Genomic DNA, 57,671 nt, shown 5'->3' with positions numbered 1-57,671 from the left:
TATTGATCTGTACAACTCTAGCCAGCTTATCTTAGAACGGAGCCGTGAGATGGTTTAGTAATGGTAACTATTTATAAGTGGATTAAACAGCATTTTGCAGTAAAAAAATAGCTAAAAATAAGGAAATTACATCCAAGGAATTTCAAGCGATGCAAAAATGTATTGTTGAACTTAAAATGTAGAATGAAATATTTAAAAAAGCTACTGCCATATTCGTAAGAAAATGATAAATGAAATCATTGTATTTATCGAAAATACAAGTCAAAATATACTGTCAAACTTATATGCAAGGCTCTAAATTTCCCTAGAAGTACCTATTACAAGGCCTTAGTTCATGTATCTTCAAAATGTCGAAAAGAGGCCAACAAATTTTAAGGAGAGATAAGAAACAATGGATGGATGGACATATCTTGCCTTTGTCTAGTAGAAAGATCATAGGTTACGCTTATGGAACTTCTATGACTGCAGGTTTAACTATAAAAGCAGTGGAAAATGCATGTTTAAATGTTGTTAGCACGGAAGGGATTATTCTACATAGCGATTTAGGTTCACAGTACACTGGCAATGAGTTTGAAAGTTTTCTTGCTTCAAATGGTATAAGTACATTCTTTTAATAGGAAAGGAAACCCATATGATAATGCTTGCATTGAATCTTTTCATTTGTATTAAAAAGGGAAGAAATTAATCATCATAAATACTATGATTTCAATGTTGCTCTTAAGGCATTATTTGAATATAAAAATCCTGGTATAACAGAAAAAGGATTCATAGTTCTATTGATTATATGACCCCACAAGCAGTATATGAAGCTGCTAGTGTAGTGTCGTTAAAGTTAAACTTTTGTCTATAAGTTTTTGATACGAGTCCAACAAGTATATAGGATATAATTTGAGATATAACAATGACCAACCTTCTTTAGAATTTGTTGTGTGTCAATTCAAATTATAACAGCAGATAGTTGTAAAATGTAATTTCAAAGTTATCAACAGATAACAAATTTTAAAAAAATAAAATAACAAGATATACACGAAAAAGAGCATCACAAAATAAAGGCATAATTTAAACCTTTTGAAAAAGCTATAAATTTTTAAAATTAAGCAATCAATGATTTGATAGCTAGTGGTGTTTCTGAATTATTAGTTCTATACATTAGGAAAAAAGCAATTAATTGTGATATACAAGCAAGCAGGATATCTGATTTTAAAGATGTAGTATTTCTAACCTTTGAAGATAATAATTGCATAAAATTCTTAATTTAAGAAATTGAACGTTCAATGATTGCTCTTAGCTTATATAAGAGTTACCATTTTAAACTATCCCTAGGCATAGATGTGTTAAATCTAAAGTCATGATTAGCAGTGATTTGCTTTATTCTACCACATTTAGATGGAGTACATGGTTTATCACATTCTAATATATATTAAGTTTTTCCTTTGATTCTAGTTTTCTTAGCCTTAGGACAGATATATTTAATTCTGTCTGAACGTCCTTTTTCACGGGTAATACCATCGTAAACCATAGGTAATGAAGAATCATAGGGATAAAGTGATACACCTACTTCATTAAATCCAGGTTGAGGCAAAGACTGTTCATTACGAGGATTAAGTCTAATAATTGGCATGATATTCTTCTGGTGAAGATAAGCATAGTTATCAACTACATCAAAACCAGAGTCACCTAGAAAGTAATTATATGTGAAATTAGGATGAAATTGAAAATATGTCTCCAGAGTAGGAATTAATGATTTAGAATCATAAGAATGCTTAGTTTCCTGAGGATATTAATCTAATTCCAGGTTATTAATAGAATCGAAGAAATTAACGTTTCTAATTACATCTAGACCATTGGTAGTAAAGATGCACTTTTGAAAATAGCCAAAATGCCCATTTAGATAAGCAAGCTTCACATCATTATTTGAGGATGCTGTTTTAGGCATTTGACTTTGGACATATTTTTCTGGATCAAAGGTAGAATCGAGATTATCCTTAGCAAGAATCTTAGTTTAAGTCTTGGATCTATGAAGGATAGACTGATAAAATTTAGTATCATTCTCAGCAACATAAGCTTCAAATTCAGTAGTATCAGAAACTAGGATAGAAGATAGAAAAGGATTGATTTTCTTAGATATATCTTCAGTTTTGTCAACCAGATTATGAAAAAGGTCATTAAAATCATCTAGATATTCTGACTTAAACCTAGAAAATTGCGATTTATGAGGCACTCTTAAGAAACCACAAAACTTACGAATATTAGGAGATATAGATAAAAAAGTAATTAAAAGATCAATAGAAGGAATCGATAAAATATTTTTAAGTATAAAAGCATTTAACATAGATTCAAGTGAAAAATCTCTTTTAGAACCTAATTTAGAATAATAATTTTGATAAAAAGAAAAAGGGATAAAATCACTTATATTAATAAATTCATCAAGTAAAGTTAGTAAAGTTTCTTGATTTTGATTATAGAACTTATCAAAGTCTTTGGAAACATCACAAAAGTTTAATTGTCTAGCTGAAACTGGCATAGGATTCTCCTTTCATCATTTGTTTTGAGTTATACACATCTTGTCAATGATTATATACCCAAAACGGAGGAATCCAAGCCATTTTTATAAATAAAAGGCAGTGTTTATGCGGGTTTCAGGATTGTGCAACTAGTTATTATAACAGAAAAAGGGGGTCATTGTTTTTTATTCTATAAAAACTCTTAAACCCTTGATAATATAAAGGTTTTAATAAAAAAATAGGAGTGCCTTATTGACACTACCCGATTTAAAGAGGAGATAAATATATGAAAACTTCAATATTTAAATATTATAATGGTTCAAAATCAATTCTTATAAAAAATCTGAAAAACTTTTGTATTATAGAAGTTGATAAAAATTTTTTGAATTTAGATAAGCAAGAAACTATTATTACAAATGAAAATTTAAAAAAGTTGAATTCTTTAGATTTTTTTGAGACAATTAATCAAAATGAAGAAATTTTAGATTTTGTTATAGTTACTAATACTGATTGTAATCTTAAGTGTTCTTATTGTTATGAGTCTGGAATTAAAAAATATGAAAAAATAAATATTAATGATGAACAAATATTTAATTTTATTCAATATAATATATCTAAATATCCATCGAAAAATGTTTCTGTGGAGTTTACTGGCGGAGAACCAATAAATAATTTTGAATATATATATAAATTAGTTAATTTACTTAAAATTAACTTTCCTGATAGAAAATTTAAATATTCTATTATAACAAATGGGACTTTAATTGAAAAAGAACATTTAAATTTCTTTGATTTAAATAACTTTAGTATGCAACTTTCTCTTGACGGGTCAAAAAAATTCCACAATAATGAAAGAAAAGGCAAAGATTTTTTTAATACATATGATTTAATCTTAAATAATATAAAATTAATTTTAAGGGAATTTAGTTCAATTAATTTATCGGTGAGAATTAATGTTAGTAATAAAAATTCAGATTCAATTATCAATTTGATTGAGGAATTAAATAATGCTATAATTCCGGTTTATAGAAGTAAATTTTTCTTATACTTTGATTTTGTAGATGTTCCTCAAAAGGATGTAAATTACATTGTTGAAAATGAAAAATATGATTTGTTAATGAAATTGTATTTTAGTTTATATAAAAGTGGTTTTGAGTTAAGTGGAGAATATGTAATTGGTGGAAATTGTATGATTAAAAATAATAATTCTGTTACAATTTTACCTAATGGAGATTTAATAAAATGTTATTCTCTTGTTGATAACGAAAACTATGTAGAAAATAAACTATCTGAAAATTGTAAAATAGATATAGCAGATATAAACCCATTAGTTACTATATGTAATAATTATGGTTGTAGTATGTATTATTTATGTAAAGGTGGTTGCCCTTATAAAGAATATGTAAAAATCGGTAGTTTAAATAAATATTGTAATCCTAAGCTAATAGAAATGGTAAATAAAATATTGTTTGTTTTTAAATTAAATAACTATGGTTTATTGAGTAAAAATATAGATTCTATTGATGATTTGATTGAGGAGTATAATAATGTTCAAATTCATAAGATTTGTTTCTAAAAAGACACTAAATACATACATATTTATTAAAGCTGTATTGAAAGTTTACTATTTAATTGCTCCATTGATTACAATGAAGTTTATTGACAGTGTTATGCAAAAGGATCTTGAAAAACTAAAGTTTTTTGCTTTGTTAAACATATCTATTTTTTTAGTGGGGCAATATTTAGATTATTTATTAGATGTTTTTATGGGAAAAGCTTATAGTGAAAGCTACATCAATATTTTTAAAGAAATAAATTATAATCTTGAGAATTACAATTTAATAACTGAAAAATTAGATGAAGAAAAAATCAATCAAGAAATAGGACAAAATTTTGAACTGATCAAGCCTTTTATCTTTGAATATCCAATAAATATAGTATTTTCTGTAATTACCATAATTTTGATTTTTTTAATTTCATTCCAATTGTCTCCTTTAATTGCAGTGTTGATGATAATAGTAGTTCCAGTGTCTGCTTACATATCGTATAAATATGGACGAATCATTTCAAATTATGCATCAGATCATCTAGAAGATATGGAAGAGGTTAAAGGGTACATGGTTGATCAATATAAGCTTACAAAAGAAGAGCGGTTCTTAAATGTTAAGCAACTGACACCTTTGGATAAATTTTTCAATAGATTTTCAAATAATTTATTAAAAAAAACGAAGGCGGAAGCCTTTATAAATAATATATTGATTTATGGGATGCTAAACGCTGCAATATTGGCAACAGGAATCTTATCTGGTTGGCTTGTATTCATTGATAAAATAACTATTGGAGTGTTTACTGCTTTTCAAATTTACATTTCTCAGTTTTGGACTCCCATCGAATTTCTATTTGAAGCTAGAAGTAATTATTTATCCGTAAAACCTGCCATAAATAATTTTCAAGAGTTTTTAAATCTATCTAAAATTGAACTATTCGACGAAAAAATTAACAATATAAAATTATTTAATTACGTTGGCTTGGATGAAAATGGAGTTGAACTTCATAATCCATTAACATTAAATTTGGAGCGCAATACTTTAAATGTGATAATGGGCGATAATGGTGTAGGGAAAACTACATTAATAGAAGGAATACTAAATATAACGGATAGATATGAAGGTAAAATTTTAATAAACGATAAATCACCTGAAAAATTATCAAATGATATAGTATACATACCTGGCAATTCTTATATAAGTAAATATGGAATACTCAAAAATAGATATAATGGATCTTTGGGACAGAAAAAATTAGCACAAATAGAGTTAGCACTAAAAACAGACAAATCGGTTTATATTTTTGATGAACCTACAAATTATTTAGATGTTAACAACAAAATCATAGTTTTAAATAAAATCAAGGATTTATTATCAATGAATAAAATTGTCATTATTGTCACTCACGATGAATTAATAACTAAAAATGATAATATTAATTTAATAAAAATAGGTGCAAAGAGATAGATTTCAATCATGAAGCTGTATATATTAAAATTATTGAAATAGTATTTGATGGTATTGAGTAGGTGTTAATATGATAATATTAGAAAATTTATCAATAGTATTAAATAACAAAAATAGAGAAATTCTCTCTAATTTAATTTCTCAATAAATTCTAATAAAAAGGTTGCATTAATTGGTGAAGAAGGAAATGGAAAATCGACGCTTTTAAAAACTATTTCAAATCCGATTCTATTTGACTATAATTTATATTTTGAACTTTTAAGTTTATTACAATTACCTTTGGAGATTATAGAAGGAAATAGCAGTGTTCATAATTTTTCTGGTGGAGAAAAAATAAAGTATGCTCTTTTATTAGAACTAATGAAAAATCCTACAATTCTCATACTTGATGAACCAACGAATGATCTTGATATTGAATCGGTTAAGACTATAGAAAACTTCATTCAAACAACTATGTTACCTGTTTACCATAGAACAAAGCCATTTTATACTATTGCAGATATTGGATATAAAGAATATGTAACTAAGTGTGAGAATTTGATTGATAGACAATTTAAACTTGCAAATAGTGATAAAGCTGAATTTGATAAGAAAATGAGAAAGTATCAAAAGGTATATGAAATGGTTCAACATGATTTACGTTCAGTATCTCGTGGTGATCCAAGCACTGCTAAAAATTTAAAAGATAAAATGCATACAGTTAAATCAATGGGAAAACGGTATGAAAAAGAAAAAAATCATCTTAGACAAAAGCCAACATACGAAGAAGTTATTGATTTTACATTTAATAATGTAAAAATACCAAATAAGCGTGAAGTACTTAAACTTGAATTACCAATTTTAAAAGTTGAAAATCGTATTTTGAGTAAAAATATAGAGCTTTATACTCGTGGCCCAGAGAAAATTTGTATAGTTGGGAAGAATGGAGCTGGAAAGAGTACACTTTTGAATATAATTATGAATGAGCTTGAAAAAAGTAAAATTAGGTATGGCTATATGCCTCAAGATTATCTTAAGGATTTTGATATAAAATTAACACCAGTAGAATTTTTATGTTATGAATTTACGAAAAGCGAACTAACACTTGCTAGAATATTTTTAGGAAGTTTGAAATTTACTTCAGATGAGATAACTATTGATTGTCAAGTAAAATTGACAATCAATAACATCTGAATATATAGCCTTAACACCAATTTTATTGCTAATTAAAACGGTTATTTTAGCCTTAGGTAATGCACTAGCCTTTTTACCATTTTTCAAGAGCTGATAATACTTTCCCCCATAAGAAAAAACAGAATCCTCAATAATCATACGCTTTTCTTTAATACAAAGTATATGATCAAGATTAATACTTTCATCCAAAGCTCTAAAAGCAGAAGTATTATCTTCAGGAGAAACGCTAAATTTTCTATTGTACTTAACCATAAATTCAGATAAAAAAGAATTAGCTTGCTCAATAGTAGTAATACCATGTAATTTAAACTCGACAGGCAATCTACTTTGGAGAGTTTCCCAAAGCTTTCAATTTGGCCCTTAGCCTGTGGAGAATGAGCCTTGATAATATTGATGCCTAATTCTTCCATAGCTCTACTAAATTGGGTTAAATTAACATTCTTTCCTGCAAGCTGATCCTCAATAGACAATTTGCCATCATTAGGCGATACAAAAATAGTATGGCGATCGCAATAAAGGCTGGTTGGAATACCATGGGTTGTAACCATTTGTCTGACAATCTCAAAATATCCTTCCATACATTTGTTTATGTTAATCTAAAAGTACCCCAAAAAATAGTTGAAAAATCCCCTAGAGGAAAATAAAATATCCCTATGACAGTCATAGGGGGCTAGGAGATGTTAAGTTTAATGGATAAGCAAGAAATAATAATTTCACACTTTCTTGAAGGAAAATCACAATGGGAAATACATAGACAGACAGGATTTGATAGAAAGACCATCAGAAAATATGTAAATCAATATGAAGAAAAAAAGAAAGCCATAATTGAGGAAAAAGGTGATACTGAAGTTTTAATTAATGATATCGTTGAATCACCTAAATATGATTCAAGTAATAGAGTTAAAATCAAATTAACAGCTGAACTTAAGGAAAGAATAGACTTTTACCTACGAGAAAATGAAATAAAAAGAACTACTGGAATGAGCAAACAACAAAAGAAGAATATAGATATTTACGAATGCTTAATAGAAGAAGGCTTTGACATTAGTTACTCATCAGTATGTAATTACATTAAAGAAAAGCTTAATAGAGAAAAAGAAGCATTCATAAGACAGGAATACAAACTTGGTGATGTTGCTGAATTCGATTGGGGTTATGTTAATTTAGAAATAGGCAATAAACCAAAAGTGGTACAAATGGCTGTAATAGTTACAGCTAAAGGAAATTACAGATTTGCATATCTTTATCACAATCAGAAAATGGAGAGTTTTTTAGATGCTCATGTACGATTCTTTAATCATGTAGGTGGAGTTCATAAAACATTAGTATATGATAACATGAAGGTTGCAGTAGCTAAATTTGTTAGTAGAACTGAAAAAGAGCCAACAGAGGATCTCTTGAAATTGTCCATGTATTACGGTTTTAAATACAGGTTTTGTAATGCGAGAAAGGGAAATGAGAAAGGGCATGTAGAAAATAGCGTTGAGTATGTCAGGAGAAAGGCTTTTAGCAAAAAACATTCATTTGAAACACTAGAAGAAGCAAATAATTACTTAGCAGAAAAATTAGAAAAGTTGAATAACAAATCTAATAAAAGCTATGATGGTAAAAGTCCAAAAGAAATCTTGGAAGATGAAAAACAATATTTAATAAATCTAATGCCAAGCTATGACATAGCAAGAGTAGAAGAATTAAGAGTCAATAAGTATTCAGTGATAAGCATAGATGAGAATAAATATTCAGTGCCAGATGCTCTAGTAGGTAAATTTGTAACAGTGAAAATATATCCTGAAAAAATAATAGCATATCATAACAACATAAAAGTAGCTGAACACACAAGAAACTATGGTAAACAAACATGGAATATACAAATAGAACATTATCTAAAAACATTAAAAAAGAAGCCTGGAGCTATTCATTCTAGCACAGCAATGCAACAAATGAACCCCAAACTTCAAACCATATACAATAAGTATTATACAACGAATCCTAAAGATTTCATAGATTTAATTGAAATAATTTCTGAAAATGGATTAGAAAAAATAGAAACCATAATATCTGAGCTAGAGAACATAAGTCCTTTAAGTATTGATACAGAAAAGATTAAAATGTTATGCAATAGAACCAAAGAAACAAAAGCAGCTACACATAATATAACTAAAGAGACTGCAGAAATAGAAGAGCAATCTAAATTAATAATGAATCAATATGCAAACATGCTAAACAGCTCATCTGTAGCCTTTAAAAAGGAGGTTACAATAATATGAGTAATATAGAGCAAAATGAAACCATTGAAAGAATAAAATTCCTTTCAAAAGAGCTTAAATTACCTTACACAATGGGCAATATAGAAGATGAAATTAGAGAAGCAAATTTAGAAGGAAATTCAATTGAAATATTTTTAAAAGAAATATTTGAAAAAGAATATGACTTAAGAAAAGAAAATGGAAAAAAGAACAGAATTAGATTAGCAAAATTTCCTTACAAAAAATATATAGAAGATTTAGTAATAGAGGATTTACCAGAAGATGCTAGAGCGAAAATAAAGATATTTTCAACTTTAGAATTTATTAAAACAGGTCAGAATATAATCTTTGCAGGCAATCCAGGTACTGGTAAAACACATATTTCAATAGGTCTAGGAATCAAGGCATGTAATGCTGGATACAAAGTATTGTTTACCACAATACCTCTCCTAGTAAATGAACTAAAAGAAAGCAGGTCACAAAAAACATTAAGAGCCTTTGAAGCAAAATTTGAAAAGTACGATCTTATCATAGCAGATGAACTAGGATATATCTCATTCGATAAAGAAGCTTCAGAGCTGTTATTCACATATCTTTCATTAAGGGCAGGCAGAAAATCAACAATTATTACAACAAATTTATCTTTTGAAAGGTGGGATGAAATTTTTAAAGATCCAGTTATGACTGCAGCTATGATTGATAGACTAACACACAAATCATATATAGTAAACATGAATGGAAACTCTTACAGATTAAAAGAAACAAAACAGTGGTTAGAGGAGCAATAATTTTTTTATTCCCCTAGGGGAATTTTCGATTAAAATTTAGAGGAATTTTCGGTTGACAAATACACCCGTTTCTGGTCGATAGCCCTCAAGGTCTTTATCAAGACCAATACGAATCACTTTATATGGCGCCAAGAACCCATCATCAATTCCTTGTTTTAATGAATACTCATATATTGGCTCACCAAAATAGGAAAAACTAGATGCTTCCTTGGTTTCAATCGGTGTAGCAGTACAGCCAATATGGGTAGCAGATGAGAAATAGTCCAGTATCTTGCGCCATGCAGATTCTTCTTTAGCACTCCCTCTATGACACTCGTCAATAACAATGAGATCAAAGAAGTTTGGTTTGAACTGTAAATAAGCCTCTTCACCATCATCACCGGCAAGTTGCTGATACAGTGCCATATAAATTTCATAAGAACTATCGAGGTTTCTATTCTGCACCTTAGTCATCTTACCACCAAAAGGTTTGAAATCACCAGAGATAGTTTGATCTATGAGTACGTTTCGATCTGCCAGGTATAAAATCTTTTTTTAAGTCCCGACTTCCATAAACGATATATAATCTGAAAGATCATAAAGGTCTTACCGGTTCCAGTAGCACTTACCACCAGCACACGATTTTGTCCCTTGGCTACTGCATCTACTGTTCTGTTAATCGCCACACGCTGATAATATCGAGGGGTTTTATAATTAAGTGTATAGTAATAAGGCTCCAACATGACCTTCTCTACAGCATCATCAATCCCATTATCAATTCTGTATCTTTTATAAAGCGCTTCCGGTGATGGAAATTCTTCAAGCTTCAGTTCCTTGACTTCACCAGTGATCAGGTTCTGCTCCACAAAGCCATCTCCATTCGATGAATAAACATAAGGTACATCCAGCGTATTCGCATAATCAATGGCTTGCTGGAGTCCAGCTCCCACCGGTTGTGTGTTGTCTTTAGCTTCTACTATGGCTAATGGAAAGTTGTTTTTATAGGACAGGAGATAGTCTGCACTTTTCTTTCTTCCTCTTGCCGTAATATTTCCACGCAAAATAATACGTCCTTCAGTAAAAACGTATTCCATCCGTATTTGTTTATTATCCCATCCCGCATTCTGTATGGCAGGTGTGATATATCTTAATTTGATATCTTCTTCAGACAACTGGCTTTTCCTCATGAACTTTCACTCATTTCATTTTGTTTAAACTATGTCAATCAAATTTAAACTCCATGATATCAACTATATTGCATTGAAAACATCTGCAGATTTTATACAAGCTATCCAAGCTCACAGATTCCCCTTTACTAAGGCGAGCGATTACGTTATAAGTAATGCTGGCTTTATCCTTTAAGTTGGTTTTATTCAACTACTTATCTATCAAGATTTTCTACAGTTTATCATAGCTAATCACAATGAAATGCACTCTTCCAAAAGTATAAAATATATTTAACAATAGTATAGCACACTACTAAACGAAATAGAAAGAAAATCTTATAATTTAATTATAGAAGTAAATAGGACCCCTTTTTCAAAAAAAGTCTAATTTACTCTTACAAATTTAGGGATCTAATTTAACATTACAAACTTTTGATAGACATAATTTGTTTTCTTTCCTTTGGTTTTTTATGCTCATTTTCAAGTTCTTCTGTCAATATCAGCGAAGTTTGCAGTATCATTGTCTTATACCTAGATGATAAGCTTTAAGGAGGTAGCTATTATGGCTAAACATTTAAATTTTGATAACAGATTAGATATTGAAAAGTATCTTAAAACAATTATTCTTTATCCGAAATTGCTAGAGAGCTTAATATACATAAATTCACTATTTCTAGAGAGATTATTCTCCGATCTAATATATCTTAAAAGAGATTGAGAATAATCATGATTTAATCCGCAAGATTATTTCTAAAGGTAAGAGCTTGGACAAGCTAACATAAGATGATATTCGTTTAGTAATATCTCCCCTAAACTCTTACGCAAAAAAAAAGCTGAATGATCAATTCCCTTTTGATGCATTCAGCACAAGGTATGGATTTAAGTTAATAGATGACTTAGGGACAGAAAGAATTATTCCTAACGAAATTATCTTAAAGCCAAATCTTTTAAAATAATATAATTTGTTATCTAGGCATTTTATACTGCTTCCGTATGTATGGTTCTAGTATACGGCGGTTTAATAGTTTACACTCTAATTTCATGGTAATATTTAAAAAACTATAATATCCTAGCTTTTCAAACTTTGTATTGGTAAGGGTTATTGTAAGAATCAAGCTATTGGCTGTTTGCCAGTAATTTTTCTTGTATTCTCCCATCCACATAATTTTTGTTTACCTATCTTAATTTTTGTAAGTTTTAAATTTTCGTTTTAAACTTCTTCCATCTTTTCCATGTTATCATACGAATTCTTCTCAACCTTTCATCCATGGACTTCATAAGAGTTTTCATGTCTGCTAATTTAAAGTATTGTACCCATCCTCGGATTATTTGATTAAGTTTTGTTTTCATTCCTTCTATACTCATTCCATTGCTTCTATCTGTTACCACTATTAATTTATCTTTTAATTTTCTTATGTTTGTAGTATGAACTCTGAATCTCCGTTTGCCTTTTCTATAGAAAACATATCCTAGATATTTCACCTGATTTAAAACTGTTATTGTAGTTTTGTCTTTATTTGTCTTTAACTTCATTTATCTTATATGAATTTGTTGACTCTCTGGTATTGCCTTTGTTCTGCTCTTTTACTCTTGATAAATATCATGATGTCATTGACAAATCTTACTAATCGAAATCCCCTTTTGTCTAGTTAACGTTGGTATACCCAGTTCGCTTGCTTTACCATTTTCCTTTGGTATTTCTACATGTTTCACTAGTTGTGTTTAGTAGCCGTCATTCAGCAGGGATGATAGAATTTCCTACCGATGTGTCTTTATGTGTACTAGAAGTTCTTCTATTTCCATCTTATCAACTCCACCTACTCATCTGTTTCTTTTTACCTTTAGATAGGATTGATCCATATTATCTATGGATAGGTTTTTTCCTAGCATTTCCTCTATTTGTTTGTGTTGTTGTTGTACTTTTCAACCATCCTCGAATCACTCTGCTCATTTTTGTGTATTTAGTGTTCTACACTGTTACCACAGTTGACAATGGTGTATTTATTCTGTTTTCTGCATATTAACGTGTTCTCGGTAATTTTCATTGACTTCATCTCCTATGATTCAGCCATTTCTATGATATATAGATTCTCATAGTACTATGGCTCCTACTGATTTCTCATGACAAATCTTGTATCAAACATGGTTTATCCTTGTTTTTCCCATGTCGATTAGACCTCACCGGGTAAATGCAGAGCCTTCATCCCATATACTCGCCACATTTACTGTCTAAGGTTTGGGTAGTGTTGGACTCCACCGTCAAGCTGTTTCACTAAAAATTGCTTCTTAACTTATCAAAAGCTGAAATAACTTCATCACTTGAGTTAATCATTTTCATTAAATCATGATTTATTGTCGAATTGCCTCCAAGATTATCATCCTGGTATAATTCAAGCTCTTTATAAAAACTTCGTGCAATCTCAGGAGAATAACCGAATTTTAATAAATCTCTTTCAAGTGAATTTACATTCTTGTACGCTCTTCCATTTTTTTTAGAAGAGAAATAAATTACATTTAAGTAACTTCCTCCACCAGGCATTGGGTATTTGACTCTCAAATCTTCTTTTCCATATGGCGTGATAACATACCCCAAATCTACTAAATCTTCTAAAAATCTTGAAGCATTATCCAGTGAAATTTTTGGATTTCTAGTGGTTAATAACTGAATAAAATCTTCCTTTGAAATTTTTCCTTTGGATTTCATTATATAATCCTCAAACTCTTTATGTTCAACCATAACAGGAGAAACTCTTCCTTGCTCAAACCTAAAAACTCCTCGTTCAACTGTTTGTGTTTTCATGAGTAAATTTGGAACCACAAGTTTATCATTGGTTGGAAGTCTATATACTTCTAGCTCTACAAGACCAAGGCTATATAACATATTAGGCGTTGAGTTTAAAAATTCTGTCATTCTCCATACACCGTCTCTAATTCCATCGCCAACGATAAGTAGTAAAAATCGAGCATTGAATAAATTTTTCTCAACAAGATCTACAAAAAGTGTTTCATCCTCTTCTCTAAGAAATTGATGACCCAGCATTGTTTCAAAAAGATTCTGTTCTTTACCAAAATATGATTTGTTATATGCTTGAACAATTTTATCAAGTCTTTCATATGAAAATTGTTTTAATTCTTTTGCATAATCGATTATTTGACCTACCACTTCACGCCTAGCTTCTGGATTTCTCCATAGTTTCGTTTCAACTATAGTTATGTATCCCTTAGGACTAATATATAGATTATCAATATAACCAGCAGCTGTTGCAACCTCTCTTCCAATACAAACAAGCGGAGCATAAATTGCGTCTATTTCCGCTACAGGTAATAATTGGGGAGAATTTTGTAATAATTTTTGTAACCACTCTTCTTGAAAATCCCCTTTACTTAATGATACCCTTTCAAGTTTTGTATAATTATCTTTGCCAACAATAAAAGGTCTTTTTTGCATTAAATTATCCATATTTGCTCCTCCTACAATTACATCAACTTACTCTGTAAATCCCTACAGCTTAACAATAACATCTAATCTATTCTATACGAGCTCTCTCATATTTATTCTGCTCTGTATGGTGTCAATGACATTTAATCCGCTCTGTACAGGACTTTTAGGCTCTCTTAGGCTAGTTTCCACAGAGCAAATAATCATCTTTTTTTAGTATTCTGTTTTTGATACTAAAAACTTTGAAAGGTTTATATCAAACCTTCCAGAGAACACTTCTTTGTTCCCTTTTGTATCAATACTACGCACTCAATCTCTGTAGTGTGAGGGAACATATCTACTGGTTTTATTTTTTTTACTTCAAATCCATTCTCTAATAATATTTTTAAATCCCTTGCAAGAGTAGCACTGTCACATGATACATAGACTATGGTTTCCGGATTTAATTTTATTATTTCAAATAAAGTTTTTTTATCAGCTCCTGCCCTTGGTGGATCGAGAATTATTTTATTTGGTTTTCCTTCCTTTTTCTGTAGCTGAGGTAACAAGTCTTCTACCTTACCTTGGTAAAAATAAGCATTTCCAATATTGTTTTCTACTGCATTTCTCTTAGCATCTTTTACTGCTGATTTTGTATATTCTATTCCTATAACTTTATCAACATCATTTGCTATAAATAAAGCAATGCTTCCTATTCCTGAATATAAGTCAAATACTACATCACTCTTTTTAGGAGCTAAATATTTTTTCACTATATCATATAATTTTTCAGTTTGATAAGAGTTTGTTTGAAAGAAAGATTCGGGTGAGATATTGAATTTTACATCTCCAATAAAATCTGTAAGATATTCTTTCCCAAATATATGAATAAATTCCTTGCCATATTTCACTTTATCATCGGTATTGATGTTTTGGTAAATACTAACAACACTCCCTGTTTCACTCACTAATTTGTGAACCAACTCATTTTTATATGGTAGCTCTCTAGTGTGTGTAACTAAAATAACCATTGCTAAGGAGTCTTGGTTAGTCCTTATCCCAATATGTCTTAGAACCCCTTTATTATTAGTCCTGTCAAAAGCTTCCACATTGTATTTATTCATCCACTCTTTAATTGATTTGATTATTTTATCTCCTATCTCTTTTTGAAGAATATCTTCTTCTATAGGTACTATTTCATTGGATTTTCTTTTATAATAGCCAATTGTTTTCTCTCCATTTTTTATGCCTACAGGAATTTGTGTATTATTTCTATATCTGAAAGGATGAGTCATGCCCAAGATAGGTTCTATGTCATACTCTATTTTCAGTGTCTTATATAAATCACTCCTAATTTTTTTCTCTTTCCATTTTAATTGTTCTTCGTATTTTAAATTTATTAAAGGAACTCCTCCACCTAATTTACTCGTATCAAATGCATATTTTTCCCTTAATTTAGAGTAATTTATTATATTTGTCATTTCCCCAATATAGTAATTTTTCCTTTTCTCGATTACCTCAAACTCAACTGTATCTCCTATTACACAGTTATCAACAAAAATCACTTGATTATCAATCTTAACCACGCCTAAACCTTCAGAATTAAAATCTATAACTTCTCCATTGTATTTTTCCCCTAGCTCCATGTTGAACCTCCAAACTATTTTATAATCTATATTTTATCACATATGTAATAATTATTAACTACATTATTATTTTAAATTGTTTCTTTAATTAATTTAAATTGACTAGTATTAACATAATTTTCATATTTGCATTTTATATCCAGATAATCAGAATTTTTTAATTACTTCAATAAATTCCCTTGACTTATAATACTTAGAGGTTTATATTTATATATGATTGATATTTTTTTATCAGTAATCTACTAATTTACAGGGGGTTAGGTAATGAATGTAATTCTTGCAATTTTTAAGTTTTCACCAGTATTTTTAATGGCAGGACTTATGATATCAGGTATGGATGCTTTACTAGCAGCACCTTTAGCTGCTGTTTGGGCGGCGATTGTAGCGTTTATAACTGATAAATTGTCATTCAACGAAATAGTTGAAACAGCCATTGATAACGTGAAAGAAATGCAGTTAGTTTTCTTTATTTTAATGGCAGCATATGCTATGGCAGAGATATTCATGTCAGCAGGAGTGGCTGCATCAATCATCAATGTTTCATTGAAATTAGGTTTAAGTGCAAAAACAGTAGCAGTAACCGGATTCTTAGTCACATGTGTTTTATCGGTAGCTACCGGAACTTCATGGGGAACGTTTGCTGCAGCTGCTCCAATTTTTCTTTGGCTAAACCATATAGTTGGAGGAGATATCGTTCTAACAACAGCATCAATAGCAGGAGGCGCATGCTTTGGTGATAATATTGGACTTATTTCAGATACAACGGTAGTTAGTTCTGGTATACAAAAAGTTGAAGTCATACATAGAATCAAGCATCAAGGGGTATGGTCGCTACTGTGTTTAACTGTTGCTGCGATAATCATATTTGTTACTAGTATGCATTTGCCTGGTATTGCTGCAAATGCTAATGAAGCAATAGCAGCAATACCTCAAGAAGTTTGGGACAATCTAAACCAAGAAAGACCTGCTGCTGTTACTTTGCTAAACCAAGTTCAAGAAGGTGTTTCTCCTATTATGATTATCCCTCTTATTGTAGTAATCATAACAGCTATCAAAGGTTTACCTACTTTAGCTTGCCTATTTTTAGGTATAATAACATCCTTGATATTTGGGCTATTTACAGGGACAGTAACCTCTATATCAGCATTTTTGGATTCAATCCTGACAGGTTTTTCTGATGCTGGTTCTTGGGTTATTGTTATGATGATGTGGGTTGGAGCATTTGGTGGTATAATGGGTAAAATAAATGCATTTGCACCACTTTCAAATTTAATTTCTAAAATTTCAAAGAATGTTAGACAGCTTATGTTCTACAATGGAGTTTTATCAATAGTTGGAAATGCAGCTCTATCTGATGAAATGGCCCAAATAGTAACAATAGGTCCTATCATAAAAACTTTAACAGAGGATAATGTAGAAGGAAGCGAAGAGGATTTGTATAAGTTGAGATTAAGAAATGCTACTTTCTCTGATGCTTTAGGGGTATTTGGTTCTCAACTCATTCCATGGCATGTTTATATGACTTTCTACATTGGAATTGCTAGTGCAGTTTATCCGCTTTATAAATTCAACGTATTTGAAATAATTTCGCATAATTATTTAGCAATAATTGCAGTTGTTTCTATTCTTCTATTAACTTTAACTGGCTTAGATCGATTCATTCCTCTATTTAAGATACCTTCCGAACCAGATGTTAAATTAAAAAACAAATAAACAAAATATAACATCGGTGAGCTTAAGCTCACCTATGTTATATTTTGTATCCATTTCTTTGATTTTATTATCGGAAATCCCAATATAGCCTTAACTATCTCCTCTGTTGTTATCAATAGGAATAAATATTGTACGGGTAATTTTAAAACCATGGATCCCATAAAAGCTAAAGGAACACCTATTAGCCAAACTGAAGATAAATCTATTCTCATAGCAACTTTAGTATTTCCGCCAGATCTAAGTACCCCGACGATTGAAATATTATTATATACTCTTACTACAAATGTCAGCCCCATAATAATAATTATAGATCTTGCTGAACTATATACTAGAGGCTCTAGGTTGTTGAATAATTTCAATATCAAATCTGCAGATAAAGTTAAACTTAACCCTAGTATTACACCTGACACTGTGGATAATACAATAAAGCTCATAGCATAATCATAAGCTTCTTCATACTCTTCCGCCCCAATTTTACTCCCAACCATAATACTACAAGCACTTGCTAATCCTTTTACAACGACAAAGAACATATTTTGAATCGTATTTGTCAGTTGAATACTAGCTGTAGCAGTTTTCCCTAGTTGGGCATAAGCGATTGTGTACATAATTTGGCCTAAAGCCCAGAAACCTTCTGTTAATATTACTGGATATGTTACGCTAATGTATTTTTTTATGAATTCCTTATCCCACCCAAACAATTCTTTTAAATTTGCATTTAAATGTTCATTTCGTCTATATACTACGTATAATAGTAGAACGAATTCCACAATTCTCGCTATAACAGTTGCAATTGCTGCTCCTCTAACGCCTAAAGCTGGTGCTCCAAATTTTCCAAATATCAAAATATAATTTAACAATGTATTCGTCCCAAGAGATATTATTGAAATTATAAGAGGCACATGAGGTTTTCCTGTAGTTCTTAATGCAATGGAATAACTAAAGCTTATTGCAGTTATAATATAAGATAACGATACAATTCTCAAATACTTAACGCCAACATCTATAACGTCAGCTTCTTTAGTAAAAATTCCCAGAATTAATTTTGGAGATATTAAAGCTGCAAGAGTAAATACTATGCCTATAATCAAGGAACTCATTATAGCAAATCCCATACTCTTATTCACATTTTTTACATCTTCTTTTCCCCAGTATTGGGCGATAAATATAGCTCCTCCACTGTTTATTCCAAAAGTAAGCAAAATATAAAGAAAAAAAACTTGATTTGCCAACCCTACTCCAGCTATACTGGCACTTCCTAAATTGCTTATCATCAATGTGTCAACCATATTTAATGATGATGATACTAAGTTTTGAATGGCTACTGGTAAAGCTATAGTTAACATCGTTTTTAAAAATACTTTGTCTTTTAATGCCTTCATATCCGTCTCCTTCATAAAATAAATGTGCGATTAAAGTATAATAGCACATTTATCCTAATTTGTGAAGGCATTAAATTATATTTACTTAAGTCTATTAAATATTTTATTTTAACTTGATTCCATCATCCACTAATTCAATTATTTTCTTCTTGTATAAATTACCAATAGCTTTCTTAAACCCGGATTTACTCATTCCTAAAGTTTTCCTTATAAGCTCAGGGTCGGATTTGTCATTTAAAGCTAAAAATCCATTGTTTTCCTTTAGTTTTTTTAATATTACTTGGCTGTCTCCTTCTATTTGAATATGAGCCATTTCTCTTGGTGTTAGATCCAATTTGCCATCTTCCAAAACTTTATTTATTCTTATTTCTATTTCATCGCCAATCTCATAAATCCCAAAAACATTTTTCTTGTTTATAAGCCCATCATATTTGTTTTCAACTGCTACAAATACACCTATGTCTTTGTTGATTCCATAAACTGTGCCCTTAACTTTGTCATTTTCTCTGAAAGGAGAGTCTGTGCTTAAATAATCTTTTATTCTCATAGTTGCAGCTATTCTATCACTTTTGTCAATATAAATTGCTACTAAGTAGTCATTAAAAACTTCAATTTTACCTAAAGTTTCACTAAATGGCATAAATAAGTCCTTTTCTAAACCCCAATCTAAAAAATAACCAATTTTAGACTCACTCACAACCCTTAGTTTTGCTATTTGTCCAACTTGAGCTTTTGGTGTATTTGTTGTTGCTATTGGTCTATCTTGTGAATCCTTGTATACGAATACCTCGATACTATCACCCTCTTTAGCATTCTCAGGTATCTGTGCTAAGGGCAATAGAATATCTTTATCATCATCTTCTGTCCCCAGATATGCACCCACTTTTGTAAATCTCTTTATCATTAAATTTTGTTTTTTCCCTAAATAATACATATTACACCTACTTTTCTTTATTGTTATCTATATCATATCATAAAAATAAATAGTTGCATCTAAAAAAATGCACTGCTAATTTTAGCAGTGCATTTTACTATAGTTGTGATTTCATCATATTTAATTGAGCTTCTAAATCTTCGAGCTCTTTTAATGCTTCTTCAGGTAATCTATCTCTACCCTCTTTTTCAACATCAACTTTTTTTACGAAATCTTTTCTATAATCAATTGATCCTTGCCACATATCAAGATAGTCTTTATCAAATTTGACCTCAAAACCTTCTACATCAATATACTCTATATCCTTAAAATCTCCGAGTTTTTTAAACTCAGCCTTTCCAGTGACTATTTCCTCTAGAATATTTAATGTAACTTCTTTAGGTATCTTTTTGTCTTTATATGATCCCGTATTGAATATATAGCAATCTACATTTCTCTTTTCAAATAGAAGCTTGAATTTATTGTAGTCTTCACTTAAAGGATATGTCCTAAATGGGTTTGCATAAGGTTCAATAACAAGTGCATTCATGTCTGCACCTTTTGCCAATCTCTCTGCTGTAGTCCTTTTAGTTGCCAATGTTGCCCCCATAACAGAAGCTAATACTGGATTGTTTATTTTTAATACTGGAGGTAAAGTAGCATCTTTCATTAGCCATATAATTGAATCTACAGGCTCATCAATTTTATTCACTCTATTATCAGCCCATAAAATTGATTTTACAGCTCTACCATTCCCATTTCTAATGTCTTCTGTAACTAGAACTTTATTGTTATTATCATCTAATGTCACTCCACAATTTTGAACGGTTAATAAAAATTTATTTGCAGGATGCGTAGTTGGATAGTCTTGAGTTTTATCAAAATATGAAGGTTCAAGTGCTACAGAATACCCATCATCTACTGAAATGACATAAGCGTCATCATGTAATATAGTTATATTATATTTACCATCGTGCTTTTCATGGGTGATAGTTGATTTACCTGCCCCAGAGAGTCCAAATACACCTACTGTGTATTTACTACCATCATCAAAATTATATCTTTTCATACCCCCATGACATGATGCAAAGCCATTCCTATTTGCTATACTCCATGCCAGTGTAAGCGTTCCTTTTTTGTATTCTCCAAAATATCTCATCCCAAGCAATAAAGCACAGTTATGTTCTGGATCAAATAAAGCTAATCCATCTTTATGTATTTCTGGAACATAATCAGGATCTGCAACTACATAAATATCCCCTTCAGGATATTCTTTTGAACTATCGTACATTTTCATAATTTCTTGTGTTATGTATTGAAAATTTAATAGCCATGAATACATTATGTTCTCGTATTTTTCAGGTAAAAGTAAGTGCGCACGTACCATAAATTCAGTATCTAATCCAATAATTACTTGTGCATGATACATTTTTTTGTACCTAGTTTGATATACTGCTTCTCTTGCAATAGTTGAATACTCCTCAATTGAAACATTTGGCTCTCCTATTATAACTCTAGCTCCAGCAAATCTGCCTGTTACAGCTCCATCGTTAAAAAGTAAAACTTTTGCATCTTCTGGAAGCCCTATGAGTTCTGGTTTATATACAGGCATATCTGTTACTATAGTCCCTGGAGAATTATAAGCTAGTTTATAAGCTTCACTAGCAGTAGTAACATTTTCCACATTATTCCCATAAAAAGCAGTTTCTAAAGTTGTTCTAAGAGAGTTGAAAATTTTGTTTCCTTTTGTTATATCTTCTAATTTAAAATTTGATATTGTAGACATACTTTCCCTCCATTCATATCCTTTACCTTGATTATAGCACAGGTACAGGATTAAACAAGGATATTTATTGAAAAAACTATAAATATATTCAATTATGAATTTTGTGTAACATTGAATTAAAAACAAAACCACAAGAATTATTACATAGTAGTAATTTTCCTTGCGGTTTTGTATTATTACAATATTTTCGCATGCCCTTTATATATCTGTCCAGTGGCACTCTCTACAGTAATTACTTCGTTGTCTTTGAGTAATTGAGTAGCATTTTTCGCTCCTACTATTGTAGGTATGCCTAAATCTAACCCCATAATTGCTGCATGAGAAGAAAGTCCTTCTTCTTCGCAAACAATAGCAGATGCTCTTTTTACATAACTTTCAATTGACTCAAATGATTTTTTACATACAATTATGTCTCCATCAACAAATTTTGCTAAAAGTTCTTCTTTTGTATTAGCTATTACAACCCTTCCAGTTCCTACTTTTGTTCCCACACCTGTTCCTTGTAACAGCACTTTACCTATTGTGTGTACTTTTATCATATTTGTTGTGCCTGCTACACCGACAGGGATGCCAGCAGTAATTACTACAAGATCGCCTTCTTTAACTAATCCAGCGTCTAGTGCAGTTTTTACGGATAATTCAATTACCTCATCAGTGGATTCTGATTGTCTAGATAGCATTGGAATAACTCCCCAGACTAATGATAATTTCCTAAGCACTGATTCGTTTGTCGTTACTGCTATTATTGGTGCCCTAGGCCTAAACTTGGATATAGCTTTTGATGTATAACCTGAAGATGTAGCTGTTATTATAGCTTTAGCTCCTAAGTCTTGTGCTGTTGTAACCGTAGCTTTACTAATTGCATTTGTAGTAGTTATTTTACTGTCCAGAGATCTTAACTTGGCAATCTCTTCAAAATTTAGTGCATTTTCTGTAGTGACGGCTATATTATACATAGTTTTTACTGCTTCAATAGGATATTGTCCAGCTGCCGTTTCTCCAGATAGCATCACGGCACTTGAACCATCAATTATTGCATTCGCTACATCTGTAACTTCTGCTCTTGTAGGTCTTGGGTTTCTAATCATAGAATCTAACATCTGAGTCGCTGTAATTACAGGTTTCCCTGCAATATTACATTTTCTTATTAGTTCTTTCTGAATAAGAGGTATTTCTTCAGTAGGGACTTCTACCCCTAAATCTCCTCTAGCTACCATGATGCCATCAGCAGCTACTAAAATTTCATCTATATTGTCTAGTCCTTGCTGATTTTCAATCTTTGCTATTATATCTATATTTACGCCATTATGATCTTCCAATACTTTTCTAATCTCACTAACATCAGATGCTCTTCTTACAAAAGATGCTGCAATATAATCGATACCATTTTCTATACCAAATATTATATCTTCTACATCTCTTTCTGTTAATGCTGGTAGATTTATATTTACATTTGGTATATTTACACCTTTATGATCTTTTAATACTCCACTATTTAATGCTTTCATAATGATGTCAGTATCTGTTATCTCAACTACTCTAAATTCTATTAACCCGTCATCAATGAGGATTATATCCCCTACCGATACATCATTTGGCATACCTTTATAGCTTACACTTACTATATGTTCATCTCCTTCAAGTTCTCTAGTGGTAAGTGTAAATTCTTGGTCTTTCTGAATCTCAATCTGATCTTTTTTAAATTTCCCTAATCTTATTTCAGGCCCTTTTGTGTCGAGCATTATTGCAATTGGCAAATTCATTTCATGCCTTAGTTTTTTTATAGTGTCAATTCTTGCCTTGTGCTCCGCATGATCCCCATGTGAAAAATTTAGTCTACATACATTTACGCCATATTCAAAAAGTTTTCTCATTATACTCTCAGATTCAGATGCAGGTCCAATGGTAGCAACTATCTTGGTTCTTTTCATAAAAACCCTCCTATCGGGATAGAATATTTGCAGTATCGTACATTTCTCTATTAAGCTTTTTTTTCATGTTGAGCGCTTCTCTAATCTCAAGGTCTATAATTTCATTGCATTTAGTTCCTAAAACTCTTCCTGACTTGTTCTGAAGTAATAGTTCTACACTCCTCTTTCCCATTTGGCTTGCTAAGATTCTGTCAAATGCACTAGGAGATCCACCTCTTTGAACATGCCCTAATACTGTAACTTTTGTCTCTACCCCAGTTTTATCTTCTATTGCTTCAGCCAATTCAAATGAGTTCCCTACTCCTTCTGCAAGGACTATTATGTGATGCAATTTCCCCATGTTTTTCCCTGTCAAAACTTTCCTGCATATAGCATCTTCGTCATACCCTATTTCTGGTATTATTATGCTTTCTGCTCCTCCAGCAAGTCCAGCATAAAGTGCAATATCTCCACAATTTCTACCCATAACCTCTACAACATTTGCTCTTCCATGGGAAGATGAAGTGTCTCTTAATTTTCCAATAGCTTCTATTACAGTCTCTACAGCTGTCATAAAACCAATTGTGTAATCAGTGTAGGCTAAATCATTGTCAATGGTACATGGTATGCCAATAGTTGGGATTCCAGCATCTGAAAGTTTCTGTGCTCCTCTAAAAGTTCCATCCCCTCCAAGCACAATCAATCCATCCATATTGTAGACATCAATAACATTTAGAGCTTTTTTAAATCCTTCTTCTGTCATAAAATCTTCACTTCTTGCTGTCCTTAATACGGTCCCTCCTCTATGAACTATATCAGCAACAGATTCACTGTCCATATCGTCTAGTGCTCCCTTAATAAGTCCATCATAACCTCTTTGAATCCCTAATATTCTTAAATCATTATATAGCCCAGTCCTTACTACAGCTCTAATAGCTGCATTCATTCCTGGAGCATCTCCACCACTTGTTAGTACGCCTATTGTTTTCATAATTGCCTCCTAAAATTAATTTAATAAATAATTTTTACATTATCATGGCCTAAGAGTTTTTTTAATTTGTCAATTGCTTCTGTTGAATTGCCATCAATCCACAAACTCCTATCTGCCATTATCGTCTTTTTATTACTAGTAAAATAAATATAAACAGGAACATTCCCAGGATATAAATATAAAATATCTTTAACTTCCTCTAGGATATCCATTTTCTTTATATCGTCAATTTTTAAATAAATTTTATCAAAATTTATTTTTTTCACCGGCGAAATTTTGTCTACAATTACTTTTGGATCTTCTACCTCTGATATTGAAAGTTTGCCTTCAACCAATACAATATTATCCTCAAAAATCTGATCGAAATATTTCTCAAAGACAGTAGGAAAGACTATACATTCTATTGTACTATACAAGTCTTCCAATGTGAAGAAGGCCATCATATTGTTGTTTTTAGTAATTTTATTTTTTTTGTCTATAATTAGTCCAACTATAGAAACCTGCTTCCCATCTTCTATATTGTTATTCTTAATATTTGTATCGAATTGTTCCGCAATTATATCAGTAGTTTGAAAATTTGAAAGCAATTTGATTTCTCTTTCATAAGGTTGCAATGGATGTCCTGATACATAGATACCCAACATTTCTTTTTCCATTTGAAGTAAAATATTAGTTGGAAACTCTGCTAATTTGGGGAGTTCATCATCATAACTTATTTTTTTAGCTTCAAATAAAGAAAATTGCCCATCTATATTTTTCTTAATATCATTGCTTATTCCATCTATTGTTTTTTCAAATATTGCAAGATATTGAGCTCTACTTCCGCCTAATGAGTTTAAAGCTCCAGCTTTTATCAAGCTTTCCACAGCTCTTTTATTTATTGAAGTCTTATCTTTCTTGTAAATTCTTTCAATAAAATCATTTAGGCTGAGGAATCTGCCGTTCTCTCTAGATTTAACAATTGCATCAATGATGTTTTCTCCAACATTTTTAACAGCAGAAAGCCCATATCTTATAGCCTTACCTTCTACTGAAAATTTGCCAAAAGAATAATTTATGTCTGGTGGTTTTATTTCTATCCCTAGTCTTTTACACTCTTCAATGTATAGACTCACTTGAGAAGTATTATTCATGACAGATGATATTAGTGCTGCCATGTATTCAACTGGGTAATACGTTTTTAACCATGCTGTTCTATATGCAATAACAGCATATGCTGCAGAATGAGATTTGTTAAAAGCGTAGTTTGCAAAGTCTACCATCAAATCAAATATCTTCGAAGCACTCTTTTCATCTACTCCATTCCTAATAGCTCCCTTAACAATTATATTGCCTTCTGCATCCGTTTGTCCATATATAAAATTTTGTCTTTCTTTCTCCATCACATCCATTTTTTTCTTTCCCATGGCTCTGCGTACTAAATCAGCTCTACCGAAAGAATATCCTCCAAGCTTTCTAACAATCTCCATAACTTGTTCCTGATAAACTATACACCCATAAGTCACATTTAATATAGATTCTAAGCTTGGGTGAATATATTGAATCAATGATGGATCGTGTTTGCAAGCAATGAATGTTGGAATTTGGCTCATTGGTCCCGGTCTGAAAAGAGAATTTGCAGCTATGAGATCTTCAAATACATTTGCTTTTAACTCTTTTAAAAATGCTCTCATCCCTGGACTTTCAAACTGAAATATTCCCAAAGTTTCTGCATTCGCAAACATATCTAATACTTTTTTATCATTAAAATCAATGTTTGTGATATCAATATTTACACCATGATTTATCTTAATTAATTCTATTGCATCTCTTATAACAGTTAGCGTTCTTAGCCCTAAAAAATCCATTTTTAAAAGACCTAACTCCTCTAATTCTGTCATAGTAAATTGTGTAGCTATTGATTCATTGTTTCTGACTAAAGGAGCATATTCGGTTATTGGGTCTTTAGATATGACAACTCCAGCTGCGTGAGTTGACGTGTGCCTAGGTAGACCTTCTACTGCTATTGCCAAGTCAATTAACTCTCTAACTTCTGTATTATTATCATACTCTTTTCTTAAGTTTTTATTGATCTCTAAAGCTCTACTTATTGTTATACCTAACTCATTTGGAATTTGCTTAGCAATATAATCAACTTCACCATAAGACATATCAATCGCTCTGCCAACATCTCTTATAGCACCTCTTGCTGCCATGGTGCCAAATGTAACTATCTGAGCTACTTTATCAGCTCCGTATTTTTTTATAACGTATTCTATTACTTCTTCTCGCCTTTCGTAGCAAAAATCAATATCTATATCTGGCATAGTTATTCTTTCTGGGTTTAAAAATCTCTCAAATATAAGCCCATATTTGAGCGGATCAATGTCAATTATTCCTAAAGCATAAGAAACTACGCTTCCCGCTGCTGAACCTCTACCGGGTCCTACCATAATTTTATTATCTTTCGCAAATTTTATAAAATCCCAAACGATTAAAAAATAATCGACATATCCCATTTGAGTTATTACACTAAATTCATAATCAAATCGTTTTTGAATTTCTTCGGTTATTATTTTATATCTTTCATTAAGCCCTTTTCTACTTAATTCCATTAAATAAGATTCATTGGTATAGCCTTTTGGAACTTCATATTTAGGCAAATGCAATGTGTTAAAATCTAATTCAACATTGCACCTATCGGCGATAATATTTGTGTTATTTATAGCCTCGAGATCATCCGGAAATAAGTTTATCATTTCTTTAGTGGATTTAAAGTAGAACTCCTCAGATGGGAATTTCATTCTATCGACATCAGATATGGTTTTTCCTGTTTGAATGCACAATAACACATCATGAACATGAGCATCTTTTTTTTCAAGATAGTGAACATCGTTTGTAACTATGAGAGGTGCATTTAACTGTTTGCTTAATTCCCTTAGTTTTTTATTTACCTCTAATTGCTCTCTTAATCCATGGTATTGAAGCTCTAAAAAAAAGTTGTTTTCACCAAATATGCTTTTATATCTTATAATAGCATCTTTAGCTTTTTCAAAATTCCCATCTAATATTAAGCTTTGTACTTCTCCACCTAAACATGCTGATAAAGCTATTATTCCTTCATGATATTTTTCAAGAATTTCGTAATCAGCTCTAGGTTTATAGTAAAATCCATTTATATAAGCTTCTGAAACTATTTTCATTAAATTTTTATACCCTTCATTATTTTCAGCTAAAAGTATCAAATGATAAGGTTTTTTCTCTCTTGGATTTCTCTCTGTGTATTTGCCATTAGTTACATAAATTTCTGCTCCAATTATTGGTTTAATGCCATTTTTTTTGGCTTCCTTGTAAAAATTTACTGCTCCAAACATAGCTCCATGGTCAGTAATAGCAACCGATTCCATGCCTAATTCTTTTACTTTAGAAACTAATTCTTTTATTCGAATGCTACCGTCAAGAAGGCTAAATTCAGTATGCACGTGTAAATGTGTAAACTTAATTGTATCCATCATACCACCTTAATCAATTATCTCAGTGAATTCTAAGTTGTTCAAAGTATTTTCTATTAAAGATAAATCCACTACCATGAAGTCATCTAACACTTGTTCATTCCAATTAGGGATTTTACTTATATTTTGAAATTTTTCATATGTAAAAATACTATTTTCGATTAAAATTAGGCTATCTACATCCATTTTCCCGCTATTTTCAGAAATCAATATACTCTTATACGGTGTCTCATTGGGCTTTACACTTCCTGACAATGGATGGGATAAAAGCTTATGACCCATATGTATCTTATCTCTTGTATATATCAAAACATCAAAATGGCTTTTGTTCTCCAAATATTCTATTTCTAAACTGCCATTGTATTTCTCATATATTTTCGGATTATTAGTGATAATTATAAACTTCATATCATCAAACCTCTCTAAAACCACTTTCAATTACTGTGGTTAGCTTATCAATTAATTCCTTTTCGTCATTTCCCTTAGCTATAAGTGTAATCTTTTCTCCTTTAAATGCTCCTAGTGACATTATCCCAATAATGCTTTTCCCATTTACTCTCTTGTTCATAGTCTCCACTTCAAGATCACTATCAAATTTATTAGCTATTTTTACAAATATTGCAGCTGGCCTTAATTGCAATCCCTCATCATTCATAAGAATTAAATCCTTCTTTATCACAAAATCACTCCTTAAGTTCATCTGCTATTTCTTGAATTTTTTTGAACCTGTGGTTGACCCCAGATTTGCTAATAGGCGAGTTTAATTTTTCACCTATTTCCTTCAAAGTCGCATCTGGATGAGACAATCTAATCTCGGCTATCTCCCTAAGTTGCTTAGGTAAATAGTTCAATCCTTTTTTTTGTTTTATTATATTGATCGCTTCAATTTGTCTCATGGACGCTTCTACAGTTTTTTCCAAATTTGCTGTTTCACAATTGACAATTCTATTAATATTGTTCCTAACATCTTTCAGCACTCTAATTTCTTCAAATTTCAAAAGTGCTTGATGGGCACCAATGATGTTTAAAATATCTGATATTTGTTCCGCTTCTTTCAGGTATAAAATATGTGCTTCTTTTCGTTTTATGATTTTGGAGTTCAGGCCAAAAGAATTTATCAATTTTTGTAAATCTTTTGCATGTGAGTAATCTGTATTTACAAATTCCAGATGATAAGTTTTTTCAGGATTGCTCATTGAGCCAGCCCCTAAAAATGCGCCACGAATATAACTCCTTTTACAGCATCTCTTTTCAATAATATTTTTGGGAATTCCATAATTTGGTTTAAAAATATTGATTTCTTTTTGATCTATAAATCCAGTGTCAATTAAAATATCTGTAACAACTTGAGAATCATTTACTGCAACTAAATAATTATTATTCTTCTTTAACTGTTTATTCTTTCTTACAGAAACCTCAATATCTACACTGTAAATTCTCTTTAATACAGAAAATATTCTCCTTGCTATAGCTGCATTTTCAGTGGAAAAAAAAATACTTAGTTTATGGTATCCACTTATTTTTATAGATCCACTCATCCTAATAAGTGCTGCTAACTCTGACAAAGCACAACAGTCATTTTCTATAGGCAGGTGCGAAATTTCATTTTTAACATCTGATGAAAATGGCATTGCATCACCTCATGTTATTCATATACTCTATACTTTTTTTAATTATCTTTAATTCATCTTCATATTTGACAATTTTTACTGCTTTATCAATGTGCACGAAACTTGCACTAATAAATCCTTCTTCTCTTTGTGGTTGGCAATGAGTATTATTTGCTTTCATCAAAAACCAATGCACAGTTTTGTAAACTTGCTCATTGTGTCTTAAATTTCTAAACTCATATTGTGCTTGCCCAATATAAGAGACAATCTCGCCCTTTACTCCTGCCTCTTCATAAACTTCGCGTAAGGCCGCCTCCTCTTTTGTTTCACCATGTTCTATTCTGCCTTTCGGGAGCACCCAATCACCGTTGTATTTTTTTAGTAATAAAATACTGTTTCCAAAAAAAACAATACCCCCGCTGCTTACTTCATTCATAAATTCACCTCAAATCTAAACATTTAATACCTTAATTATACACTATAAGAATATTAATTTGTATAAATGTTTAGTTTAAAGCAAAACTATATTAAGTTAATTATTGTTTCGGACAATTTTTTAGCATTATGTCTTATGAGCTCATCTTTTATATTGATAAAATCATCTGATATAAATTTTATTCCTTTATCTTTTAAATAAGCTATATCTAGATCTTGAGGATAAATTGGCTTAGCTTTATCATGAATATATTTTGATAGTATGTCTGCTGGAATTTCTTTGTTATTTGCGATACAGTAGTCAACAAATCCGTCAACTGTGTGGTTTAAAATTGCTTCAACATGATCTTTAATTCCCATGTCATCCGTTTCACCTGGTTGAGTCATGATATTACATACATATACTACTTTTGCTTTTGAACTATTTATTACATTAACCATATCCTTAACAAGTAAATTAGGTATGATTGAAGTGTATAAGCTTCCAGGTCCTAATACAATGATATCAGCATTTACAATTGCATCAATTGCATTTTTTAGAGGATATGATATTTCAGGATTTGTCTTGATTCTCTTAATCTTACTTTTCTTTTCAATTGAAAGTAATGGTATTTTAGACTCTCCCTCAATTATCGACCCATCTTCTAATTCTGCAATTAGTGTTATATCATCTAATGTTACAGGCAAAACTTTACCAGTAATTTTTAGCACATTACTAGTTTCTTCTACAGCTTTTTCAAAACTTCCATGAATCTCATTCATTGCTGCAAGAAACAAGTTCCCAAAGCTTTGGCCTTTTAAGCTGCCTTCCTTAAACCTATATTGTAACAATTTTTCCATGGTAGGTTCCGTATTTGCTAAAGCGATTAAGCAAGATCTTATGTCCCCTGGAGGTAACATCCCTAAATCTTCTCTAAGGCGGCCACTGCCTCCGCCATCATCAGCTACTGTGACAATCGCAGTTATACTTTGTGTTTTCTCCTTAAGTCCTCTCAGCAGTACAGATAAACCTGTACCTCCTCCTATAGCAACTATATTTTTCCCATCTCGTTTTATAGTTTCCACCATATTATTTTCCCCTTTATTGAAAATCCCTATGAAATAGCATAGTACTGTGCCCTTTCTTAGATAATTCATTTGCCAATTCTTCAGCAATTGCAACAGATCGATGCTTTCCCCCAGTGCAGCCTATGCCTATAACAAGTTGGCTTTTCCCTTCGTCTATATAATGGGGTATTAGGAATTCTATTAAATCTAATGTCTTTAGTAAAAATGTATTTGTCTGTGGCCATTTAAACACATAATCTCTTACAATCTTTTCTTTACCTGAATGTTCTTTTAATTCTGGAATGTAATATGGATTGGGGATAAATCTAACATCAAATACCATATCAGCATCAAGCAATATCCCATTTTTAAATCCAAAAGATGAAATTAATATTGTTATTTTCTCGCGTTTCTCACCTTTTATGAATATATTAGTCATTTCAGCTTTTAACATTCCCAGATTGAGTTTAGAGGTATCAATTATATAGTCTGCTTTTGATTTTATATCATTTAATATTTCTCTTTCCTCTTTTATTCCATCAATTATACTTCCATTAGCGTTAAGAGGATGCGGTCGTCTAAGCTCTTTAAACCTCTTTATTAGAACCTCATCAGATGCATCTAGAAAAACTATTTTGTAATCAATTTGCATATCCGAAAGCTTCTCCAGTTCTTCGTATAAGCTTTTAAAAAATTCTCCACCTCTTATATCAACGACGACACATGCTTTTTCAATATGTTTAGTAGATTTATATGTCAATTCTGCAAACTTTGACAGTAATTGAGGAGGTAAATTATCCATACAATAATAACCCATATCCTCCATGACTTTCATAGCTTGGGATTTTCCTGCACCTGACATTCCTGTTATTACTACTATTTCCATAAAACTCACCTCTATATAGCATTAACTACCCTGTTTTTGTCTAATCCTGAAGATAAAAAGATTTCAAGTCCAAGCTCAAAATTTCCAACTTCTTTAGAACTGTGGGCATCACTATTTATATAAAATTTAACATTTGCGTTTTTTAATAATTTCAAGTCTTCTAAATTGAGATTTCCATGCCTTGAATTTATCTCTAATGCCACATCTCTTTTCTCAGCTTCTTGAGCCAATTTTAAAATATCTAAATTCACTTTAGCACCGGGATGTGTGATTATATCAATAGGAAAATTCCTTATAGCGTTGATGTAAGATTCAGTAATGACTTCTGTAATTTCATCAAGTTTATAACCGGATAATTTAGCTATTTGGCTATTAACATATAAATTCATACCTTCTCTTATACTCTTTGGGGTTGAACCATAGTGAAATCCCATCAACAAAACATCAATCATCTCAATAATATTTTCGTCCACGTCTATTTGTCCATTTAACCCAACAAGATTGGATTCTAATCCCATGAGTACTTTTAGTCCTTTCGGAGAATAAATTTCGTTTAACCTATTCACTTCTTCTCTAATTAGTTTCAGATTTTTCCTTCTCACCCCATACAAATAATGTGACGGTCCGTGCTCACTTATCACAATAGTTTGAAGTCCTTTTTTATAAGCAGCTTCCACATTCTCCTCTATTGTGGATTTAGCATGCATTCCTTTAATAAGAAAACCACTACTATATATCGTGTGAGTGTGAAAATCACCTGTTATTTTCATTATAAATCTTCTCCAACAACTTTAATTTCTAGTTCTAAATCCACCCCATGCACATCTTTGACAGTTTTTTGAACTATCTTTATGAGTGTTGAAATATCCTTATAAGTTGCGTCCCCTAAATTCACTATAAATCCACAGTGCTTTTGAGAAACTTGAGCATCTTTATATCTTAAGCCCCTTAATCCGGCAGTATCTATAAGTTGCCCAGCAAAATGCCCTTCAGGTCTTTTAAAAGTACTGCCAGCACTTGGCAATTCTAAAGGTTGTTTTAAAGCCCTTTTTTCATTTAAATCTTGCATTCTATTGAAAATATCTTCATATTTCCCTTTTTTAAGAGAAAATTCAACTTCCAATACAACTAATTCTTCTTCAATCACTCTGCTCTTTCTATATCCAAAGTTCATTTCTTCATTTGTATAAGTGACTATCTCATTGTCTTTGGTTAAAACTGTTACTTTAGAAACGATATCTTTTATCTCTCCATTGTAAGCTCCTGCATTCATCATAACTGCACCGCCTACAGTACCAGGTATGCCAGAAGCAAATTCCATCCCTGTGAGATTGTTTTCTAATGCAAATTTTGATGTATTTGCCAATAAAGCTCCAGCTTGAGCTTTTATTTTCTCTCCTTCAACAGTTAACTTATCTATATTTCCGTTGATTTTTATAACAACTCCTCTTATTCCACCATCTTTAACTAATAAATTGGTGCCATTACCCATTATAAAGTATGGAATTTTCTCTACTCTTGCAATCTTTATAGCATATATAAGTTCGTCTAATGAATTTGGAATTATAAATATATCTGCGGGTCCACCAATTTTAAAAGATGTGTGATTTTTCAACAGCTCATTGTATCTTATATCAAAAAAAGAATATTTACTAAATAAGTTAATATAGTCTATCATCTTTCCCCACCTTATGATTTTATATTATATATCTTTAGTATTATAACATATTTACGTTTATTTATTAAATTTACTTAAAAAAACATGGTAAGAATTCTTACCATGTTTTTTAAACTAATCTCTTGCCATTTTTTTGTAAATTTCCAATCTATCTTTTGCAGCTTCTTCGGCAGCTTTATATAAAAGTTCTGCTTCTTCAGGGAATGTTAACTTCAATGAAGTATATCTCACTTCAGAGTCAAGGAATTCTCTAAATGGTTTTGTAGGCTCCTTAGAATCAAGAACAAATGGGTTTTTCCCCTCTTCTTTTAATCTAGGGTCGAATCTATATAAATGCCAATAACCTGTTTCTACAGCTAATTTTTCTTGTTTGACTGATGTTCCCATACCTGTTTTTATTCCATGATTTATACAAGGAGCATACGCAATTATCAATGATGGTCCATCATAGCTCTCAGCTTCTTTAATAGCTTTTAATGCTTGATTCATATTAGCGCCTAGAGCTATTTGAGCTACATATACATAGCCATATGTTGCGGCAATCATACCTAAGTCTTTCTTTCTAATCTTTTTACCTGATGCGGCAAATTTTGCAACTGCTGCAGTTGGAGTTGATTTAGATGATTGTCCTCCAGTATTAGAATATACTTCTGTATCAAATACGAGTACATTTACATTTTCGCCAGAAGCTAATACATGATCGAGTCCGCCAAATCCTATATCATAAGCCCAACCGTCTCCACCAAATATCCAAACAGATTTCTTAATTAGATAATCTTTTAATTCTTTTATAGTATTTAGAAGCTCATTTGCTCTATCGCTGTCAAACTTAGTATCTAATCTTGGTATAATCATTCCAGCGGCGGCTTTAGATGCTTTTCCATCTTCCATTCCTTCTAGCCAAGCTCTAAAATGTTCATTTAGATCAGTATCTAAATTAAGTTCAAGGAATTCTTCCATTGCTAATTTTATTTTTTCTCTAATCTTTTTATTTGCAACAGCCATTCCATAACCATATTCAGCATTATCTTCAAATAAGGAATTAGCCCATGATGGACCTTTGCCTTGTTGATTTGTGCAATATGGAGTTGATGGTGCACTTGCTCCCCAAATAGATGAACATCCAGTCGCATTTGCTATCATCAATCTATCTCCAAACAATTGAGTGACTAATTTTGCATAAGGTGTCTCTCCACAACCAGCACACGCACCAGAGAATTCCAATAATGGTCTTTGGAATTGTGAATTTTTAAGTGTATTTGTGTCAAACAAATCTCCTTTTTCCTTAACAGTCATTGCAAAATCCCAATTTTTAGATTGTACTTCATATTCTTCTTCAAATGGAGTCATAACCAATGCTTTTTCTTTTGCAGGACATACATCTGCGCAGTTTCCACAACCTGTACAATCTAAAACAGATACTTGAACCCTATATTCTAATCCATCAAATCCTTTTCCAATAGGTTTTAATGTTTCAAAAGTATCAGGTGCTTTTGCTTTTTCTGCCTCATCAACTAAAATTGGTCTTATAACAGCATGTGGGCAAACATATGAGCATTGATTACATTGGATACAATTTTCTTTAATCCAATGAGGTACATCAACTGCTATTGCTCTCTTTTCATATGCTGCAGTCCCATTAGGGAATGTTCCGTCTTCTCTTCCAACAAATGTGCTTACAGGTAGATCGTCCCCAACTTGTCTATTCATTGGTATTACAACATTTTTAATGAAATCTGGTATGTCTTTTTTACCTTCATTTTCGTCAAAAGCGTCTTTCCAAGATTCAGGAACTTCTATTTTTTCTAATGAGGAAATCCCTCTATCTACTGCTTCAAAGTTCATTTGAACAATCTTTTCGCCTTTTTTACCGTATTCTTCTACAATAGATTCTTTCAATTTTTCAACTGCTACATCGATTGGCAAAACATTTGAAAGTTTAAAGAATGCTGATTGCATAACCATGTTTATTCTTCCACCTAAGCCAATTTCAGAAGCTATCTTTGTAGCATTTATCGTATAGAAGTTAATATCGTTTTGAGCTATATATCTCTTCATAGATGCTGGTAAATTTTCTTCCAAAGATTCTCTATCCCATAGAGTATTTAGTAGGAAAGTTCCTCCCTTTTTCAAACCCCTTAGCAAATCATAGCTGTGTACATATGATTGTTTTGAGCATGACACAAAATCTGCATCAGTGATTAAATATGTTGATCTAATAGGTTTGTTACCAAATCTCAAGTGAGATATTGTAACTCCACCAGATTTTTTACTATCATATGAGAAATAACCTTGAGCATACATATCAGTGCCGTCACCTATTATTTTTATAGCACTCTTATTTGCTCCAACTGTACCATCAGAACCAAATCCCCAGAATTTACATTGGATTGTTCCCTCAGCAACAGTTTCTATATTTTCATCGATGTCTAATGATAAATTAGTAACATCATCTACTATGCCAATTGTGAATCCATTTTTTGGATTATCACTTTTTAAATTTTTGTATACTGCTAATAATTGAGATGGAGTTGTATCTTTTGATCCAAGTCCATATCTCCCACCAACGATGATTGGTTTGTTTTCTTTATTATAGAATAATGATTTTACATCTAAGTATAATGGCTCTCCAAGTGCACCTTTTTCTTTAGTTCTGTCTAAAACTGCAATTCTCTTAACTGTTTTTGGGCATACATCAAAGAAGTACTTTTCTGAGAATGGTCTATAAAGATGTACTTCAATTAATCCTACTTTTTCTCCCTTGCTTCTTAAATAATCTATGGTTTCTTCACAAGCTTTTGTTACTGAACCCATTGCGACGATAATATCAGTAGCTTCTGGATCACCATAATAATTAAATGGTTTATAATCTCTTCCTGTTAATTTATTAATTTCTTGCATATATGAATTTACTACATCTGGAATAGCTAAATAATATGGATTTGATGCTTCAACTGATTGGAAATATATATCAGGATTTTGTGCTGTTCCTCTAGTTACAGGATGTTCTGGATTTAATGCTCTATTTCTAAATTCCTTTAATGCATCATAGTCTATTAGCTTAGCTAACTCTTCATATTCAAGAACTTCTATTTTTTGAATCTCATGGCTTGTCCTAAACCCATCAAAAAAATGAACAAATGGAACTCTCCCCTTGATAGCTGATAAATGTGCAACACTTGCAAGATCCATTACCTCTTGAACTGAGCCCGAAGCCAACATTGCGAAACCTGTTTGTCTTGCTGCCATGACATCTTGATGATCTCCAAAAATACTTAACGCATGAGAAGCAATTGCTCTAGCTGATACATGAAATACTGCTGGTAACAATTCTCCAGCCATTTTATACATATTAGGTATCATCAACAATAACCCTTGTGATGCTGTATATGTAGTAGTCAATGCACCAGCTTGTAATGATCCATGCACTGCTCCTGCTGCTCCTGCTTCTGATTGCATCTCTGTTACTAATACTTTCTGACCGAATATGTTCTTTTTCCCATTAGCTGCCCATTCATCGACATGTTCGGCCATCGTTGAAGATGGAGTTATCGGATAAATTGCTGCAACATCAGTAAATGCATATGATATATATGCAGCAGCTTCATTGCCATCCATCGTCTTCATAATTTTACTCATCTATATTTACCTCCTTGATATTTTGATATATTTATTTATTAAAATTATTATCGTCACATTCAGTATATTAAAATAATGTATTAATGTCAACTTTTTGTCGAATTTAAAAATGTCTCCTTATTCTTTATAGAAAAATTGTCGCTCCTCTATTTTCTTCTTTACTCTTTCATTTAATGCCTCAGCTGCATTATATCCCAATCTTTTTTGCCTGTTGTTCTTTGCAGCAACTTCAACTATCATCGCTATATTTCTACCAGTTTTAACGGGAATCACCACTCTAGGTACCTCTATCCCAAGTATTTCTATTTTTTCTTCTTCTAATCCGATTCTATCATACTCTTTTTCTTCATCCCACGATTCTAGATGAACTACTAAATCTATATAATCAAACTGTTTAACAGCCCCAATACCATATATCCTCTCAATGTCAATAATTCCAATTCCTCTAATTTCAAGGAAATACCGTATTATTTCTGGACAGCTTCCTCTTAGAGTATCTTCTACTCTTTTTATCTCTACTAAATCATCAGCGATAAGCCTTGAACCTCTTGTTATTAGATCAAGAGCAGTTTCTGATTTTCCAACTCCTGATTTACCTGTTATTAATACTCCTATACCATATACTTCCATCATCACGCCATGTAAAGTGATTGTAGGAGCAAGTTTTAAACTAATGAGGTTTACTAAATCATTGATAATTCTTGATGTAGCTTTGTTCCCAACCACAAGATTTCGATCATGTTTTTCTGACAATTCAATAAGCTCATCAAATACAGGTAGATTCCTCGAAATAATGAGTACTGGAATAGGATAACTTAAAAATTTATCTAAAACTTGATATCTCTTCTCATCTCCTAAATCTGATAAATATTGCCATTCAGCACTGCCAATTATCTGAACTCTTTCTGGAACGAATTTTTCATAATATCCTGTCATCTGTAAGCCAGGTCTACTTATTTCAGTAGTGCTGATTATTACTTTTTCAATGTCTTTTGAGGAATGAAGGACTTTTAAATTCAGTTCCTTTATTATATCTATAAGAGCTACATATTCCAACGATTATTCCTCCTTAGGACTATCATCTTCCCAATATGCTTCTTCAATAGGTCTATGTGGTATTACAAGTGCGGCTATTATATATGCTATAATTCCTGTGAAAAATGCTGTGAATATAGTAATCAGTACCCATACTAACCTGATCAGTGTTGAATCTACCTCGAAATATTCAGCTATGCCACCACAAACTCCTGCTATTTTCTTGTCTGTATCGGATAAATACAATTTCTTTTTCACTATTTTTCCCCCTTATTAAAATGGTTATATAAACTTTCACTTGCTTTTTGAGTCATCCCAGGAACTTTATTCAGTTCTTCAATAGAAGCTGCTTTTATCTTTGAGATACTCCCAAAATATTTCAACAAGTTAATCTTTCGCTTCTCCCCTATTAAATTAATTCCGTCTAATTCCGATCTAAACATATCTTTAGATCTTAAACTTCTATGATAGCTTATAGCAAATCTATGCGCCTCTTCTTGTATTCTATATATCAATTTAAATGCTAAACTGTCCTTATCTAGATTTATTTCACGATTTTTATATATAATGCCCCTCGTCTTGTGAAAGTCATCTTTTACTAAACCGCAGACTTCAATGTTTATTCCTAGTTCTCTAAGCAAAGACCGAGCCATATTGACATGTCCTTTTCCTCCATCTACCATTATTAAATCAGGGAATATTGAAAAAGAATTAGATTTATTTTCATCGTTATTCGACTCTATCCCTCTAAGAAATCTCCTCCTTAGAACTTCTTCCATACTTTTATAATCATCTTGATAATCTAAGGTTTTTATTTTAAATCTCCTATAATCAGTCTTCTTCGCTTCTCCTTTTTCAAAGACAACCATTGATCCAACATTTCCAACTCCATTGATATTTGAAATATCATATGCTTCTATTCGGCTTGGCACTTCATCTAAATCCAAAACATATTGAAGCTCTTCTAATGCTTTCATGTTTTCTCGATGTTTTCTCAAAAATTTATCTCCGTATTTATCCAGCATATCTATTGCATTTTTCTTTGCCATGTCGACTAGTTCAAGTTTATCTCCCCGTTTAGGTACAGTTATCTTGACTCTATTTCCCTTTAAATCAGAAAGGTATTCCTCTATTAAAGACTGATCAGATATTTCTTCTTCCACTATAATTTCTTTAGGAATAAAATTTGCTCCTGAATAAAATTGTTTTATAAATGAAGCTATTATCTCAGGCCTGTCAGTTGAAAGATTGTCTTCTAAAATATAATGTTCACGGCCAATTATCTTGCCTTCTCTTACAAAAAATACTTGTACCAATACTTCTTCAATACCTCTTGCAATTGCTATTATATCTTCCTCAGTCAAATCAGGATTTGACATATTTTGTTTTTCAACAAGCACCAAAAGAGCTTGAATTCTATCTCTGTATATGCTTGCTAATTCGAAGTTTAAAGTATCTGAGGCATTTTTCATATCGTATTCTAACTTTTCAAGTATAGCATTATCTTTTCTACTCAAAAATCTGACAATTTGATCTATCATTTGATTATATTCATCTTCATCAGCCATTCCAATACAAGGCCCTTTACATCTGCCAATATGATAATTTAAGCAAGGTCTAAAGTTATCGGGGAGTTTGTTTAAATTCAATTTGCAATCCCTTATTGGAAATATGTCATGAAATACTTTTATGGCTTCATTTACAGAATATGCACTAGGATAGGGGCCAAAGTACTTAGCCCCATCCCTTTCAAGTTTTCTAGTTTTTAATATCCTTGGGTATTTCTCATTTACAGTTACTTTGATATAAGGGTACTGTTTATCATCTCTAAGAATTATGTTGTATTTTGGCCTATTTTTTTTAATAAGATTTGATTCAAGAATCAAAGCCTCTACTTCGTTGTTTACTATGATATATTCAAAATCACTTATATTCTTAACCATATTCATTACTTTTAATGAATGGTTCTTAGAATTGTTGAAATATTGGCTTACTCTTTTTTTTAAATTAATAGCTTTTCCAACATATATAATTTCATCTGACTTATCTTTCATTATATATACGCCTGGCATTTCAGGCAAAGATTTTAATCTTTCTTCTAAATCATACATTTAACCACCCTAATCAAATCTTTCTTGTCTTCTCCTTTAACCACTCTTTTTCTTCTTCAGTAAGATACGGACTTACCAATTCGTATGTCTTTTTGTGATAATCATTTATCCAATTTATCTCATCTAAAGTCAGCATTGATTTATCAATACAATTTCGATCTATATAACAGTATGACAATGTATCAAATGACATAAATTGATCTGTATCAACTGCAATATCTTTTTTTACTACTCCGACATTTTCTATTCTTATGCCATGTTTTCCTTCTTTGTATACCCCTGGTTCTATAGTTATAACCATGCCTTCTTCTAGTACTACATCATTATAAACTTGGGATATCCTTTGAGGGCCTTCATGAACATTTAGTAAATATCCAACCCCATGCCCAGTCCCAGATTTATAGTCAATGCCTTCTCTCCAAAGCGGAATTCTTGCTAATATATCGATAGAATAACCTGTTGAACCATACAAAAATCTCGCACTTAATAAATTAATATGACCTTTTAAAGTTAGGGTAAAATCCTTCTTTTCCTCCTCCGAGACATCTCCTACTGCTACTGTTCTAGTTATGTCTGTTGTCCCATTGTAATATTGTCCACCTGAATCCACTAAATATAGCCCTTTAGGAAGTATCTTTGACTTTTTTTCTTTTGTGGCACTATAATGCATCATAGCAGCATTTTCTTGATATGCTGAAATAGTATCAAAACTTGGCTCGATAAATCCTTCTTGTTCTTTTCTAAACTCTTCTAATTTTTCCGAAGCTATAAACTCGTCAATCTCGCCACTTGAAACATTTTTATCAATCCAGTAAAAGAATTTAGTGAGAGCAACAGCGTCCTTTCTATATGCAATCTTTAAATTATTTATTTCAACGTTATTTTTAATGGCTTTGTATTTAGTAGTAATATTAACTTCGTTTATCACTTTACAGTCACTTGGCATACAAGTATAGAGTTTTCTATTTATCCTAGATTTATCAAGCATGACACAACTAGTAGGTTCTAGCTTCTTTAGATCTTCAAATAAATCTAAATATTCTTTTACAAAAACTTTTTCTTTTTTTAATTCTTCTATTACTTCATCTGTCAATTTTCTATTGTCGAGATACAAATAAGCTTTATCTTTTGTAATTAAAGCATAGGACATGACAACAGGGTTGTTTAAAACATCTCTGCCTCTTATATTGAATAACCATGCTATATCATCTAAACTTGCCAAAACGAGATAATCTGCATTTTTATTATCAAGATATCTCCTTACTCTATCTATTTTATCTTCTGTGCTTTCACCAGTATATTCAATTCCCAGCTTAAAAATCTTTTTTAATTTTAACTCAGGCCTGTCTTCCCAAATCATTCCTACTAAGTCTTCGCTGTCATAGAGCCTTATATTCCTATCACTAAGTTCATTCATGATTTTCTCTACTAATTCTTCAGAAAAGATTTCACCATTAAATCCAATTGTATGCCCATCTCTTACATTTTGTTTTAACCATTCCAATAATGATGGATAGCCTTTAGTGTTCATTTTATAAAGAACAAACTCGGACTCACTTATCTCTTTCTCAGCTTGGATAAAATACCTTCCATCAGTCCAAAGTATCGCTTTATCTTCAGTAACAAGTGCAGTTCCCGCAGAACCTGTAAAACCAGTCAAAAATTCTCTTCCTTTGTAATGGTCAGCTACATACTCTGATTGATGTGGATCAGAAGTTATTTCGATGTAAACATCTATACCTCTATCCTTCATTAATTTCCTAAGATCTTTAATTCTTTGATTTACTATCACTCAAAAACCCCTTCCCTTCTTCATATTTTATCAATATAAAAGCAATAAATATCGCACTTATCCCAGAAATTAATTTCCCAACAATAAATGCATTTACTGTGTCTAGAGATACTGAAGAAATATATCCTAATTGACCTCCGAAAACAAATGCCCCACTAACTGCAAATGCAGCATTTATTACCTTGCCATTATTATCAAATTTGTCATATACAGAAAACATAGGCAAACAACTAGCTAAAGTAGACAACAAACCCAATATGGAGTATTCATTTAACCCGAATTTTTTTGAGATCCCAGCCAAAGGTTTCCTCAGTTTTTCTGAAGCAATTAATAACATTGGATAAGCACCTGACAATACCACTGCAATGCTTAATACAATTTTTGCACTATCTTCAATTGGTATTAACTCAGGTATTATTATTATATCGGTACTGAATTGAAATATGCCTACAATTAACCCCAATGTGCTTATAAAAAGTACTGTCTTTCCTATCACCTTAAAAGCAGCTATCGTAAAATCTTGGTATTTCATCAATCCTATAGTTACTATTATAGAAAATAATATAACCGGAATTAGATTTATTACCAAAGCTTTAATATCAACGTTTAACATCAATCCAGATATAAAAATACCTAAAGGAATTGTTGTTACTCCTGCTAAAATTCCTTTTAAAAACAATTTAAAATCATCTAATCTTATCATATTAATTGCTACTGGAATAGTAAATGATATTATAGTTCCTAATGTAGATGCAAGAACTACTCCATTAAGAAAACCTATTTCTTCATTATTAGCAATCGAAATGCTTGTTGTAAATCCACCTAAATCTGGTGCTAAAATTGATCCGATAAAGACAGATGGATCAAGATGTAAAATTTCAGAAAGAGGTATCAAAATAGGTACTATCAATTTAGCTATCAATGGTGATAAGCTATAAATACCTATTATAGTCAATGCTAGACTTCCCATCGCTAAAAATCCTTGATCAAACTTTTCTCCTAACCCTTTCTTATTGCCTAATAGTTTATCTATTCCAGCTATTAATGAGAAAAATAGCATTACATAAAGCATTATTTACCTCCAGTATAATATATTCTTAATTATACTACTTTAATATCATTTTTGCTATATACATTGACCCTATAGAATCTTCTTTAAAAAATCTCTTGTTCTTGGGTTTTTAGGATTAGTGAATATCATCTCTGGAACATCATCTTCAACAATTATACCTTCGTCCATAAAAATGACTCTCTTTGCTACTTCTCTTGCAAAACTCATCTCATGAGTTACTACTATCATTGTCATACCTTCAAGTGCTAATTCCTTCATTAATTCTAATACTTCTGAAACCATCTCTGGATCCAAAGCTGATGTGGGTTCATCAAATAACATAGCCTTAGGTTGCATTGCTAAAGCTCTTGCAATGGCAACTCTTTGCTTTTGCCCTCCTGATAATTTGTTTGGATACTCATCTCTTTTATTTTCTAAGCCTATTCTCTTTAATAACTTCATAGCTATGTCATGAGCTTCTTCTTTCGGAAGATTTTTTACTTTCATAGGTGCTAAAGTTATATTTTCTAAAACTGTTTTATTGTTAAAAAGGTTGAATTGCTGAAAAACCATCCCTATTTTTTGTCTATATTCTTCTATGTCCATTTTTTTATTCAATATTGACTTCCCCTCAAATATAATATCACCATTTGTAGGTTGTTCTAATAAATTCAAACATCTTAAAAATGTACTTTTCCCCGATCCACTCGGGCCGATTATTACAACTACTTCTCCTCTTTTTATACTAGTATTTATATTTTTTAGAACATCTAGTTCACCGAATTTTTTATTTAAATTTATTATATCAATCACTTTTCTTCATACTCCCTTCTATCTTACCTATTGCCTTTGACAATGTAAAAGTCATAATAAAATAAATCAACGCTGCATATACTAAAGGCATAAAAGGTTTATATGTTATTCCCCTTAATGTATCTGCATTGTACATTATGTCATGAATGCCTACAACCGAAACAATCGCAGATTCTTTAATCAAAGTTATAAACTCATTGCCTAAAGCAGGTAAAACATTTTTAAAGGCTTGAGGTAATATCACATATCTCATAGATAGTTTATTTGACATGCCAAGTGATTTTGCAGCCTCCTTTTGTCCTTTATCTATTGAATTAATTCCAGCTCTTATTATTTCAGCGATATAAGCTGAGCTATTTAAAAAAACCGCAATCGTACCTAGAGTCATTCTACTCAATTCAAAAGGCAAAGCCATTGGCAAACCATAGTACACTATATAAAGCTGCAATAACAGTGGAGTCCCTCTAATTATTTCAATATACGCACTAGAAACAATCTCGAAAATTTTTATATTTGAGATTTTTAATAAGCAAACAATAATTCCTAAAAAAGTCCCAAAAATAACCCCAAATAAGCTTATCATCAAAGTGATTTTTGCACCTTCTAAAAAATAACTATAATAAGTGGTTATAAATTCTATATCTATCATATCTTTCTCCTTTCAACTAAAAGAAAAGCAAAGGAGATAAATCTCCTTTGCTGAGGAATACATTGTTTAATCTAATGATGCATTCTTTATATATTCATCTATAGTTTTATTTTCTATCAATCTGTTGAGTGTAGTATTTATAGATTTAAGTAAATCTTCATTACCTTTATTTACAGCAACAGCGACTCCGGCTTCTTTCCCTAATTCAATATCAGATAAACTCAAGTCGCTATTTTCTGAGGCATAAGCTTTAGCAACTGGTTCTACTAAAATAACTCCATCCACTTTATTATTTTTTAATTCTAAGATTAGATCAGTTATTTTACTCAATCCAATATAATTAGCTTTACTGAATTTACTCAAAGCCATTTCTTCTTGAAGAGTTGATTTCTGAGCTCCAATATTTAAGCCCGCAAAATCATCAATTGACTTTAATTTATCTTTATCTTCAGTTCTAATTAACAATGCATGTTCTGCTTCATAATATGGAATTGAAAAATCAACCATTTTTTCTCTTTCTTCACTAGGCACTAATCCTGCAACGATTAAATCAATGTCATCCATTGTTAATGCAGGCAATAATCCTTCAAACTTCATATCAATTATTTCTAGCTCAACGCCCATATCTTTGGCTATTTCTTTGGCTATCTCAATGTCAAAACCGACAATTTGATCTTTCCCATTTACCATTTTATGATATTCATATGGTGGATAATCGGCTGCAGTTCCTAGCACTAATTTCCCAGATTCTTTTATAGCTTCTAGTTTAGACATAGTAGATTTGTCATTATTTGTTGTACACGAAGATAAAGTCATAGCTACTATTGCTAATGCAATCACTACAATTATTTTTTTATTCATTTTTATTCCTCCTATATTTAAATTTCTTTAATTATAGCGAGGAACTCCTTAGCGCTTCGGAAGTCTTAATGCCGTTTGCAATAAACACCATAGACTCCCATTGGCTCTTGTGTAGTTTATTATCTACCAAGATTAAGACCTCCTTTGTATTTAATATGAGCTTTATTTTACATCAAATCTATATATAATGCAATGGTATTTATAATATTTTTCTCAAAAACATTCCAGTATAGGAGTTTTCTTCCTTTGCAACATCCTCTGGTGTGCCACAAGCGACAACATATCCACCCTTATCTCCACCTTCTGGCCCTAAGTCGATTATATAATCAGCTGTTTTTATGACATCTAAATTATGTTCTATAACAATTACAGTATTGCCTCCCTCAACTAATTGAGTCAATACTTTTATTAATTTATGAATGTCCGCACTGTGAAGACCTGTTGTAGGTTCATCCAATATATAAATTGTTTTCCCAGTAGCTCTTTTAGATAGTTCCGTTGCTAATTTAATTCTCTGTGCTTCTCCACCAGATAATTCTGTTGATGGTTGCCCTATTTTGATGTACCCTAATCCAACATCATATAGCGTTTCTAATTTTCTTCTTATCTTCGGTATGTTTTGAAAGAACTCTAACCCTTCTTCAACCGTCATGTCAAGCACATCTGCAATATTTTTATCTTTATATTTGACTTGTAATGTTTCTCGATTGTACCTTTTACCCTTGCATACCTCACATGGAACATAAACGTCAGGCAAAAAGTGCATTTCTACTTTTAATATTCCATCACCTTTGCAAGCTTCACACCTTCCGCCTTTAACGTTGAAGGAAAACCTCCCTTTTTTGTATCCTCTCATCTTTGCTTCGTTTGTCATGGCAAACACATCTCTTATAAGATCGAACAAACCAGTGTAAGTTGCTGGATTTGACCTTGGTGTTCTCCCTATAGGATTTTGATCTATTTCTATAACCTTATCAAGGTATTCAATTCCTTCTATTTTGTTAAATGCTCCAGCCCTCTGCTTAGAACCATTTAATTCTCTAGATAAAGCTTTATAGAGTATCTTATTGACTAAAGAACTCTTTCCTGAACCCGAAACCCCTGTGACACAAGTAAATAGACCTAGTGGAAATGCAACATCGATATTTTTTAAGTTATTCTCTTTAGCACCAACTACCTTTAGCCATTTTCCATTGGGTTTCCTTCTTTCTTCTGGAATTTCTATTTTGAGTCTGCCAGATAAATAAGCTCCTGTGATAGATTTGGGATTGTTTTCAATGTCTTTTAAAGTACCCTGGGCAACTATATGTCCACCGTGTATGCCTGCTCCTGGCCCAATATCTACGATATGATCTGCTGCTTTGATGGTATCTTCATCATGTTCAACCACTATTAAAGTGTTCCCAAGTTCTGTTAAATTCCGAAGTGTTTTAATTAGCCTATCATTGTCCCTTTGATGTAATCCAATGCTTGGCTCATCTAAAACATAAATAACTCCAACTAAACTAGAACCAATTTGAGTGGCAAGTCTAATCCTTTGCGATTCTCCTCCAGATAGAGTCCCCGCCATTCTAGATAATGTAAGATAGTCTAATCCTACATCCACTAAGAAACCTAGTCTTGATTTTATTTCTTTTAATATTTGATCTGCAATCATTCTTTCTTTTGGACTAAGATCAATATTTTCAAAAAAATCTAATGCTTTGATTACAGGCATATCCGTAACTTCTGATATGTTTAATCCATTAATTTTTATTGACAATACCTCTTTCTTTAAGCGCTTACCATTGCAGTCAGGGCAAGGAATTTCCGCCATATATTCCTCAATTTTATCTCTCATGAATTCAGACTGAGTCTCTTTATATCTACGCATCAAGTTTGAAATAATGCCTTCAAATCTTCCGTTAAATTCTTTCTTACCAGTGTCATCAAAATAACTCAAAAATTTAAATTTTATTGGCCTTTCAGTTCCATAATATAATTCTTTTAGAAAACTCTCAGGAGCGTTTTTAATCGGTTCATCAACGCTAAATCCATTGTCTTTTGCTAAAGTTTTGAATATTTGATAATAATAATTGTCTTCATCAGTGTTAGAATAAGGTGCTATAGCACCTTGTGAAATGCTTAAGTTCTTATTTGGAATCACTAAATCTTCGTCTATTTCCTTATGAAATCCTAATCCATTGCAAGTTGGACACATTCCAAATGGGCTATTAAACGAAAACATCCTCGGTGAAATCTCTTCAATTGATATATTACAATCTGGACACGCAAGCTTTTGACTAAACTGAATCCTTTCTCCATTGACAACTTGAGCAATTGCTAGTCCATCTGCTAGATTTAATGCAGTTTCTAAAGAATCATTTAATCTTGATTCAATGCCTTCTCTGACTATTAACCTATCGACAACTATTTCAATAGTGTGAGATTTTGTCTTCTCTAGCTTAATATCATCAGTTTCTAGCTCATAATCATTTCCATCTATTATAACTCTCAAAAACCCATCTTTCTTTATTTGACTTAAGGTTTTAACGTGTTCACCTTTCTTACCTCTGATAATTGGAGATAGTATGAGTATCCTAGTCCCTTCTTCTAAATTCATAATTTTATCAACCATCTGATCTATCGTCTGACTCGTTATTTTTTTCCCGCAGTTGTAACAATAGGGTACACCTATCCTTGCAAAAAGAAGTCTTAGATAATCATAAACTTCAGTAACTGTGCCAACAGTAGATCTTGGATTTTTAGAAGTAGTCTTTTGATCTATAGAAATAGATGGAGATAATCCTTCTATATAGTCTAAATCAGGTTTTTCCATTTGTCCTAAAAATTGTCTAGCATAACTAGATAATGACTCAACATATCTTCTTTGCCCTTCAGCATAAATTGTATCAAAAGCGAGAGAGGATTTTCCAGAACCACTCAGTCCAGTGAAAACAATCATTTCATTTCTTGGTAGCTCAATATCTATATTTTTTAAATTATGCTCTCTAGCTCCCTTTATAACAATTTTTTCTTTTGTCATTTGTTCACCTCTAATAAACAATCTTTTTCTTTAATTCAATCATCGTATCTCGTATCTGAGCAGCTTTTTCAAATTCTAATTCTTCAGCTGCTTTTATCATTCTCTTTTCAAGTTCAAATATCATAGCTTCTAGTTCTTCATTTGTCAAGTTGTCCTCATACGATATATTTTCTTCTGCTACAATTGTTGCTTCTATAATATCGCGTACTCCTTTGATTATTGATTTTGGAGTAATATTGTGTTTCTTATTATATTCAGCTTGTATTTTTCTTCTCCTATTAGTTTCATCTATTGCTTTCCTCATAGATTTTGTAATTGTATCTGCATACATAATTACTCTACCATTTATATTTCTTGCTGCTCTTCCAATGGTTTGTATCAGAGATGTTTCACTTCTTAAAAATCCTTCTTTGTCAGCATCAAGTATAGCAATTAGAGATACTTCAGGTAAATCTAAACCTTCTCTTAAAAGATTTATTCCCACGATACAATCATATTTACCAATTCTTAAATCTCTAATTATTTCCATTCTTTCAATCGTATTTATATCAGAGTGTAAATAAGTTACTTTTATACCAATTTTTTTGAGATACTCAGTTAGGTCTTCAGCCATCTTCTTTGTAAGAGTAGTGATGAGAACACGCTCTTCTCTTTCTGTGGTTTTCTTAATTTCTTCTACTAAATCATCTATTTGATTTTTAGTTGTCCTTACTTCTACTACAGGATCTAATAATCCTGTAGGCCTGATTATTTGTTCAACTGTATTTTGAGAATGTTCCAATTCATAAGGTCCAGGTGTAGCAGATACATATATTATTTGATTAACCATCGATTCGAACTCATTGAATTTAAGTGGTCTATTGTCTAATGCTGACGGAAGCCTAAATCCATACTCTACTAGTGTAGTCTTTCTAGACCGATCTCCCTCATACATTCCCCCAATTTGAGGTATAGTAACATGAGATTCATCAACAATTATCAAAAAATCATCAGGGAAATAATCAATTAAAGTGTATGGTCTACTTCCCTTAGGTCTATTGCTTAGATGCCTAGAATAATTCTCTATTCCAGAGCAAAACCCCATCTCTCTAAGCATCTCTAAGTCATATCTTGTCCTTTGCTCAAGCCTTTGAGCTTCAACTAGTTTATCTTTGTCTCTAAGCTCTTTTAGCCTGTCTTCAAGCTCCTCCTCTATAGTTATTAGAGCTCTCTGCACTTTTTCTGGTGCTGTTGCAAAGTGGGATGCTGGAAAAATAGACACATGATTTCTATATCCAATGATTTGACCAGTTATATAATTTATTTCTGTAATCCTATCTATTTCATCTCCAAAGAACTCAACTCTTATTGTATTTTCGCTAGACGATGCAGGGAAGATTTCAAGAATATCCCCCCTAACTCTAAAAGTACCTCTCTCAAAATTTACATCATTTCGGATGTATTGAATATCAATGAGTTTCTTCATTATTTCATTTCTATCTTTTTTCATGCCAGGCCTTAAAGATACCACAAGATTTTCATAATCAATAGGATCGCCTAATCCATATATACATGATACAGAAGCTACTATTATGACATCTCTGCGCTCAAATAGTGCCATGGTCGCAGAGTGTCTCAATTTATCAATCTCATCATTAATCGACGAATCTTTTTCTATATATGTGTCAGTCTGAGGCACATATGCTTCTGGCTGATAATAGTCATAGTAACTGACAAAATACTCTACTGCATTATTTGGGAAAAATTCCTTGAACTCACTTGCTAATTGATAAGCAAGAGTTTTATTGTGAGCAATTACCAAAGTAGGTTTTTGAACTTTTTCTATGATATTAGCCATGGTAAAAGTTTTACCTGATCCAGTAACTCCCATCAAAACTTGATGTTTTAGTCCTTCATTCAATCCTTTTACAATTTTATTTATAGCATCTGGTTGATCACCAGTTGGTTTATAGTTTGAAACTATTTTAAATTCACCCATAATACAACCTCTTTCTTGAACATTTGTTCTTATGTATCTATTATAAAACAACTGATAACAAAAATCTACTCATTTTAAAACTTGAGATTATACTAAATATAAGCTTGAGATTATACTAAATATAATGTAGAATCTAATTACTGGAGGCGAAATTTATAATGAAATCAACGAAATTTATTATTTTTCTATTCTTCTTGTGTATTTCATTGACAGGATGTTCAAGGATAAATTCCATATTCCTTACAGAATATAGAGCCGAATCTAAAGATGTAAATTTTAATATCGATAAAAAGATTTTATCGACAAGTTATCAAAACACAAGTCCTCGAGCAGAGATTATAAATGATAGAAGTGAAAACAAAATATTGATATATGGTGGTTTAACTGAATGTTCAAATGTAGATGTTTCCAGAATTAAATTGGAAGGATCAAGTTTAAAAATCCATCTAAAAATCGATAAGGATACTAATTCACAATTATCTGTCCCTCAGCTCACAGTAACATTAGCTGATAATATTTCTGATCTTAGTTCATTAAATCTAGATATAATATATGATAATTACGAGCCAGTAAAAGTTAACTACAACTTAAACGACATAATCAATAAAGTAAAAGCTGATTTCGAGTTATATTCTCCCACTTCTCCTGATGTAAAAATTATCAACAAAGAAGACAAATACTTATGGATTGTGTCTTTTGAAAATGTATTTCAAAAGATGAATGAGGAAGTACCTATTATCAATTTAGACATATATGTTGATATGCAAACAGGGGAAATCATTAAAACAAATCGTACTTTAGTTTCTAGTTTAATCGATTATGGAGATGTTTTATTCCATTCTTATGATAATGGGTTTATATATCTCAATAATGTAATTGATAATTCAGGTAATATACTCACTCATAACTTGTATTATTATGATTTAAAACTAAAAACGAAGAAACTAATATTATCTACTACCACGAATATCACAAATGCTCAAATGTGCAGTTGTTCAAACAATATAAGTTTCATCGATGACCAAGGAAATGTATACGTGTATATAAGCAAAGAAAACATAATTAAAGATATAAAGGAATTAAAAGGCAAATCTATTGATAAACTTTCTTGGAAAAATGAAAATGAATTGTACTTACTTGATAATTCTGGAGAAAGTGATTCTAGGATATATATCTATAATATAAGTGAAGAGAAATACTCTTTGCATTTCCATACAAATAAAAACATTACAAATATAAAAGCATATGATGAAAGTATAATCATTGAAGAGCTTTTATACCCTGAAAAAAATAACAATATCTATTTAATTAATGAATCAGGTGAATTATATTATATTGATCAGGGATATAAGACATCAGTAATAAATAATGAAACATTGGCATATTTGAAGTTCGACGAGTCAAAAAATACTAATTCATTGTATATATATGATTTAAATAAAAATTCTTTAATCAGTTCTTTAGATAAAGATTTTGTGTACTTTACTCAAACATCCGATTCGAATATATTGGCGCTGGAAAATATTGGTCAGTCAGATTTTTATCAGGCATATCTAATCGACCTTAATAATATTGTACTTACTGAATTGGGAAAAGTATTCGGTTTGAAATCTTTCTATGACATTGAAGACGATAAAATATATATGAACTCTGCCCTTCCATATGACGCAAATTCAAACCCAGTAATTTTCACAATTAAAGGCAGTAATTTGAATAAATGATATTCAATGTTTAATTTTTTATGAATCAGACACTAAAGCTCCTCTTAATACAGTTCAAATAAAGAACTATTGCCAAGAGGAGCTCTTGTTTAATAAATTAATCCTATTCTTCTATTTTTGATTCTAACACTTCAATTGCCTTTTGGAGTTGATTGTCTTGATCTAAATAGTCTGGTCCGATGTCTTTTGCCCCTTCATTTAATTCAATTTCGACATCAGGTTTTATTCCTATTCCATGTATATTTGTACCATTAGGAGTAAAATATTCAGAAACAGTTATCTTTAATCCTGAACCATCAGGTAGATCTTTTAATCTCTGCACAACTCCTTTCCCAAATGTTGTTGTTCCAACTATGGTTCCCCTTTGATAATCTTTAATCGCTCCCGCAAGTATTTCTGAAGCACTAGCACTACCTTCATTAACTAACAACACGATAGGTAATTTAGTCATGTTACTGTCAGAATACAAGTACTCTTTGTTTCCATATTTATCTTGTGTGTAGACGATTACTTTCTTATCTAATAGTTGATCTGCAATCTCAGCACATACATCTAATAATCCTCCAGGGTTGTTTCTTAAATCTATGATTAAACCCTTAACACCTTTCCCTTCAATCTCATTTAATTGTTTTTTGAAGTCATCAGCCGTATTCATATCAAAAGAAGTTATTCTAATATACCCAATTTGGTTCTCCAAAATACTGGATTTAACAGAAACTAATTTGATGATTTTTCTTGTCAATTCTACATCAAAAGTGCTAGTTTCTTCTGATTTATTTTTTCTTAAGATTGTCAGCGTCACTTTAGTGTTAGGTTCTCCTCTCATGATTTTCACAGCTTCATCCATATTTTCTGCAAAGAATTCTTTCCCGTCAACTCTTATTATCTTATCCCCAGTCTGTATGCCAGCTTTTTCTGCTGGGGTATCTTCTATAGGGGAAACCACTGTGATTAAATTGTCATCTCCTGGAGTTACAATTATCCCAATACCTCCATATTCGCCTTCTGTTTCAGCATTAAAACTCTCGTATTCATCTTTAGTCATATAGACAGAATAAGGATCGTTTAAAGCATTGACCATGCCTTTTAATTGTCCATCCAATAACGCTTCTTCATCTACTTCCCTTAGATAAAGCTCATCTATTGTTTCCCTTACTAATGCTACCTTTTTATTGCCTTCATACACCTCTTTTAATATTTTATACTCAGAACTAGGTATTATCACTTTATCATTCACATTTACAGTCATATAATTTGATAAACTAAAAGTGACTACATTAGTTACAACTAAAATCACTAAAATTATAATTACATTTTTTTTATTTTTCATTTTGCACCCCTTATTATATGAAACTAAAATAAAAAAGGAGAAAATTCTCCTTTTACTTTAACCAAGGTATAGGATCTACGTAAGCTCCGTTTTTTCTTACTTCAAAGTGTAGATGTGGTCCAGTAGATACCCCTGTACTTCCTATCTTTGCTATTGATTGCCCTCTTGAAACAGTTTCTCCTTCTGAAACAAGTATTGAAGAGTTATGTGCGTAAAGTGTTACAATTCCACTACCATGGTCTATCATAATAGCTTTCCCATATGAACCCAACCAATCTGCATATATTACAATCCCATCAGAAGCCGCATGTACTGCGGTTCCAGTAGGTGCAGGTATATCAATTCCTGTATGTAGTTTTTGTACATTAAATATAGGGTGTATCCTATATCCAAATGATGAACTAATTCTAGAATAACCTTCAACTGGCCATAACATCACTCCACCAGAATAAGAATTAGTGTTTCTCTGTAACTCGACTATTTTAGATTCAATCTGTTTTGCATAATCATTTAACTTGTCATATTCTTTTTCATATGCATCTATATCTTTTACTAATCTTCCCATGAGATCTTCTTTTTGTCTGCTAACTGCTTCTAAATCTCTTTTTCTTGATTCCAGTTTAGATTTAGTTATTTCAACCGAAGCTCTCTGTGCTTCCAGCTCCACTTTTTTCTGTTCTACGATATCTCGCTGTTCTTTCATGTATTGAAGTAATTCCTTATCTTGCTCAGCTATGGATTCTATCATGGTTTGTCTGGATAAAAAATCTTTAATATCTCCTGAGGATAGCAGAACTTCTAAATACCCTACATTTCCGTTTTTGTACATAACTCTTAATCTTTGATTAAATGTTTCAGTTTTATCTGCAATGTTTTTCTCAGCTTCTTCAAGATCCTTTTCGGCTTTCTCAATATTTGCATTGATTATTTCCAATTCTTTTTCTACACTATCCAATTCACTTTGTGCGTTGGAAATCTTTAGATCAAGCTCTTTTATCTGGTTTTCTACCGATTTTGACTCACTTTGCATGGATTCAAGTTCTTTTTTAGTCTGCTCTATCTGAGACTGTATTTCTGATTGCTGTTTTTTCAAATCGCTTATCGATTGTGCATACACTTGAAAAACAGTTGAGAATACGAATAGAATGGCAATAAATAGCGAAATCATCTTTTTATATTTCATTTAAAAATCCTCCTATACATTTAAAAACTTTTTAAGTGATAGCATGCTCCCCATAGCTCCAATACCAGCCCCTAATGTTAAAAATATAACTGATATATCGCTGATTATGGACTCAGGAGGTATTAAATAGAAGGTAAACATATTGTAAAAACTCTCATTCATATTTAAATATAAATAACGGTACGCAAAATATACTACTGCAATTGAAATAATTGCTCCAACTAGTCCAAAAAACACGCCCTCTATTATAAACGGTCCCCTTATGTAACTATTAGTAGCTCCAACATATTTCATTATGTTTATTTCTCTTTTCCTTGAAGTCACAGTTAACTTGATTGTATTGGATATTATAAAAATAGAAACAAACACTAAAACAGCGATTATTATCATGCCGCCTATTCTTATATAACTTGCAAAATTCAATAACTTATCAATTATATCTTTATAATATTTCACTTCTTCAACTCCGTCAAGTGTTTTTATTGAATTTACTAAATTATCAGCCAGTTCTATATCCTCAACCTTGATTATATATGAATTTGGCAATGGATTTGTTTCCAAGTCTTCCAATAGATAGGCATCTTCTCCCCAGTCTTCTTTCATTAGTTCCAGAGCTTGTTCTTTAGATCTATATATCACAGACACTACTCCAGGTACATCTTTAGCCGTATCTTCTATCTTTGACATCTGTTCCGAACTTATTTCATCTTCTAAAAATACTTCTATTTCATCAAATTTTAATTTTGTATCATTTACGACATTGTTAATGCTCAAGATCAAAACCAATACTATACCTAGTATCATCAATACAGCAGCAATGCTCGTGATTGATGCAACCCCCATGCTCTTATTTCTCCACATGCTTTGAATACCTTGTTTAAGCATATTTCTAAATATTCTAAGATTCAATGTCATACCCACCCTTCTCTTCGTCTCTGATAATTCGTCCATTTTCTAGGGCTATAACTCTTTTTCTCATGCTATTTACTATTTCTTTAGCATGTGTAGCCATTAAAACGGTTGTCCCTCTGTTATTGATATCCACCAATGCTTTCATTATATCATTCGCAGTATCAGGGTCTAGATTACCTGTAGGTTCATCCGCAATAAGCACTGGAGGATTATTTACTATTGATCTCGCTATAGAAACTCTCTGCTGTTCTCCACCAGAAAGTTGATCAGGATATGAAGAAGCTTTTCTGCTTAAATCGACCATACTTAAAACTGTAGGAACTCTCCTTCTAATCGCTCTCGGACTTGCTCCAATTATCTCCATAGCAAATGCTACATTTTCATAAACAGTCTTATTTGGCAAAAGTCTAAAATCTTGAAATACTACTCCTAATTGTCTTCTGATAAATGGTATCCTTCTGTTCGGTACTCTTGTTATATCAGTTCCATTTAAATATAGCTTACCCCTTGTAATTCCTTCTTCTTTTAGTAGAAGTTTTATTAAAGTTGATTTTCCCGCACCACTTGAGCCCACTAAAAATACGAATTCACCTTTATTTATTTCAATATTGATGTCATACAAAGCTATGACACCATTTTTATATTCTTTTGAAACATTAACAAATCTAATCAAATTTATCACCTCGGAATCAGTATCCATTTTTTTGTTTCATTTTGCTTTCTAATGATATATTATATTATAAATGGAAAGATAAATAAACACTTGAGGTGATATTCTTTGAATAAAATATTTTTGAGAGAGCAAATATTAGAAATTCGAAAGAACTTGAATGTTCAAAAAGTCGAAAGTTTTAGTGATATAATAATAAATACTCTCATAAGCTCGGAACTTTATAAAAAAGCTTCAAATATCATGAGCTATGTTAGTTTCAACAACGAAGTAAATACACATGGATTTATTGCTAAAGCTATTGAAGATGGAAAAAAAATCTCAGTTCCCTACATAGATAATAAAAATAAAGTCATGCTTCCTTGTCTTATACATGATATTAACGAATTAGTACCCGGATACTTTGGAATACTATCTCCAGATCCTAATAGACTTAAATTAATAGATGAAAAATCGATTGACTTAGTAATAGTCCCTGGAGCTTGCTTTGATATAAATGGATATAGGATTGGATACGGCGGTGGATATTATGATAAGTTTCTTCCGTTATTAAGAAAAGATACTTCGACTATTGGTCTTGCATTTAGCTTTCAAGTAATTGACAAAGTTCCCTATGAAAAGTATGATATACCTGTTGATTTTATAATCACAGAAAAAGATTTTATAGAATGTGAGGTTAAAAATGCTTAATATTGTACATATGTTTAATTACCTTGGTCACGCAGGTACTGAAATGTCAGTTTACAATACAATTAATGAAATTAAAGATAAAGCCAATATTATCATAATATATTCAAAAGATGGCCCAGGCAGAAAATTATTTGAAGATATTAATATTCCATTGATACAAATAGAGATGACTAGAACATTCGATATAAAAGCAGCAAATAGATTAAAAGAAATTTGTTTGGAAAATAAAGTGGATGTTGTTCACACTCATTTTTTGCGTGAACATTCAATAGCTGTGTTGTCAAAATATCTTGGCAATAAAATTAAAATAATAAATACAAGGCATATGTTGCTTGAAAATAAAAAGTCAGTGATATATATTAATAAACTCTTATCTACTAAAACTGATAGGATAATAGCAGTAAGCAAAGCGGTCGAAGAAAGGCTAGTTAGCGA

At 31.5% G+C, this 57,671-nt stretch carries 47 protein-coding genes and 2 pseudogenes (1 of these 49 only partly in view); 12 read left to right on the top strand and 37 right to left on the bottom strand.

Going from position 1 to position 57,671, the window contains the following annotated elements:
• Positions 1-395 precede the first annotated feature (395 nt).
• On the top strand, positions 396-614 hold the full coding sequence (locus tag E4100_RS09400) for a DDE-type integrase/transposase/recombinase (RefSeq protein WP_209315276.1): 219 nt from the start codon (positions 396-398) through the stop codon (positions 612-614).
• An 806-nt stretch (positions 615-1,420) separates the two neighbouring features.
• On the opposite strand, the gene E4100_RS09395 is transcribed toward E4100_RS09400, so the two are convergent.
• Both E4100_RS09395 and E4100_RS09390 read right to left on the bottom strand, forming a co-directional pair.
• Positions 1,421-1,621 (bottom strand): hypothetical protein, encoded by a 201-nt coding sequence (locus E4100_RS09395; protein WP_209315275.1) that lies wholly within the window; start codon positions 1,619-1,621, stop codon positions 1,421-1,423.
• A gap of 381 nt (positions 1,622-2,002) precedes the next feature.
• Positions 2,003-2,524, bottom strand: coding sequence for a transposase (locus tag E4100_RS09390; protein WP_209315274.1), 522 nt, complete (start codon positions 2,522-2,524; stop codon positions 2,003-2,005).
• Between the two features lie 266 nt (positions 2,525-2,790).
• On the opposite strand from E4100_RS09390, the gene E4100_RS04965 reads away from it, so the two are divergent.
• The 4 genes and pseudogenes from E4100_RS04965 to E4100_RS04950 all read left to right on the top strand — a co-directional run bounded on the left by E4100_RS04965 (position 2,791) and on the right by E4100_RS04950 (position 6,691).
• Complete coding sequence (locus E4100_RS04965; RefSeq protein ID WP_135270939.1) at positions 2,791-4,080, top strand: radical SAM protein; 1,290 nt, start codon at positions 2,791-2,793, stop codon at positions 4,078-4,080.
• Entirely contained in the window at positions 4,052-5,518 is a 1,467-nt protein-coding gene (locus E4100_RS04960) for an ATP-binding cassette domain-containing protein (RefSeq protein WP_135270938.1), read from the top strand. Before E4100_RS04965 ends, E4100_RS04960 begins: the two co-directional genes overlap by 29 nt.
• Before the next feature lie 144 nt (positions 5,519-5,662).
• Positions 5,663-5,728 (top strand): annotated as a pseudogene (locus tag E4100_RS09595) (hypothetical protein); the annotation flags it as partial.
• Positions 5,729-5,797: 69 nt separating this feature from the next.
• Positions 5,798-6,691 (top strand): ATP-binding cassette domain-containing protein, encoded by an 894-nt coding sequence (locus E4100_RS04950; protein ID WP_135270937.1) that lies wholly within the window; start codon positions 5,798-5,800, stop codon positions 6,689-6,691.
• Between the two features lie 134 nt (positions 6,692-6,825).
• On the opposite strand, the gene E4100_RS04945 is transcribed toward E4100_RS04950, so the two are convergent.
• Entirely contained in the window at positions 6,826-7,239 is a 414-nt protein-coding gene (locus tag E4100_RS04945; protein ID WP_135270936.1) for a hypothetical protein, read from the bottom strand.
• Positions 7,240-7,368: 129 nt separating this feature from the next.
• On the opposite strand from E4100_RS04945, the gene istA reads away from it, so the two are divergent.
• Positions 7,369-8,958 carry an IS21 family transposase gene (gene istA, locus E4100_RS04940; RefSeq protein ID WP_135270935.1) on the top strand — a complete coding sequence of 530 codons (1,590 nt, stop codon included), beginning with the start codon at positions 7,369-7,371 and terminating at the stop codon, positions 8,956-8,958.
• Positions 8,955-9,725: an IS21-like element helper ATPase IstB gene (gene istB, locus E4100_RS04935; RefSeq protein ID WP_135270934.1), complete on the top strand. Its 771-nt coding sequence runs from the start codon at positions 8,955-8,957 to the stop codon at positions 9,723-9,725. The genes istA and istB overlap by 4 nt, the downstream gene beginning before the upstream one ends.
• A 36-nt stretch (positions 9,726-9,761) precedes the next feature.
• Here the strand turns inward: istB and E4100_RS09475 are convergent.
• Positions 9,762-10,447: pseudogene (locus tag E4100_RS09475) on the bottom strand (DEAD/DEAH box helicase family protein).
• A 478-nt stretch (positions 10,448-10,925) separates the two neighbouring features.
• Positions 10,926-11,081 carry a helix-turn-helix domain-containing protein gene (locus tag E4100_RS09555; RefSeq protein WP_209315272.1) on the bottom strand — a complete coding sequence of 52 codons (156 nt, stop codon included), beginning with the start codon at positions 11,079-11,081 and terminating at the stop codon, positions 10,926-10,928.
• Positions 11,082-11,432: 351 nt separating this feature from the next.
• Here E4100_RS09555 and E4100_RS09295 point away from each other — a divergent pair, with 351 nt between their 5' ends.
• Positions 11,433-11,588 (top strand): hypothetical protein, encoded by a 156-nt coding sequence (locus E4100_RS09295; RefSeq protein ID WP_167792080.1) that lies wholly within the window; start codon positions 11,433-11,435, stop codon positions 11,586-11,588.
• 479 nt (positions 11,589-12,067) lie between these two features.
• Here E4100_RS09295 and E4100_RS04920 read toward each other — a convergent pair whose 3' ends face one another.
• The 3 genes from E4100_RS04920 to rlmD all read right to left on the bottom strand — a co-directional run bounded on the left by E4100_RS04920 (position 12,068) and on the right by rlmD (position 15,934).
• Positions 12,068-12,403 carry a group II intron maturase-specific domain-containing protein gene (locus E4100_RS04920; RefSeq protein WP_135270933.1) on the bottom strand — a complete coding sequence of 112 codons (336 nt, stop codon included), beginning with the start codon at positions 12,401-12,403 and terminating at the stop codon, positions 12,068-12,070.
• A gap of 739 nt (positions 12,404-13,142) precedes the next feature.
• The gene (locus tag E4100_RS04915; protein WP_135270932.1) at positions 13,143-14,330 is read right to left on the bottom strand and encodes a hypothetical protein; all 1,188 of its coding nucleotides are present in this window, start codon (positions 14,328-14,330) and stop codon (positions 13,143-13,145) included.
• 230 nt (positions 14,331-14,560) lie between these two features.
• Positions 14,561-15,934, bottom strand: coding sequence for a 23S rRNA (uracil(1939)-C(5))-methyltransferase RlmD (rlmD, locus tag E4100_RS04910; RefSeq protein WP_135270931.1), 1,374 nt, complete (start codon positions 15,932-15,934; stop codon positions 14,561-14,563).
• 264 nt (positions 15,935-16,198) lie between these two features.
• Between rlmD and E4100_RS04905 the strand changes: the two genes are divergently transcribed.
• Entirely contained in the window at positions 16,199-17,647 is a 1,449-nt protein-coding gene (locus E4100_RS04905) for a Na+/H+ antiporter NhaC family protein (RefSeq protein WP_135270930.1), read from the top strand.
• 32 nt (positions 17,648-17,679) lie between these two features.
• Here E4100_RS04905 and E4100_RS04900 read toward each other — a convergent pair whose 3' ends face one another.
• The 25 genes from E4100_RS04900 to uvrB all read right to left on the bottom strand — a co-directional run bounded on the left by E4100_RS04900 (position 17,680) and on the right by uvrB (position 50,730).
• Positions 17,680-19,029 (bottom strand): MATE family efflux transporter, encoded by a 1,350-nt coding sequence (locus E4100_RS04900; RefSeq protein ID WP_135270929.1) that lies wholly within the window; start codon positions 19,027-19,029, stop codon positions 17,680-17,682.
• A 103-nt stretch (positions 19,030-19,132) separates the two neighbouring features.
• Positions 19,133-19,963 carry a CvfB family protein gene (locus E4100_RS04895; protein ID WP_135270928.1) on the bottom strand — a complete coding sequence of 277 codons (831 nt, stop codon included), beginning with the start codon at positions 19,961-19,963 and terminating at the stop codon, positions 19,133-19,135.
• A gap of 97 nt (positions 19,964-20,060) precedes the next feature.
• Positions 20,061-21,728, bottom strand: coding sequence for a phosphoenolpyruvate carboxykinase (ATP) (locus E4100_RS04890; RefSeq protein WP_135270927.1), 1,668 nt, complete (start codon positions 21,726-21,728; stop codon positions 20,061-20,063).
• 176 nt (positions 21,729-21,904) lie between these two features.
• On the bottom strand, positions 21,905-23,659 hold the full coding sequence (pyk, locus tag E4100_RS04885) for a pyruvate kinase (protein WP_135270926.1): 1,755 nt from the start codon (positions 23,657-23,659) through the stop codon (positions 21,905-21,907).
• Between the two features lie 10 nt (positions 23,660-23,669).
• The gene (gene pfkA / locus E4100_RS04880) at positions 23,670-24,629 is read right to left on the bottom strand and encodes a 6-phosphofructokinase (protein WP_135270925.1); all 960 of its coding nucleotides are present in this window, start codon (positions 24,627-24,629) and stop codon (positions 23,670-23,672) included.
• 20 nt (positions 24,630-24,649) lie between these two features.
• Complete coding sequence (locus E4100_RS04875; RefSeq protein WP_135270924.1) at positions 24,650-28,123, bottom strand: DNA polymerase III subunit alpha; 3,474 nt, start codon at positions 28,121-28,123, stop codon at positions 24,650-24,652.
• Positions 28,124-28,129: 6 nt separating this feature from the next.
• A complete protein-coding gene (locus E4100_RS04870; RefSeq protein ID WP_135270923.1) occupies positions 28,130-28,528 on the bottom strand; it encodes a GrdX family protein in 399 nt (132 codons plus the stop codon).
• A 4-nt stretch (positions 28,529-28,532) separates the two neighbouring features.
• Positions 28,533-28,799, bottom strand: coding sequence for an HPr family phosphocarrier protein (locus E4100_RS04865; protein ID WP_135270922.1), 267 nt, complete (start codon positions 28,797-28,799; stop codon positions 28,533-28,535).
• A gap of 4 nt (positions 28,800-28,803) precedes the next feature.
• Entirely contained in the window at positions 28,804-29,751 is a 948-nt protein-coding gene (gene whiA / locus E4100_RS04860; RefSeq protein WP_135270921.1) for a DNA-binding protein WhiA, read from the bottom strand.
• Between the two features lie 4 nt (positions 29,752-29,755).
• Complete coding sequence (locus E4100_RS04855) at positions 29,756-30,166, bottom strand: NUDIX hydrolase (RefSeq protein ID WP_135270920.1); 411 nt, start codon at positions 30,164-30,166, stop codon at positions 29,756-29,758.
• A gap of 86 nt (positions 30,167-30,252) precedes the next feature.
• On the bottom strand, positions 30,253-31,233 hold the full coding sequence (locus tag E4100_RS04850; protein WP_167792079.1) for a gluconeogenesis factor YvcK family protein: 981 nt from the start codon (positions 31,231-31,233) through the stop codon (positions 30,253-30,255).
• Between the two features lie 13 nt (positions 31,234-31,246).
• A complete protein-coding gene (gene rapZ, locus E4100_RS04845) occupies positions 31,247-32,098 on the bottom strand; it encodes an RNase adapter RapZ (RefSeq protein WP_135270918.1) in 852 nt (283 codons plus the stop codon).
• Between the two features lie 11 nt (positions 32,099-32,109).
• Positions 32,110-32,868 (bottom strand): PHP domain-containing protein, encoded by a 759-nt coding sequence (locus tag E4100_RS04840; protein ID WP_135270917.1) that lies wholly within the window; start codon positions 32,866-32,868, stop codon positions 32,110-32,112.
• The gene (gene murB / locus E4100_RS04835; protein WP_135270916.1) at positions 32,868-33,776 is read right to left on the bottom strand and encodes a UDP-N-acetylmuramate dehydrogenase; all 909 of its coding nucleotides are present in this window, start codon (positions 33,774-33,776) and stop codon (positions 32,868-32,870) included. Before murB ends, E4100_RS04840 begins: the two co-directional genes overlap by 1 nt.
• 114 nt (positions 33,777-33,890) lie before the next feature.
• Positions 33,891-37,415, bottom strand: coding sequence for a pyruvate:ferredoxin (flavodoxin) oxidoreductase (gene nifJ, locus E4100_RS04830; protein ID WP_135270915.1), 3,525 nt, complete (start codon positions 37,413-37,415; stop codon positions 33,891-33,893).
• Positions 37,416-37,532: 117 nt separating this feature from the next.
• Positions 37,533-38,471 (bottom strand): HPr(Ser) kinase/phosphatase, encoded by a 939-nt coding sequence (gene hprK, locus E4100_RS04825; protein WP_135270914.1) that lies wholly within the window; start codon positions 38,469-38,471, stop codon positions 37,533-37,535.
• A gap of 3 nt (positions 38,472-38,474) precedes the next feature.
• Positions 38,475-38,708, bottom strand: coding sequence for a PspC domain-containing protein (locus E4100_RS04820; RefSeq protein WP_135270913.1), 234 nt, complete (start codon positions 38,706-38,708; stop codon positions 38,475-38,477).
• The gene (uvrC, locus tag E4100_RS04815; protein ID WP_135270912.1) at positions 38,708-40,561 is read right to left on the bottom strand and encodes an excinuclease ABC subunit UvrC; all 1,854 of its coding nucleotides are present in this window, start codon (positions 40,559-40,561) and stop codon (positions 38,708-38,710) included. Before uvrC ends, E4100_RS04820 begins: the two co-directional genes overlap by 1 nt.
• Positions 40,562-40,574: 13 nt before the next feature.
• The gene (locus E4100_RS04810; RefSeq protein WP_135270911.1) at positions 40,575-42,353 is read right to left on the bottom strand and encodes an aminopeptidase P family protein; all 1,779 of its coding nucleotides are present in this window, start codon (positions 42,351-42,353) and stop codon (positions 40,575-40,577) included.
• Positions 42,331-43,425 (bottom strand): ethanolamine utilization protein EutH, encoded by a 1,095-nt coding sequence (eutH, locus tag E4100_RS04805; protein WP_135270910.1) that lies wholly within the window; start codon positions 43,423-43,425, stop codon positions 42,331-42,333. Before eutH ends, E4100_RS04810 begins: the two co-directional genes overlap by 23 nt.
• A gap of 69 nt (positions 43,426-43,494) precedes the next feature.
• Entirely contained in the window at positions 43,495-44,217 is a 723-nt protein-coding gene (locus E4100_RS04800; RefSeq protein ID WP_135270909.1) for an amino acid ABC transporter ATP-binding protein, read from the bottom strand.
• Positions 44,210-44,866, bottom strand: a complete 657-nt coding sequence (locus tag E4100_RS04795) for an amino acid ABC transporter permease (RefSeq protein ID WP_209315271.1) — start codon at positions 44,864-44,866, stop codon at positions 44,210-44,212. The genes E4100_RS04800 and E4100_RS04795 overlap by 8 nt, the downstream gene beginning before the upstream one ends.
• 66 nt (positions 44,867-44,932) lie before the next feature.
• Entirely contained in the window at positions 44,933-45,727 is a 795-nt protein-coding gene (locus E4100_RS04790) for a transporter substrate-binding domain-containing protein (RefSeq protein ID WP_135270908.1), read from the bottom strand.
• Between the two features lie 199 nt (positions 45,728-45,926).
• Entirely contained in the window at positions 45,927-48,752 is a 2,826-nt protein-coding gene (gene uvrA / locus E4100_RS04785) for an excinuclease ABC subunit UvrA (protein ID WP_135270907.1), read from the bottom strand.
• A gap of 10 nt (positions 48,753-48,762) precedes the next feature.
• A complete protein-coding gene (gene uvrB, locus E4100_RS04780) occupies positions 48,763-50,730 on the bottom strand; it encodes an excinuclease ABC subunit UvrB (protein WP_135270906.1) in 1,968 nt (655 codons plus the stop codon).
• A gap of 158 nt (positions 50,731-50,888) precedes the next feature.
• Between uvrB and E4100_RS04775 the strand changes: the two genes are divergently transcribed.
• Complete coding sequence (locus E4100_RS04775) at positions 50,889-52,451, top strand: hypothetical protein (RefSeq protein WP_135270905.1); 1,563 nt, start codon at positions 50,889-50,891, stop codon at positions 52,449-52,451.
• Positions 52,452-52,554: 103 nt separating this feature from the next.
• Here E4100_RS04775 and E4100_RS04770 read toward each other — a convergent pair whose 3' ends face one another.
• Genes E4100_RS04770 through ftsE form a run of 4 tightly spaced genes read right to left on the bottom strand, consistent with a single transcriptional unit; the run spans position 52,555 to position 56,549 of the window.
• Complete coding sequence (locus tag E4100_RS04770) at positions 52,555-53,781, bottom strand: S41 family peptidase (RefSeq protein WP_135270904.1); 1,227 nt, start codon at positions 53,779-53,781, stop codon at positions 52,555-52,557.
• Positions 53,782-53,833: 52 nt separating this feature from the next.
• A complete protein-coding gene (locus tag E4100_RS04765) occupies positions 53,834-54,964 on the bottom strand; it encodes a murein hydrolase activator EnvC family protein (protein WP_135270903.1) in 1,131 nt (376 codons plus the stop codon).
• Positions 54,965-54,976: 12 nt separating this feature from the next.
• Entirely contained in the window at positions 54,977-55,879 is a 903-nt protein-coding gene (gene ftsX / locus E4100_RS04760) for a permease-like cell division protein FtsX (protein ID WP_135270902.1), read from the bottom strand.
• Positions 55,863-56,549 (bottom strand): cell division ATP-binding protein FtsE, encoded by a 687-nt coding sequence (ftsE, locus tag E4100_RS04755; RefSeq protein ID WP_135270901.1) that lies wholly within the window; start codon positions 56,547-56,549, stop codon positions 55,863-55,865. Before ftsE ends, ftsX begins: the two co-directional genes overlap by 17 nt.
• Before the next feature lie 105 nt (positions 56,550-56,654).
• Here ftsE and E4100_RS04750 point away from each other — a divergent pair, with 105 nt between their 5' ends.
• Both E4100_RS04750 and E4100_RS04745 read left to right on the top strand, forming a co-directional pair.
• On the top strand, positions 56,655-57,236 hold the full coding sequence (locus tag E4100_RS04750) for a 5-formyltetrahydrofolate cyclo-ligase (protein WP_135270900.1): 582 nt from the start codon (positions 56,655-56,657) through the stop codon (positions 57,234-57,236).
• A protein-coding gene (locus tag E4100_RS04745) for a glycosyltransferase family 4 protein (protein WP_135270899.1) crosses the window boundary here: on the top strand, positions 57,229-57,671 show its beginning. Its footprint extends 658 nt past the window's final position; 443 of the gene's 1,101 nt are visible here — the first part of the coding sequence; the start codon lies at positions 57,229-57,231; its stop codon lies off the right edge, out of view. Before E4100_RS04750 ends, E4100_RS04745 begins: the two co-directional genes overlap by 8 nt.

This window comes from Soehngenia longivitae, from assembly GCF_004684055.1.
In the GTDB taxonomy this organism is placed as follows: Bacteria; Bacillota; Clostridia; order Tissierellales; family Tissierellaceae; genus Soehngenia; species Soehngenia longivitae.
The sequence above is the reverse complement of the archived record's forward strand: the minus strand, read 5'-3'. Positions and strand labels throughout refer to the sequence as shown.

Coding starts and splice junctions, on each gene's coding strand:
- whiA (WP_135270921.1), bottom strand. CDS start 29,751: ATGCCATTTTCATCAGATGTTAAAAATGAAATTTCGCACCTGCCTATA.
- pyk (WP_135270926.1), bottom strand. CDS start 23,659: ATGAAAAGAACCAAGATAGTTGCTACCATTGGACCTGCATCTGAATCT.
- rlmD (WP_135270931.1), bottom strand. CDS start 15,934: ATGGAGCTAGGGGAAAAATACAATGGAGAAGTTATAGATTTTAATTCT.
- E4100_RS04920 (WP_135270933.1), bottom strand. CDS start 12,403: ATGAAGTTAAAGACAAATAAAGACAAAACTACAATAACAGTTTTAAAT.
- E4100_RS04915 (WP_135270932.1), bottom strand. CDS start 14,330: ATGGATAATTTAATGCAAAAAAGACCTTTTATTGTTGGCAAAGATAAT.
- nifJ (WP_135270915.1), bottom strand. CDS start 37,415: ATGAGTAAAATTATGAAGACGATGGATGGCAATGAAGCTGCTGCATAT.
- ftsX (WP_135270902.1), bottom strand. CDS start 55,879: ATGACATTGAATCTTAGAATATTTAGAAATATGCTTAAACAAGGTATT.
- E4100_RS04905 (WP_135270930.1), top strand. CDS start 16,199: ATGAATGTAATTCTTGCAATTTTTAAGTTTTCACCAGTATTTTTAATG.
- E4100_RS04900 (WP_135270929.1), bottom strand. CDS start 19,029: ATGAAGGCATTAAAAGACAAAGTATTTTTAAAAACGATGTTAACTATA.
- uvrB (WP_135270906.1), bottom strand. CDS start 50,730: ATGGGTGAATTTAAAATAGTTTCAAACTATAAACCAACTGGTGATCAA.
- murB (WP_135270916.1), bottom strand. CDS start 33,776: ATGATAGACTATATTAACTTATTTAGTAAATATTCTTTTTTTGATATA.
- E4100_RS04945 (WP_135270936.1), bottom strand. CDS start 7,239: ATGGTTACAACCCATGGTATTCCAACCAGCCTTTATTGCGATCGCCAT.
- E4100_RS04870 (WP_135270923.1), bottom strand. CDS start 28,528: ATGAAGTTTATAATTATCACTAATAATCCGAAAATATATGAGAAATAC.
- E4100_RS04765 (WP_135270903.1), bottom strand. CDS start 54,964: ATGAAATATAAAAAGATGATTTCGCTATTTATTGCCATTCTATTCGTA.
- E4100_RS04840 (WP_135270917.1), bottom strand. CDS start 32,868: ATGAAAATAACAGGTGATTTTCACACTCACACGATATATAGTAGTGGT.
- E4100_RS04850 (WP_167792079.1), bottom strand. CDS start 31,233: ATGGTGGAAACTATAAAACGAGATGGGAAAAATATAGTTGCTATAGGA.
- E4100_RS09395 (WP_209315275.1), bottom strand. CDS start 1,621: ATGCCAATTATTAGACTTAATCCTCGTAATGAACAGTCTTTGCCTCAA.
- E4100_RS04895 (WP_135270928.1), bottom strand. CDS start 19,963: ATGTATTATTTAGGGAAAAAACAAAATTTAATGATAAAGAGATTTACA.
- uvrA (WP_135270907.1), bottom strand. CDS start 48,752: ATGACAAAAGAAAAAATTGTTATAAAGGGAGCTAGAGAGCATAATTTA.
- E4100_RS09390 (WP_209315274.1), bottom strand. CDS start 2,524: ATGCCAGTTTCAGCTAGACAATTAAACTTTTGTGATGTTTCCAAAGAC.
- istB (WP_135270934.1), top strand. CDS start 8,955: ATGAGTAATATAGAGCAAAATGAAACCATTGAAAGAATAAAATTCCTT.
- E4100_RS04890 (WP_135270927.1), bottom strand. CDS start 21,728: ATGTCTACAATATCAAATTTTAAATTAGAAGATATAACAAAAGGAAAC.
- eutH (WP_135270910.1), bottom strand. CDS start 43,425: ATGCTTTATGTAATGCTATTTTTCTCATTAATAGCTGGAATAGATAAA.
- rapZ (WP_135270918.1), bottom strand. CDS start 32,098: ATGGAAATAGTAGTAATAACAGGAATGTCAGGTGCAGGAAAATCCCAA.
- E4100_RS04770 (WP_135270904.1), bottom strand. CDS start 53,781: ATGAAAAATAAAAAAAATGTAATTATAATTTTAGTGATTTTAGTTGTA.
- E4100_RS09295 (WP_167792080.1), top strand. CDS start 11,433: ATGGCTAAACATTTAAATTTTGATAACAGATTAGATATTGAAAAGTAT.
- E4100_RS04960 (WP_135270938.1), top strand. CDS start 4,052: ATGTTCAAATTCATAAGATTTGTTTCTAAAAAGACACTAAATACATAC.
- E4100_RS09400 (WP_209315276.1), top strand. CDS start 396: ATGGATGGACATATCTTGCCTTTGTCTAGTAGAAAGATCATAGGTTAC.
- E4100_RS04790 (WP_135270908.1), bottom strand. CDS start 45,727: ATGAATAAAAAAATAATTGTAGTGATTGCATTAGCAATAGTAGCTATG.
- E4100_RS04875 (WP_135270924.1), bottom strand. CDS start 28,123: ATGATGGATACAATTAAGTTTACACATTTACACGTGCATACTGAATTT.
- uvrC (WP_135270912.1), bottom strand. CDS start 40,561: ATGTATGATTTAGAAGAAAGATTAAAATCTTTGCCTGAAATGCCAGGC.
- pfkA (WP_135270925.1), bottom strand. CDS start 24,629: ATGAAAACAATAGGCGTACTAACAAGTGGTGGAGATGCTCCAGGAATG.
- E4100_RS04795 (WP_209315271.1), bottom strand. CDS start 44,866: ATGATAGATATAGAATTTATAACCACTTATTATAGTTATTTTTTAGAA.
- istA (WP_135270935.1), top strand. CDS start 7,369: ATGTTAAGTTTAATGGATAAGCAAGAAATAATAATTTCACACTTTCTT.
- E4100_RS04855 (WP_135270920.1), bottom strand. CDS start 30,166: ATGAATGAAGTAAGCAGCGGGGGTATTGTTTTTTTTGGAAACAGTATT.
- E4100_RS04965 (WP_135270939.1), top strand. CDS start 2,791: ATGAAAACTTCAATATTTAAATATTATAATGGTTCAAAATCAATTCTT.
- E4100_RS04775 (WP_135270905.1), top strand. CDS start 50,889: ATGAAATCAACGAAATTTATTATTTTTCTATTCTTCTTGTGTATTTCA.